The sequence below is a fragment of the Psychrobacter sp. CX5 genome (genome assembly GCF_057621535.2).
Genome location: NZ_CM177735.1, coordinates 1,672,475 through 1,730,145, shown reverse-complemented (window position 1 = coordinate 1,730,145; position 57,671 = coordinate 1,672,475). Strand labels below are relative to the sequence as shown.

48 protein-coding genes and 2 tRNA genes (2 of these 50 running past the window's edge) are annotated in these 57,671 nt (G+C 41.9%); 27 read left to right on the top strand and 23 right to left on the bottom strand.

Features of this window, described 5'->3' with window-relative positions; all coding sequences use genetic code 11:
• Positions 1-1,849: the 5' portion of a M61 family metallopeptidase gene (locus tag AC21OG_RS06730; protein WP_487377984.1), read on the bottom strand. Its footprint begins 47 nt before the window's first position; 1,849 of the gene's 1,896 nt are visible here — the first part of the coding sequence; its start codon is at positions 1,847-1,849; its stop codon lies off the left edge, out of view.
• 525 nt (positions 1,850-2,374) lie between these two features.
• On the opposite strand from AC21OG_RS06730, the gene AC21OG_RS06725 reads away from it, so the two are divergent.
• Complete coding sequence (locus tag AC21OG_RS06725) at positions 2,375-2,857, top strand: FKBP-type peptidyl-prolyl cis-trans isomerase (RefSeq protein ID WP_486547581.1); 483 nt, start codon at positions 2,375-2,377, stop codon at positions 2,855-2,857.
• A gap of 217 nt (positions 2,858-3,074) precedes the next feature.
• Here the strand turns inward: AC21OG_RS06725 and phoR are convergent, their stop codons facing one another.
• The 3 genes from phoR to dtd form a co-directional block, all read right to left on the bottom strand.
• The gene (phoR, locus tag AC21OG_RS06720; protein WP_487377985.1) at positions 3,075-4,823 is read right to left on the bottom strand and encodes a phosphate regulon sensor histidine kinase PhoR; all 1,749 of its coding nucleotides are present in this window, start codon (positions 4,821-4,823) and stop codon (positions 3,075-3,077) included.
• Positions 4,824-5,220: 397 nt separating this feature from the next.
• Positions 5,221-5,922, bottom strand: a complete 702-nt coding sequence (gene phoB, locus AC21OG_RS06715; RefSeq protein ID WP_487377986.1) for a phosphate regulon transcriptional regulator PhoB — start codon at positions 5,920-5,922, stop codon at positions 5,221-5,223.
• A 320-nt stretch (positions 5,923-6,242) separates the two neighbouring features.
• The gene (dtd, locus tag AC21OG_RS06710; protein ID WP_487378038.1) at positions 6,243-6,683 is read right to left on the bottom strand and encodes a D-aminoacyl-tRNA deacylase; all 441 of its coding nucleotides are present in this window, start codon (positions 6,681-6,683) and stop codon (positions 6,243-6,245) included.
• Positions 6,684-6,929: 246 nt separating this feature from the next.
• Between dtd and asd the strand changes: the two genes are divergently transcribed.
• From asd to AC21OG_RS06695, 3 genes are all read left to right on the top strand, one after another.
• Positions 6,930-7,853 carry an archaetidylserine decarboxylase gene (asd, locus tag AC21OG_RS06705; RefSeq protein ID WP_487377987.1) on the top strand — a complete coding sequence of 308 codons (924 nt, stop codon included), beginning with the start codon at positions 6,930-6,932 and terminating at the stop codon, positions 7,851-7,853.
• A gap of 111 nt (positions 7,854-7,964) precedes the next feature.
• On the top strand, positions 7,965-8,111 hold the full coding sequence (locus AC21OG_RS06700; protein WP_487377988.1) for a hypothetical protein: 147 nt from the start codon (positions 7,965-7,967) through the stop codon (positions 8,109-8,111).
• A gap of 44 nt (positions 8,112-8,155) precedes the next feature.
• A complete protein-coding gene (locus AC21OG_RS06695; protein WP_487377989.1) occupies positions 8,156-8,863 on the top strand; it encodes a L,D-transpeptidase family protein in 708 nt (235 codons plus the stop codon).
• A 48-nt stretch (positions 8,864-8,911) separates the two neighbouring features.
• Here AC21OG_RS06695 and AC21OG_RS06690 read toward each other — a convergent pair whose 3' ends face one another.
• Entirely contained in the window at positions 8,912-9,472 is a 561-nt protein-coding gene (locus AC21OG_RS06690; RefSeq protein ID WP_486547641.1) for a DUF1287 domain-containing protein, read from the bottom strand.
• A 337-nt stretch (positions 9,473-9,809) separates the two neighbouring features.
• Positions 9,810-9,971 (bottom strand): hypothetical protein, encoded by a 162-nt coding sequence (locus AC21OG_RS06685; protein ID WP_487377990.1) that lies wholly within the window; start codon positions 9,969-9,971, stop codon positions 9,810-9,812.
• A gap of 162 nt (positions 9,972-10,133) precedes the next feature.
• Here AC21OG_RS06685 and AC21OG_RS06680 point away from each other — a divergent pair, with 162 nt between their 5' ends.
• Positions 10,134-11,516 carry an MFS transporter gene (locus AC21OG_RS06680; protein WP_487377991.1) on the top strand — a complete coding sequence of 461 codons (1,383 nt, stop codon included), beginning with the start codon at positions 10,134-10,136 and terminating at the stop codon, positions 11,514-11,516.
• A 52-nt stretch (positions 11,517-11,568) separates the two neighbouring features.
• Here the strand turns inward: AC21OG_RS06680 and AC21OG_RS06675 are convergent, their stop codons facing one another.
• From AC21OG_RS06675 to AC21OG_RS06655, 5 genes are all read right to left on the bottom strand, one after another.
• Entirely contained in the window at positions 11,569-12,147 is a 579-nt protein-coding gene (locus AC21OG_RS06675) for an isochorismatase family protein (protein WP_487377992.1), read from the bottom strand.
• Positions 12,148-12,344: 197 nt separating this feature from the next.
• Positions 12,345-12,815: a hypothetical protein gene (locus AC21OG_RS06670; protein ID WP_487377993.1), complete on the bottom strand. Its 471-nt coding sequence runs from the start codon at positions 12,813-12,815 to the stop codon at positions 12,345-12,347.
• A gap of 401 nt (positions 12,816-13,216) precedes the next feature.
• Entirely contained in the window at positions 13,217-14,389 is a 1,173-nt protein-coding gene (gene fadA, locus AC21OG_RS06665; protein WP_486547592.1) for an acetyl-CoA C-acyltransferase FadA, read from the bottom strand.
• A gap of 229 nt (positions 14,390-14,618) precedes the next feature.
• Complete coding sequence (fadB, locus tag AC21OG_RS06660; RefSeq protein ID WP_487377994.1) at positions 14,619-16,778, bottom strand: fatty acid oxidation complex subunit alpha FadB; 2,160 nt, start codon at positions 16,776-16,778, stop codon at positions 14,619-14,621.
• A gap of 349 nt (positions 16,779-17,127) precedes the next feature.
• Positions 17,128-17,304: a hypothetical protein gene (locus tag AC21OG_RS06655; RefSeq protein ID WP_491185027.1), complete on the bottom strand. Its 177-nt coding sequence runs from the start codon at positions 17,302-17,304 to the stop codon at positions 17,128-17,130.
• Between the two features lie 562 nt (positions 17,305-17,866).
• Between AC21OG_RS06655 and AC21OG_RS06650 the strand changes: the two genes are divergently transcribed.
• The 14 genes from AC21OG_RS06650 to AC21OG_RS06585 all read left to right on the top strand — a co-directional run bounded on the left by AC21OG_RS06650 (position 17,867) and on the right by AC21OG_RS06585 (position 33,132).
• Positions 17,867-18,838 carry a polyprenyl synthetase family protein gene (locus AC21OG_RS06650; protein ID WP_487377995.1) on the top strand — a complete coding sequence of 324 codons (972 nt, stop codon included), beginning with the start codon at positions 17,867-17,869 and terminating at the stop codon, positions 18,836-18,838.
• Positions 18,839-18,996: 158 nt separating this feature from the next.
• On the top strand, positions 18,997-21,201 hold the full coding sequence (locus tag AC21OG_RS06645; RefSeq protein ID WP_487377996.1) for a tetratricopeptide repeat protein: 2,205 nt from the start codon (positions 18,997-18,999) through the stop codon (positions 21,199-21,201).
• 97 nt (positions 21,202-21,298) lie between these two features.
• Positions 21,299-21,967 (top strand): lipoprotein insertase outer membrane protein LolB, encoded by a 669-nt coding sequence (gene lolB, locus AC21OG_RS06640; RefSeq protein WP_487377997.1) that lies wholly within the window; start codon positions 21,299-21,301, stop codon positions 21,965-21,967.
• 45 nt (positions 21,968-22,012) lie between these two features.
• The gene (gene ispE / locus AC21OG_RS06635) at positions 22,013-23,044 is read left to right on the top strand and encodes a 4-(cytidine 5'-diphospho)-2-C-methyl-D-erythritol kinase (protein WP_487377998.1); all 1,032 of its coding nucleotides are present in this window, start codon (positions 22,013-22,015) and stop codon (positions 23,042-23,044) included.
• A gap of 369 nt (positions 23,045-23,413) precedes the next feature.
• A tRNA-Gln gene (locus tag AC21OG_RS06630) sits at positions 23,414-23,489 on the top strand.
• Positions 23,490-23,721: 232 nt separating this feature from the next.
• Positions 23,722-23,797 (top strand) — tRNA-Gln (locus tag AC21OG_RS06625).
• A 79-nt stretch (positions 23,798-23,876) separates the two neighbouring features.
• Entirely contained in the window at positions 23,877-24,830 is a 954-nt protein-coding gene (locus tag AC21OG_RS06620) for a ribose-phosphate pyrophosphokinase (protein WP_486547599.1), read from the top strand.
• A gap of 369 nt (positions 24,831-25,199) precedes the next feature.
• Complete coding sequence (locus tag AC21OG_RS06615) at positions 25,200-25,892, top strand: 50S ribosomal protein L25/general stress protein Ctc (RefSeq protein ID WP_487377999.1); 693 nt, start codon at positions 25,200-25,202, stop codon at positions 25,890-25,892.
• A gap of 120 nt (positions 25,893-26,012) precedes the next feature.
• Positions 26,013-26,597: an aminoacyl-tRNA hydrolase gene (gene pth, locus AC21OG_RS06610; protein ID WP_487378000.1), complete on the top strand. Its 585-nt coding sequence runs from the start codon at positions 26,013-26,015 to the stop codon at positions 26,595-26,597.
• A gap of 503 nt (positions 26,598-27,100) precedes the next feature.
• The gene (gene proV, locus AC21OG_RS06605; protein ID WP_491185076.1) at positions 27,101-28,279 is read left to right on the top strand and encodes a glycine betaine/L-proline ABC transporter ATP-binding protein ProV; all 1,179 of its coding nucleotides are present in this window, start codon (positions 27,101-27,103) and stop codon (positions 28,277-28,279) included.
• Positions 28,280-28,635: 356 nt separating this feature from the next.
• A complete protein-coding gene (gene proW, locus AC21OG_RS06600) occupies positions 28,636-29,763 on the top strand; it encodes a glycine betaine/L-proline ABC transporter permease ProW (RefSeq protein WP_487378002.1) in 1,128 nt (375 codons plus the stop codon).
• 146 nt (positions 29,764-29,909) lie between these two features.
• Positions 29,910-30,992 (top strand): glycine betaine/L-proline ABC transporter substrate-binding protein ProX, encoded by a 1,083-nt coding sequence (gene proX / locus AC21OG_RS06595; RefSeq protein ID WP_487378003.1) that lies wholly within the window; start codon positions 29,910-29,912, stop codon positions 30,990-30,992.
• Positions 30,993-31,373: 381 nt separating this feature from the next.
• The gene (gene panD / locus AC21OG_RS06590) at positions 31,374-31,754 is read left to right on the top strand and encodes an aspartate 1-decarboxylase (protein WP_486547605.1); all 381 of its coding nucleotides are present in this window, start codon (positions 31,374-31,376) and stop codon (positions 31,752-31,754) included.
• A 424-nt stretch (positions 31,755-32,178) separates the two neighbouring features.
• Entirely contained in the window at positions 32,179-33,132 is a 954-nt protein-coding gene (locus AC21OG_RS06585; protein ID WP_487378004.1) for a calcium/sodium antiporter, read from the top strand.
• 412 nt (positions 33,133-33,544) lie between these two features.
• Here AC21OG_RS06585 and AC21OG_RS06580 read toward each other — a convergent pair whose 3' ends face one another.
• The 6 genes from AC21OG_RS06580 to paaN all read right to left on the bottom strand — a co-directional run bounded on the left by AC21OG_RS06580 (position 33,545) and on the right by paaN (position 41,565).
• Entirely contained in the window at positions 33,545-34,825 is a 1,281-nt protein-coding gene (locus tag AC21OG_RS06580) for an outer membrane protein transport protein (protein ID WP_487378005.1), read from the bottom strand.
• A 195-nt stretch (positions 34,826-35,020) separates the two neighbouring features.
• Complete coding sequence (locus tag AC21OG_RS06575; protein ID WP_487378006.1) at positions 35,021-35,836, bottom strand: enoyl-CoA hydratase/isomerase family protein; 816 nt, start codon at positions 35,834-35,836, stop codon at positions 35,021-35,023.
• A 186-nt stretch (positions 35,837-36,022) separates the two neighbouring features.
• Positions 36,023-37,309, bottom strand: coding sequence for a phenylacetate--CoA ligase family protein (locus AC21OG_RS06570; protein WP_487378007.1), 1,287 nt, complete (start codon positions 37,307-37,309; stop codon positions 36,023-36,025).
• Positions 37,310-37,345: 36 nt separating this feature from the next.
• On the bottom strand, positions 37,346-38,044 hold the full coding sequence (locus tag AC21OG_RS06565; protein WP_487378008.1) for a hotdog fold thioesterase: 699 nt from the start codon (positions 38,042-38,044) through the stop codon (positions 37,346-37,348).
• On the bottom strand, positions 38,044-39,633 hold the full coding sequence (locus AC21OG_RS06560) for a 3-hydroxyacyl-CoA dehydrogenase NAD-binding domain-containing protein (RefSeq protein WP_487378009.1): 1,590 nt from the start codon (positions 39,631-39,633) through the stop codon (positions 38,044-38,046). The genes AC21OG_RS06565 and AC21OG_RS06560 overlap by 1 nt, the downstream gene beginning before the upstream one ends.
• 246 nt (positions 39,634-39,879) lie before the next feature.
• Positions 39,880-41,565 carry a phenylacetic acid degradation protein PaaN gene (paaN, locus tag AC21OG_RS06555; protein WP_487378010.1) on the bottom strand — a complete coding sequence of 562 codons (1,686 nt, stop codon included), beginning with the start codon at positions 41,563-41,565 and terminating at the stop codon, positions 39,880-39,882.
• Positions 41,566-42,291: 726 nt separating this feature from the next.
• Here paaN and AC21OG_RS06550 point away from each other — a divergent pair.
• From AC21OG_RS06550 to pcaF, 7 genes are all read left to right on the top strand, one after another.
• A complete protein-coding gene (locus tag AC21OG_RS06550; protein ID WP_487378011.1) occupies positions 42,292-43,122 on the top strand; it encodes an enoyl-CoA hydratase-related protein in 831 nt (276 codons plus the stop codon).
• Between the two features lie 108 nt (positions 43,123-43,230).
• Positions 43,231-44,169: a 1,2-phenylacetyl-CoA epoxidase subunit PaaA gene (gene paaA / locus AC21OG_RS06545; protein WP_487378012.1), complete on the top strand. Its 939-nt coding sequence runs from the start codon at positions 43,231-43,233 to the stop codon at positions 44,167-44,169.
• A 537-nt stretch (positions 44,170-44,706) separates the two neighbouring features.
• Positions 44,707-44,988: a 1,2-phenylacetyl-CoA epoxidase subunit PaaB gene (paaB, locus tag AC21OG_RS06540; protein ID WP_487378013.1), complete on the top strand. Its 282-nt coding sequence runs from the start codon at positions 44,707-44,709 to the stop codon at positions 44,986-44,988.
• 29 nt (positions 44,989-45,017) lie between these two features.
• Positions 45,018-45,776 carry a 1,2-phenylacetyl-CoA epoxidase subunit PaaC gene (gene paaC / locus AC21OG_RS06535; RefSeq protein ID WP_487378014.1) on the top strand — a complete coding sequence of 253 codons (759 nt, stop codon included), beginning with the start codon at positions 45,018-45,020 and terminating at the stop codon, positions 45,774-45,776.
• A 36-nt stretch (positions 45,777-45,812) separates the two neighbouring features.
• On the top strand, positions 45,813-46,316 hold the full coding sequence (paaD, locus tag AC21OG_RS06530) for a 1,2-phenylacetyl-CoA epoxidase subunit PaaD (RefSeq protein ID WP_487378015.1): 504 nt from the start codon (positions 45,813-45,815) through the stop codon (positions 46,314-46,316).
• Positions 46,317-46,446: 130 nt separating this feature from the next.
• Positions 46,447-47,514, top strand: a complete 1,068-nt coding sequence (locus AC21OG_RS06525) for a 2Fe-2S iron-sulfur cluster-binding protein (protein ID WP_487378016.1) — start codon at positions 46,447-46,449, stop codon at positions 47,512-47,514.
• Positions 47,515-47,615: 101 nt separating this feature from the next.
• The gene (gene pcaF / locus AC21OG_RS06520; RefSeq protein WP_487378017.1) at positions 47,616-48,809 is read left to right on the top strand and encodes a 3-oxoadipyl-CoA thiolase; all 1,194 of its coding nucleotides are present in this window, start codon (positions 47,616-47,618) and stop codon (positions 48,807-48,809) included.
• Positions 48,810-49,024: 215 nt separating this feature from the next.
• Here the strand turns inward: pcaF and AC21OG_RS06515 are convergent, their stop codons facing one another.
• Positions 49,025-51,241, bottom strand: coding sequence for a 2,4-dienoyl-CoA reductase FMN-binding domain-containing protein (locus AC21OG_RS06515; RefSeq protein ID WP_487378018.1), 2,217 nt, complete (start codon positions 51,239-51,241; stop codon positions 49,025-49,027).
• A 284-nt stretch (positions 51,242-51,525) separates the two neighbouring features.
• On the opposite strand from AC21OG_RS06515, the gene AC21OG_RS06510 reads away from it, so the two are divergent.
• Positions 51,526-53,208 carry an AMP-binding protein gene (locus AC21OG_RS06510; RefSeq protein ID WP_487378019.1) on the top strand — a complete coding sequence of 561 codons (1,683 nt, stop codon included), beginning with the start codon at positions 51,526-51,528 and terminating at the stop codon, positions 53,206-53,208.
• Between the two features lie 378 nt (positions 53,209-53,586).
• Here the strand turns inward: AC21OG_RS06510 and AC21OG_RS06505 are convergent, their stop codons facing one another.
• From AC21OG_RS06505 to AC21OG_RS06485, 5 genes are all read right to left on the bottom strand, one after another.
• Positions 53,587-54,732, bottom strand: a complete 1,146-nt coding sequence (locus AC21OG_RS06505; protein ID WP_487378020.1) for an aminotransferase class V-fold PLP-dependent enzyme — start codon at positions 54,730-54,732, stop codon at positions 53,587-53,589.
• Between the two features lie 304 nt (positions 54,733-55,036).
• Entirely contained in the window at positions 55,037-55,507 is a 471-nt protein-coding gene (gene bfr / locus AC21OG_RS06500) for a bacterioferritin (RefSeq protein ID WP_486547612.1), read from the bottom strand.
• 59 nt (positions 55,508-55,566) lie between these two features.
• On the bottom strand, positions 55,567-56,055 hold the full coding sequence (bfr, locus tag AC21OG_RS06495; protein ID WP_486547613.1) for a bacterioferritin: 489 nt from the start codon (positions 56,053-56,055) through the stop codon (positions 55,567-55,569).
• Between the two features lie 463 nt (positions 56,056-56,518).
• Positions 56,519-56,728 (bottom strand): (2Fe-2S)-binding protein, encoded by a 210-nt coding sequence (locus AC21OG_RS06490; RefSeq protein ID WP_486547614.1) that lies wholly within the window; start codon positions 56,726-56,728, stop codon positions 56,519-56,521.
• Between the two features lie 317 nt (positions 56,729-57,045).
• Positions 57,046-57,671, bottom strand: partial view of a thiol:disulfide interchange protein DsbA/DsbL gene (locus AC21OG_RS06485; RefSeq protein ID WP_487378021.1) — the 3' portion only. Its footprint extends 31 nt past the window's final position; only the last 626 of its 657 coding nucleotides appear in the window; its start codon lies off the right edge, out of view; its stop codon occupies positions 57,046-57,048.

Genomic DNA, 57,671 nt, shown 5'->3' with positions numbered 1-57,671 from the left:
TTAAACTCAAACTCACTTTTTCTAAACTAGGATTGGCGGTAATGCCCGATTGAGTTTTATTGGCAACAGTAAAGAGCATTAGCTCATCACGACGGAACGCATGACACTCAATAGCGTCAAGATTTGACTCTGCAACGCTTTGTAGTTGTTTTTTGGTCGCCTTAACACCATCAATCGCAACTATGATGTCTTTGGCGGAGAGGCCTGCCTCACTTGCCACGCTATCGCGCAATACTTTGTTGACGTTTAACCCCTCTGAGATCTCGGTAACGGCAATGCCCCACGCTAAGGTATTGTCTTTATCGTCAACGCTAAGACTAACGCCATTGGCCTCAAGTAGCTGCTTGATTGGTAACTCTTCTACGCCGTCAACATAACGGGCTTTGAAGTCTAGCCATACTTGTGTGTCGATAAATTGACTGATAACCGCTTCAAGATTGTCATTATCCATGCCAATGCGTTTGCTGTTTTCAGCTTTAGCTTTGGCATAAAAGGCTTTGACCACATCGAAAATACGGTATTTGCCATCGCTATGCTGCATCAACGTGAGGTCTAAACATAAGGCCACTAGCGCCCCTTTATTGTAGTAGCTAATGCCTGCGTTACCGGTGTTTTCATCGGCCCGATATAACTTAATCCAAGCGTCAAAGCTGGATTCTGCAACGCTTTGCAAATGACGCCCATGAGTTTGGGTGTAGCGGTTAATCTGTGCGCCCAACAATTTAAGATAGCTGTCTTTGTTGACCACGCCTGAGGCTTGTAGCATAAAGTCGTCAATGTAGGAGGTGAAACCTTCAAAAACCCACAGTAGTGGCGTATATGCCTCACGGCGTAAGTCTACGTCAAGCATAACATCGGGACGAACGGTTTTCACCCACCATGAGTGGAAATATTCATGACTACATAAGCCTAAAAAGCGTTGGTAAGCCTCGCTAGGTTCGTCAGACTCTTGCGCTGTAGGTAAGTCGCTACGTGGGGTGACAAGGCTGGTAGAGTTAATATGTTCTAGCCCGCCATAGTCGTTGCCACTGGCATAGGTCATAAAGGTGTAGTCTTTAAAAGGGGCATCATCAAGCCAATTTAGATAGGTTTGGCAGATTTGGTTCACGTCTTGCTGCAGTCTGCCCATATTGGCTGTGTGCTTGCCTGCAATATAAAAACGATGGGCAATGGTGTTGTGACTGTCATCGTGTATGATGAAATCAAACTCGTCTTGTGGGGCAATCTCAAACGGATAATCGATTAATTCGGCATAATTATCGGCTTCAAGATGATAATAATATTGGGCGTCGTTATGGATATGAGTATGTTTTAGTCCACAGGCAATTTTGACGGGTTGTTGATTATTATCAGGGGATTTGTTGCCGTCATAAAACGCTTGCGGCACGCTTAAAGTGACCTCAACCGCTGCGTTTTCTTGACCCTCTACGGCCAGTACTAGCGAGGTAAAATTACCATATAAGCGTGTCTGATCGACATAAGCGGTGCGCACCGATAAATCATAACAATACACTTCATAGGTGACCTCGACGGCCTCTCCAAATTTCAGATCGGTTAACTGCCATTCGTTTTTGCTTAGCTTGTTCGCGCGTAACCTATTGCTACGTAAAGTCTTTCCACTTTGACCTTTATCGTCCTCATAAGTTTGATAATGAACCGCAGTGATGTTGCGTGCAAACTCACGCATTAAGTAACTGCCCGGTATCCAAGCAGGTAACCATAAGGTTGGTGCATCTTGATGAGCGACAAACGTTAAGGTGACATTGACCAAGTGCTGTTTAAATCGGCTAAAGTCTAAGGTGGCTTTGATGGTTTGTGATGCGGTGTTTTGAGTGGCTGTCGTTGTCATAATATTACCAATGTCCATTTTAATTATTCGTTTTTACATTTATTATTAACATTTAAAAGAGTTAACTTTTAGTCTCGGTTTATGTTATACCAGTTCAGTTATCTTAAAATGCGATTATTTTAAAGTGGGTATTATCAGTTAGATAAGGGGCTTATGGATAAACTTCAAGCAACACGTTATTTTGCTGAGGTCGTGATTTAAACGTTTAGAACTTAAACGCCTAAAAATATATGTCCTAATATATAAACCCTATGATAATAACCCTTTAATTGACCATACAATATTTTTTGCTCAATTTTTGACCTAAATCACCAAATTAAATTTTATATTTTTAAAATTTGTAAAAAAACTTCGCAATTTCTCAATTTATTTGAGAGTATAGGCTTGAAACTTTTGTCTATCATCGCAATCTAATAGACAAGGCAATTAGTAGAGGTGTGGCATAAATGATAACTATGCTTTATAAACATCCTTCTTTATTGTGTACTTTTAAATTTACTGACCCCTTATATTTTAGGAATATTTATGACAACTATCGCAAAAGATACTGCCGTACGCTTTAACTACATTCTAAAAGACGAGAATGGTAACGTTATTGACCAGTCTCAAGGTGAGCCTTTAGCCTACCTTCATGGCCACAACAACATTATCCCAGGTCTTGAAAAAGAGTTAGAAGGCAAGTCTGCAGGCGATTCACTAACTGCCGTTATTGAACCTGCTGATGCGTATGGCGAATACCAAGAACAAGCGGTTCAAAAAGTACCCCGTGCTAACTTCCAAGGTGTTGAGGATATCCAGCCTGGTATGCAGTTCCAGTCAGAGGCGGAAGGTCAAGTGATGCTAGTGACCGTAACTGATGTTAATGATGACACAGTGACGGTTGATGCTAACCATCCATTAGCGGGTAAGAAATTAAGCTTCGATGTTGAAATCGTTGAAGTACGCGCGGCGACTGAAGACGAATTGAACCATGGCCATGTCCATGGCGCAGGCGGCGTTCAGCACTAATCGCTGAGCTTACGTTTTAGCTAAAGTCTACTCGTTAAGACACATAAAAGAGTCGTTCTTTATTGAACGACTCTTTTTTATTTATTTACTATTGATACCCGTTCTCAACTTATTAAAATTGCCTGTTAGAGGGTGCTTTTAGCCCAGCAAGTCAAGACCTTTAATCAAAGTGCTGGGCTAAAGCCATAGCCTACCTTAACTGTTAATAATGAGTTATTTATAGCGATTCTACATCGTCTTCTCGATAGATTCTCTTCTCAGGAAAGAAAATATTAAAGGTAGACCCTTTGCCCTCAATGGACTCAATAGTCAGCTTCGCGTCATGCTGATAAGCCACGTGTTTTACAATTGCCAAGCCCAGTCCAGTACCCCCCGTCGCACGGCTACGTCCACTATCCACTCGATAAAAACGCTCAGTTAATCGGTCAATATGCTCACTGGCGATACCCAGTCCATTATCAGTCACAGAAAATAAACACCCGCCCTTCACTTCTTGCCAAGTTATGCCAATCTCTCCACCATGAGGGGTATATTTAATGGCATTGGTCACCAGATTTAACAAAGCACTATTTAAATACACTTCAGAGCCATAGACGTTTTTTTGTGAATCGATATGCAGATCTATAAAGTGACCATATTGTTTATTATATATTTGTGCATCATCAAAAATGCTGGTTAATAGCTTTGGCATATCAACACGACCAAACTGAATGGACTCTTCATTCTCAAGTCGTGACAGCAACAGCAAGTCATTGATGATACGATTCATACGCTCAGTCTGCTGAGTCATCAAATTAAAACCGCGTTGCCATTTTGGGTCTAAATCAGGTTGATCAGAGAAGGTCTCAATATATCCCATCAGTACGGTTAGCGGCGTACGTAGCTCATGTGAGACATTACCAACGAAGTCTTTACGCATCTGCTCTAAGTGCTGTAAACGCGTGACATCATAGATGATCAGTAGCTTTTCATTACCAAAGTGAGTCACTTCACATTGCAAAAACCGCTCATAATCTCGCCATGATCGAAGACGTAGACCTTCATTTGGAGACGTCGCTGTGGTGTAATATTGTTCAAATTCGGGTACATCGATGAGATCTAAGATACTTCTGCCTTGATCTTCAGATCGTAATGCCAACAGGTTTTCAGCCGCTTGGTTCCACCACTCCAAGCTGTCATTACCATCAAGTAAAATAACGGCATCTTGCAGCGCCAGCAATGAGCTACGGATCTTTTTTATGAGCCCCATCATTTTCTGATTGGTCAGTTGCTCCTGCTTTTTACTTTCATATAGCTGGCTTGCCATAAACGTCATACTTCCTGAAAAGTCAGGAGGGGGTAGCGTCAAGGACTGATTCATCCAATTATAAAACTGCTGTATCGCATACAATCGCCAAATATAATAAACCAACAGCCCGATAATAATGCCCCAAGCGACCGAGTCAATATACCACCCAAGACCAGCGCCAGCGATAATCATAACGATCAACCATTTAAAGTCTGACCAAAATATGACCGATCCATGCTTTTCAGTTTCCGCTCGTTGCGCTTGAGTTTGGGGAGTCAACTGGGTGGGAAGTAAATTTGGGGCTTGACCAATATGGTTTGGCAAGGTGAACTTGTTGGTAAACTTCGACGTGGTACTTGTTGTTTTTTTAGGATTTTGAGTGCTACCCTTAGCAGAGTCATTAACGCTGTCTTGCACGGTTTTATTAGGTACAGTATTGGACAGCTTATTAAGCGAGTTATTGGTCGTCTTATTGGTAGACTTATTGGGCGATTTAGTCGTTAAGTCGTCTGCCATATCCTCTGTATCGTCATTAGATAACAAGACAGAAGCAAAGGGTTTTTCGTGCATATCCCTATTATCTTTGTTTCGAACTTTCAAATTAGAGGCTTGCTTGATCTTAATGTCTTGCTCAACGCTCGTTTTTGCATTTGGTTTATGTTCTGGCGATTGACTCATGACTTTCTCAATGTTGGGCGAGCGATATCCTATCTAGTATAGAGGGATCAGGTTATGCTGAGGAGGTGTGGCACTAGGTAAAATTGTGCCATTAAGCAAAATTGGACATTAAAAATTATGATCCATAAAATATAGTTGGTCAATTCACATTATAGCAAATCTAAAAATCGACCTCTCAAAGAAGGATAGGTCAAACGATACAAATAGTCGATTCAGTGAGCATGACCGAGTCTAACAAGGTTAGGATAGATTATTTTTAGAAAGGCTAATATAACATGAAAGTGATAGCTCAAATAGCACGTAGCACAGCCACGCTAAGTTAGATATGAGTGAAACCTTAAACCACTCTATATAGGGCGTGACCCCATTTACGCTATGAGTTCACGCCTAAGGTCAACTAACCATTCACTTGCGTTGAGAAACGATAACCCGTTCCGCGTACCGTCTGAATAAACCCAGCGTAGTTATAAGGCTCAAGCACTTTGCGCAAACGACGAATATGCACATCAATGGTTCGATCTTCAACATAGACATTACCGCCCCATACTTGGTCTAACAGCTGCGTGCGCGTATAAGCCCGTTCTGGATGACTCATAAAGAAGGCGAGCAGACGATATTCTGTCGGACCAATCTCGATAGGCATACCATCGGCAGACAGACGTTGGCTAACGGGATCTAAACTCAAGCCTTCGGCTTCGATGGGCTTATCGCCAGATAAGGCACTGCTGCGACGCAGTACTGCTTTAATTCTTGATATCAATTCACGCGTTGAGAAGGGCTTGGTAATATAATCATCTGCGCCGGCGTCAAGTCCCTGAACCTTGTTATCTTCCTCGCCTCTAGCCGTTAACATAATAATGGGTGTTTCAGACAAAAGGTCATCTTTTTTTAAGCGGCGACACAAATCAATGCCCGATTGATTGCCGGGTAACATCCAGTCTAACAAAATTAAAGCAGGTCTATGATCTACCACCTTATTATGAGCCTCATTCACATCTTCAGCTTGCACGCACTCAAAACCTGCCATTTCCAGAGTAGTGACTATCATCTCACGTATGGCCGGTTCGTCTTCTACTACTAATATCTTTTCGGAGTTCATGTCAGTAATTTCCTATAATTGACCTACTAATTGTATATTTATCAAACAAGTTTTGGTTTTCGGCCTATATCTCCAAAGCTTACGCCTGGTAATATTTGGACTTACGTATCTCCAAAATAAACAAAAATCATTTATCTTAATAACCGTATTTCAAAAAAATGACAGTCTAAATATGACCGTTATATTACACCTGACAATTATGACAAATAGATGACAATCGATGTTGAAAATGGAGTTATTCTCATTTAATGATTTATTAATATAAATAAATCATCCGTTAATGATAATTTATCAAAAGACAGTTATGCCAATTTATGAGATTAATTGACTTCTAATATGAAATTGAGTGGCCCATCATTGTCCGCTTGAACCAGCATATTTGCCCCAAACTCTCCAGATGCAATAGGCACATACTGAGATCTGGCATACTCTACTAATGTCTCAAACAGTTGCTTGGCCCTATCGGGAGGCATTGCTCCACCAAAATCAGGTCGACGACCCTTGTCAGTTTTTGCCATTAACGTAAACTGCGACACCAATAAAACACCGCCCGCAACTTGCTGGACGTTTTTATCAAGCTTGCCAGCATCATTTTCAAAAATACGGTATGTCAGGATCTTATCCACCATTTTTTGGGCAGTCTCTGGCGTATCTTCATGACCAATACCAATATAGGCCAATACCCCTTGCTCTATGTCTCCAACGACCATACCGTCAACGGTAACACTGGCCTTTAAAACACGCTGTATTAATGCTTTCATCATTATTCTCCACTTTAAGCTGATTCTTGTAAATAGGTTATAGACATAAAGCACCGCCTGACCAAGGTGCCAAATAATCGAAACAAACATGATAAACTAAGCGCATGCTAACGTGTCATCCCAAATGGCCTGAACGCTATAGACAGTGCCATTGATTAATTTTGATATTCTGTTCATGGTGGTATAAAAAGCTAAACTAACTTAACCTTTTAACTGAATTGAACAGATTAAAACCATAGGACAACTATGAAAACTTTGAAAGCTATTACTGATATTACAAACAGTGCTAAATCCTCTTTAAAACAACAAACTCAGCATCTTCTGACGCGCGATGGACTATTTACTACCCTACAGCAGGTAGTGCCTCAGCAAAAACTCAGCGAAACGGCGGGGCGACTTGCGGCCAGTCAAAACCATATCGTTAAAAAGGTTTTTGTTCATACTTTTGCCAAAGCTTATGGTATTACTTTAGATGATTATGCGCGAAAGAATCTGGCTGACTTCAAAAGCTTCAATGACTTTTTTACCCGTGAATTAGACGAGCAAGCACGTCCGATTGATAGTACCGCAAATGGTATTGTCTCACCAGCAGATGGCATGGTATCCCAAATTGGATATATTGAACAAAATCAATTGCTACAAGCCAAAGGGCGTCATTATGATGTCGGCCATCTACTCGCTGATTTGGAAAATAAGGACAAACATTATTACGATGGAGGCTGCTTTGCCACCGTCTATCTAGCACCCAGCAATTATCACCGCGTACATATGCCTTTTGATGGCACATTGATCGAGACACGTTATGTGCCTGGTACGCTATTTTCTGTCAATAACGTCACCGCAGAGAATGTGCCAGACTTATTCGCCCGCAACGAGCGTTTGGTGTGTGTATTTGAGACTGAATATGGTCGTGCGGTTGTGGTATTGGTCGGTGCGATGATAGTCGCTGGTATTGAGACGGTGGCAACAGGTAAGATAGATCGTAGTCAAGACATTCAAACACTGACGCATAATATATCGCTAAAAAAAGGCGACGAATTAGGCCGTTTTTATCTAGGCTCAACGGCCATTGTGTTACTGCCAAAATCAGCTGGCGTTAGCTGGAAGCAAGATATAGAACATGGTTCAGCGGTTGCTATGGGGCAACTGTTGGGTGTGGCTCAGAACTAGGCGCTGTTTTTCCATCTAAAATCCATTCATTGTCCCGATAACTTTCATGGGTTATCACCATAATAAAAAGTCGTTTGCTTTTTTAGCCGCTTTTTTTATAGGAGTTAACCCATGCCGCTCTCTAAAACGCCTTATAAACCGCCTTCTAGACCCTCATCTAAACCGCCCCTAAAACCCTTAACCACATCAACAAATACCCATCCTAATGACGCTGTCACTACAGCTAAACAACGCAAAAAAAATCGCCTCAATCCATAAACATCATCCCAAATCTATAAATCAACCTATTTAGGAGCAAGAAGGTGACTGCAAACAGTAAGCTCAATAAGCCTGACAAAGTTAGGTCATTTTATATAAAAGGTATCCTATTGATGGCGGTGTTGTTATTGGCAGCTTATACCTTGCTAACTGGCTTTGGTGTTATTAACCTGGCTGCAAACACAGAAACAGAAGATAAGTTGGCGCCGATAGAGACACCTGAACAAAATTCAATAAAAGCGACACAGTCACCGACTCACTATCAAATGCACTCTGAAAAAAACAATGACAGACAATTTGACCCCTCGCCCTATAGCTTGTCAGAGGCGTCGATAAATAAAGTGTATGTCGATAAGTCCTCTCAAAAAATGTATCTATTGCAAGATGACAAGGCGGTGAAAAGCTACCACATTGCGCTGGGTGATGCCCCCAAAGGACATAAACAACAGGAAGGGGATGAGCGGACACCAGAAGGACTTTACACCCTTGATTGGAAAAATGAAAACTCTATTGCCTACCGCTCGATTCATATCAGCTATCCCAATGAGACAGATATTGCCAATGCCAAAGCGCGGGGCGTCAGTCCTGGTGGCGCTATCATGATACATGGGCAAATGAATGGCTATGAACAATTTACCACGCTCAATCAGCAGCGCAACTGGACCGATGGCTGCATTGCGGTCACTAATCAGGAGATGGATGAAATTATGAGCGCCGTAAAAGTGGGCACTCCGATAGAAATCGTGTGGTAGCCGTTAACTAAACACTATTTAATAGTTTAGTTTGGCTCAAACGTACACCTAATAGCGATAATGGCCTTTGATAGGGAAGCGAAACAGTACATTCTCCTCTCTGGTTCCTTGCCCAATGTTATGAATAATCAGTGGTGTACCGTCTGTGGCCACCTTATCGGAGACGATACCAATATGGGGTAAGTTATTACCGGGTAGACGCCAACTCACAATATCTCCCGCCTTAAAGCTAGCCTTATCAGTGGTTGATAAAGATTGACCATGACGCGCAAAAAATGTCTCTAGATTAGGCACTCGGCGATGGTCAATATTTTTATCCGTTGACTTTAATCCCCAATTATTGGGATAGGCTGAAAAATGACGCCGCATGTCTACATTGACCAACTGCTGCAAATCTATATTTTGCAAACGATACGCCCGTATTACCACATCGGTACACACCCCGGTCGACGGATCGACATCACCCCGTGGAAAGTCTAAGCTACGATAGGTTGGGTCATAGCTGACTGTCACCCCGATTTGCTTTTTGGCATCCCTCGCCAGTTTTTCACCATGGCTGGTCGTTTGGGCAACCGCAATCTGAGCGAACCCTATTGTCGCCAGCAGCAGACTGGTGAATGCGATGGACTTTAGGCTACGGCTACGTTCATTATGTTTTATCACTCATTATCTTCCCTGTTTAATGTTTAATGTTTAATGTTTAATGTTTAATGTTTAATGTTTAATGTTTAATGTTTAATGTTTAATGTTTAATGTTTAATGTTTAATGTTTAATGTTTAATAACTATAAACAAAATGAAGCAGTTTTACATGGAAAAATAGTGAATATTTTGAATTTTAATAAGTCAAAACACCTAAAAACTTGCTGAACCCATTTGCAGATCTCAGCAATGAGATACTTTATTTATTCTACTGTTTATTCATTTAGCTATGCTTCTGGTTATCATCAATCAACCACCTCCTGCTCTGTCGCAAACTCAAGACGGGTCGTATGGGTCACATAACTGCGCCGATTAACCCTTTTAAGCGCTTCCAACTCTAACAAAAACTGTGTCACTTTATCGATATCTATGAAGGTATGGTTAGCCGTTGTACTATGAATCGCCATTTTTAATTATCTCTTTATTCGTCTATAACACTATTTAGGGTCTAATCTTAGCGATGTCATAAAATAGATTGTCGTTGTTAATTATACATTTAAGGGTCATAATAAATTTATCGATATCGATATCGATATCGTTATTGTTATTGTTTTAGACAAGGAGCGTCCATGCAACCGCCTAACGGTACTACTAGTATCAATAACAGCACCAGTACCAGTACCAGTACCAGTACCAGTATAAATGATACTATCAGTCTAAATACCGATACCACACCCCACTCTACTCAAAACAATCCACCCGACCCCTTAAAACCTAATAACCCTAATTCTAATAAGCCTGATCCTAGCAATATTAATGCTAATAAAAAACCGCGTAATAAATGGCTCATTATCGCTGGATTTTCTCTTCTACTAGGCGTCAATCAATTTTTATGGTTGACCTTTGCCACTATTATCATCAGTACCCAATCTCACTTTGGGGTCAGTGAGTTCTTAGCGAACCTATTAACTTTGATGTTCCCCATTGTGTTTGTGGTTTTAGCCATTCATTCCGGTAAGATATTAGATAATGTGGGCTATAAGAAGGTCGTCAGTTATGCCTCTGTGTTAATGTTAATAGGGGCAATTATACGTTGGTTAGGGGTAGACAGCTATTGGATCGCGTTTGGCGGGCAATTACTCATTGCCATCGCTCAACCTTATATTACCAATGCGATCAATCAGGTCACCACAGACTGGTTTGATAAGTCACAAATAGCCACGGTAACCGGTGTGATTATGGGTGGCATGTTCTTAGCGACCGCATTGGGTGCCTTTGCTCCTGCACCATTGATTGAAGCCTACGGTTTTTCAGGCATGCTCCTGTTTAATGTAGTGATAACCGCGGCTGCCGTCTTGGTGTTTTTAGTGGTGGTAAAAGAGAAGCCCAGACAGCATGAGGTCGCCATCTCCCTGCATGAAATCGGGTCTCTAATTAAAAATAAACGCTTGTGGCTTATTTCGCTATCGGTATTTATTGCCATGGGCTATTTTAATGGCTTAAGCAATTGGATTGCGCCCATTCTTGCACCAAGAGGCATTAGCGAGGCCACTGCTGGCACCATAACCGCCATGCTCATTATTGGGGGCATATTTGGTGCGTTAAGTATTCCCTTATTATCGGATTATTTAAACAAACGACGGGTGTTTTTGATATTAGCCACCCTTGTTGGTGCAGGGGCTACCTACCCTTTGTTATATTCTACGACGGGTACTATGGCTCTAGCAGTTAGTTTCTTTCTAGGCTTCTTTTTATTAGCAGGTTACCCGCTTCTAATTGCAGCCGCGGAAGACAGTGTTCATCCCTCTCAATCCGCTAAAGCAGTGGCTATGTTGATGATGATGGGTAATCTAGGAGGTGTCGTTATGGTGTTGTTAATGCAAGGTGTTAAAGGACTTACAGGTAGTTGGACTCCCACAGGTTGGGTGCTTATTATCGCTACTGTATTAGCCAGTATGATTGTCATCCAAATACGCGATAAACCTGTGGTGACAACGGATACCCTTAACTAGGCTCTTGAACGGACAAATTTAATGAGCCGTTTAACAAGCTCATTTGGCGCATTTATTTAACCAACTCACTAATCGCCTTAAACGCAGGATCTTTGCTGGAGCGACACAATTCAAATAAGATTGCCTCTACCGTGGTAATGACCGCACCCGCTCGGCGCATCCTGCGAATGGCTTGACGGCGATCATAAGCATACCGTGATCCGGTAGCATCAGCGATAACAACAGGCTGCATGCCATTATCTAATAAATCCAATACCGTTTGCATCACGCACACATGGGTTTCTACCCCAAACACCAAGACCGATATGCGGTTTTGCTGCGCCAGATAATTCCAAGTCTCATCATTATCGCAAGCACTGAAAGTGACCTTTTCAATAGTCTTATAGTCAGCACCCTCAAGCGCTTCCACTATCTCGGGTAAGGTCTCACCCAATCCTTTTTTGTACTGCTCATTGACTAATATCGGCACATCAAGCACTTGTAGCCCTTTGAGAAGGGTTACAATTTTACTGGTGATTTTTTGATTGCGATAAATATGAGGAGTTAGTTTTTGCTGGACGTCAATGAGTAACGCCTGACAGTTATCGCGCATGATTCGATAGGTTTTATCTGTGGTAATCGTCGATGACATAACACACTCCTTGTGTCGGTTAATTTTTGCTTCATCTCTTTATTTATTTGGATTTAATATTATAAAACCTAATTCTGTTAGCCGTTTTGGTAGCCGCCTTTCTAGAGCCACTCAACTTAAAATTTTGAGAAATTAACCTCACATCCGCACCATTAACGTCTGTGATAAAGGCTTAGTAGACTCTAATTAAGTCATATTTAATGATGAGGGTCAACCGGTTTTGGCTCTGTAGAAATAATTGTAATTTGACGTTCATAGAAGCCCATATGACCATAATTACCCGCTTTACTCACTATTGCTTGCAGACGCACTCTATTCATCTGATACAAATTACTATGAATACCTCGCTTCTTTGCCAACTCATCTAACAATTTATTGGGATCGTTCACATGATAACTCACGCCTTGATCATTAGTGAAACTAAACTGCTCTAAGGTTTTGTTGACACTGCCGACTAACTCTATTGGCGCTAGACTGTCTTGACCACTTTTATTCGCAACAAATTCAGCCAAACTTTTACTGTTGCTGGCTAAGCTAATACCTACTCCAATTACTGACAACACGATTAACTTCGCTAGTCTACCTTTACGTATAGCACTATTGTTTAGAGTCGAGTTAGAGGACTGGGTATGTTTAGGAGATTGGGAGGGTTGCGTTTTAGTGTCCATTTTTATTCTCTTTAAGCAATCAATGTCTTATACCAAATCTAGAAATCAACCTATTGAGGAAGGTTCAAACGCTAAAAGTCGAACGTTACAAATTGTAGGTTCAGTGAGCCTAACAAAGATAGGTTATTTTTTAGAAGTGATATTACTATCTTACCTTAGCTCTGTACTTTAATGAACTCTTTAATCAATTCTATTATAAACCCTATTAAGTACTCTTTTATAAACTCTTAAAGCAAAATGGTTTAGCTATGATTGCTATAGCAATACCGGGATAGACTAGACATTAAAAAAGCACCTCTAACAAGATGTTAAAGGTGCTGGATATACTAAACAAAAAGTGAATTGGGTTAAGGCTTAGACAGTATATTAGTTAAACGCTAAACCTGATCTCCAAGTTGTCGTTAAATACGTTCAATAACCGTTGAGATACCTTGACCAAGACCGATACACATTGTAGCCAGACCAATTTCAGTGTCTTTTTGTTCCATAGCATTGAGCAAGGTAACAACGATACGAGCACCAGAACAGCCCAATGGGTGACCTAGAGCAATCGCGCCACCATTAACGTTAATGATGTCTTGTTTATCCGTCAAGTTCAGCGCTTTTAACACAGACAAGCTTTGAGCAGCAAAGGCTTCGTTCAGCTCAATGGTTTGCATATCATCAAGACTCATGCCAGCACGTTTAAGTGCTTTTTGAGTTGCGGGTACTGGACCATAACCCATAATAGCAGCATCACAACCAGCAATTGCCATACTGCGGATACGGGCACGTGGCTTCAAGCCTAGGTCTTTCGCTTTTTGCGCACTCATAACCAGCATGGCAGAAGCGCCATCTGATAATGCAGAAGACGTGGCAGCAGTTACTGTACCATGCGCAGGATCAAACACAGGGCGTAACTTCGCTAGTGACTCCATCGTCGTATCTGGACGGATGACTTCGTCAACGGTACACAGCTGCAAACGTCCTTCTGCATCATGGCCTTCGATACCCACGATTTCATTGTCAAAACGACCTTCGGTAGTCGCTTCCCAAGCACGGCGATGTGACTCAAGAGCGAAGGCATCTTGCTCTTCACGTGAGACATTATTCATACGACCAAGCATTTCTGCCGTTAGGCCCATCATGAATGACGCTTTGGCAAAGTGCTTAGACGCAGCAGGGTTAATATCCACCCCGTGCATCATGCCAACGTGACCCATATGCTCGACACCACCAACGATGAAGATATCACCTTGGTTGGTCATGATTTGCGCCGCAGCAGTATGAAGTGCTTGCATAGAAGAACCACACAGACGGTTAACCGTTTGACCACCCGTTGTTTTTGGGATATCTGCCATTAAGGCACTGTTGCGACCGATGTTATACGCCTGCTCTAGTGTCTGCTGTACACAGCCCCAAATCACATCTTCGATATCATTTGGATCAAAGTCATTACGCTTAACTAAGGCTCGCATAAGCTCAGCTGACAGATCATCTGCCCGCACATGGCGGAACATACCATTTTTCGATTTACCCATTGCAGAACGTACGCCATCTACGATGACCACGTCTTTAGGACTTAAAGTCGTCATTTAATACTCCTTGAATTTTTTAAGTATCTGCTTAAGCCAGTCATACGCTATTATTTAAAAAACATTTAAATCACTATTAAATAGACACGTATTAAAGATTCATAGTTTTAACGTTATTATCAAAACGGGTTAAGCAGATCACTGAATTATTTATGGTTTAAATACTTATTAACCGTTGGGTTTTAAATGACTCGTTACTAATCAACGAGTCATATTGAGCCAACAATCGTTATGCTTTTGGGTAAAAAGTCTCGCCAGCTGCTGCCATATCACGGATCTTCTGCGGCGCTTCATAAGCTTTACCTAAGTGAGCATACTTCTCACACAGTGCTAAATAGTTATCAAGACCGACTTGATCGATATAGCGGCATGGACCACCGCGGAATGGTGGGAAGCCAACACCCATAATCATCGCCATATCAGCCTCAGCAGGGGTTGCGACGATATTGTCTTCTAGGCAGCGAACCGTCTCGTTACAGAAGGCTAGCATCATGCGATCAATGATGGTTTGATCGTCAAACTCTTGAGCTTGGCTATCTGTGGTTTCTTTTAACAGCTCATAAGTGGCGTCATCTGCTGTTTTCTTAGGCTTACCGCGTTTGTCTTTTTCGTATTTGTAGAAGCCAACACCGTTTTTCTGACCAAGACGTTGGTTTTCAAATAAGTGTTTAATAGCGCCTTTATAGTCAGGCTTCATACGATCTGGGAAGCCTTCAGCCATCACTTCCGCGCCATGTACGCCAGTATCTAAACCAACCACGTCAATTAGATAAGCAGGACCCATTGGCCAACCGAATTTCTCCATAACTTTATCCACATGGACGAAGTCTGCCCCTTGCTTCAATAGCAAGTCGAAGGCACCGAAGTATGGGAACAATACACGGTTTACTAAGAAACCTGGGCAGTCATTGACCACAACAGGTACTTTACCCATACGCTGAGCTAAGGCAACCGTAGTAGCAATGGCTTCTTCAGATGACTTCTCGCCACGAATGACTTCGACTAATGGCATACGGTGCACCGGATTAAAGAAGTGCATACCGACGAAGTTCTCTGGGCGCTCAAGCACAGTTGCCAGATAAGTAATAGAAATCGTCGACGTATTTGAAGCTAAGATAGCGTTTTCTTTAACAAGGCCTTCGACTTCTTTTAATACGGCATGTTTCACTTTTGGATTTTCAACAACCGCTTCAATAACGATATCTGTTTCACCAAAGTCGCCATAGTTTAGCGTTGGGCGAATACGGCTTAGCGTTTCACCCATTTGTGCTGGGGTCATTTTCTTGCGCTCAACCATTTTGCCCAGTAGCTTGCTCGCCTCACCCATACCTAAATCTAATTGCTCAGACTTAATGTCTTTCATGATAATAGGCAGACCTTTTGACGCCGCTTGATAGGCAATACCGCCGCCCATGATGCCCGCACCCAATACAGCCGCTTCATTAATATCATGTGATTGCTTACTGTGTTTCTTGGCTAATTTCTTAACCGCTTGATCATTTAAGAACAGACCAACTAAGCTTTCCGCTTGCGGGGTTTTTGCCGCTTTAGCAAAACCAGCAGCTTCTATCTTAAGGGCCGCATCACGAGGTAGGTTAACGTGTTTTTCGATGGTTTCAACAGCGATAGCAACGGCTGGATACTGCTTTGGATTAGCCTTGGCAAAGATAGCCCCTTTGGCACTGTTAAATGCCATAGCTTGCTCAAGCTGATTTAATTTGACAGGTTTTAGTTTCTCTTCACGCTTCGCTTGCCAATCAAGCTCACCTGCGATACATTTCTTAACTAAATCGACAGCAGCAGCTTGTAAGTCATCTTGAGCCACAACCGCATCAATCAAGCCCAGTTTTAAAGCTTCCTCTGGCTTTTTCGCTTTACCGGTAGCGATCATTTCTAACGCATTATCAATACCAATAACCCGTGGGGTTCGCACACTACCGCCAAAGCCTGGGAAAATACCCAGTTGAGTTTCTGGTAGACCAATTTGAGCTTTTTCGCCCATCACACGGTATTCACAGACTAGCGTCATCTCACAGCCGCCACCTAATGCCGCGCCATTAATCGCCGCAACTTTCGGGAAAGGAAGGTCTTCAAAGCGGTTAAACACCCCGTTAATTTCAACAATCCACTTTTCAATGTCAGCCGCTTCTTTGTTGAAGTGACCGACGAATTCAGTAATATCTGCACCCGCGATAAACACGCCTTTGCTTGAGGTGACAATTAGACCTTTGATATCTTTTGCTTGTTCTAACGCAGTGACTGCTTCATCAAATTGTTTATTGGTATCAGCATCAAACTTATTAACGCTTTCATTTTCTGCATTAAATTGCATATTGACGATGCCGTCTTCTAACGTCGACACCGTAATGCGGTTACCTTGATAAATCATGTATTTCTCCTTGTTATTGTTAAATAAGCTTTGTTTGATCATGCTGAGTGCAACATCACATCAGCTGTCAAACGAAAGGTGTTTTTTGCAAATGCCAAAATCAAGAAATTTGCTTAACGTTTTTTGTTGAATAATAGGACACGCCTTACCGACACTAACCTATGATTTTATTATATTCTGCTAGCATGACGTACAACAGGTTAGCAGGAAACATAACGATACGCATTACCTTTCACTGGCTCCTTAAGTCAAATAAAGTCATTCAAATTTATAAAAATTTATTAAACAAAGCACAGTAAACAAAGTACAGCAAACATGTGACGCCAGTATTATATAACCTTCAAACCTTTTACTCTGCTTTGACTCTGTAAGTATCAATTTCAGTTTTTATACCAGTTACAGTATTATTACCTGCATGACTATGCTTATCTTTAGGCCCTATTTCTATCAAAGCTCTGTACTTACTTTTAAGCAGCTTAAGCATTACCCCATACAAATGACGCAGGTTAGCTAATCGACGCCGCATAGTGCCCGATAGTGTAGGGGATTTGACCCCTTACTGTCACAGTACATTACCTGACTCTTAGGTCATACAAAATTATGCTATTACCCCATTCTCAACTCTTAACGTAGGCTGTGGCTTTAGCCCAGCATTTTTGCTTAAAGGTTTTGATTTGCTCGGCTAAAAGCACCAGCCTACAATGAGTTTTAATAAGTTGAGAACGGGGTGCTAATTTAAACGTCTAAAGCTTTATCCAGTAAATGATTGAAAGCCTGATCTCTAGTCTGTCAGACTATTGCACTATATATTGCACTACATAAGGTTTCAAATTGATAACCCATTCATTAAATACAGTCCTAGTGATAGTAGAGTAAACTAAATAGTAGAGTAAACTAAGCGCATTCTTGACATTTGATACTTATAGTTATTGATAACTTTACCTACAATACGCTACAAAAGCCTGTAATGAAATTTAATTCCTTTAAGCTGCGAATGTCTTTATAATTTGAAGGATAACTGAGCATTTCTAATACCCTTATATCATGACGATCTACATTCATACTTATCTATATTGAGCCGCATCTCTATGACTACTATCATCACTATACCGCCCAGCTTTGATGCTTTAAGCCAACAAGTCATGAGCACATTGCAGACCGATATAGAGCGTCTATTAGACTTTGCTACCCTCCCAGCCCCTTTAAGTGATGCTTGTACCTATGCCATGATGGGTGCTGGCAAACGTGTGCGTCCTTTATTAGTGGTGAGTGCTTATCAAACGGTACTGCAAAGCTTAAATAATCATAATCACTCTAAACATGATGATGACCAGACAACTTCTGAGCCATTATGGTTTGATGATAACTGCCGACGAGCTATGTTAGCGGTCGAGTTTTTGCACACCTATTCGCTCATTCATGATGACCTACCTAGTATGGATGATGATGAGTTGCGGCGCGGCCGTCCAACCTGTCATATTAAGTTTGGCGAAGCCACTGCCTTACTGGCTGGTGACGTATTACAAACGTTAGCATTTGAGATTATCAATGCAGATATTGAGGGTTTTGCCCCTATTTCAGTTGAACAATCAACCCAGCTCAGCAAGATTTTTGCACCCAGAGCAAGACGCATGGTGGCAGGTCAAATGCTAGACTTAAATGCTGAAAATAAACAAGTATCTCAAACTGAGCTTGAATCTATACATAGGGATAAAACAGGCGCCCTTATCGAAGCTGCGGTGTTAATGGGCGGGGTATGCGCGGGCGCATCTGATATGCAGCTTGCGGCCTTATCTCAGTTTGCCAGTCGCATAGGTCTTGCTTTCCAAGTACAAGATGATATCTTGGATGTGGTATCAAACACCGACACATTAGGCAAACCGACAGGCAGTGATGAGGGACTTAATAAATCCACCTATGTTAAATTAATGGGTGTTGAGGCAGCAACTGAGTATGCCAAGTCATTGTTCACTGACGCAACCGACACCATTACTAAGAGCTTTTCTAACTCCACCACCATCCATACGATAGCCGACTGGTTGTGGGACAGAAAAAAATAGCATCTGTCAAATAGACGTTAAATAAATTATATTGACTGTAAATACTAGGGTCTGTAAAGAGTTAATTTTTAGCAAGACATCACTGACTGATTTGAGTTCAAAAGCGATAGTCGATTTTAAACTCATCATCAATTTATCATCATAGTAATTGGAAACTTATGCTTTTTTTGCGTTCTCTTAATCAGCCTAAAGCATTAGCAAAAAAAATTGAGCCTCGTTTGCCTTTTGCTCAAAGGCTTATGCTTGTGCAGCGAAAGCCTAAACGCCTAAAAACTGGAAAAGCCCAAAAAGCGACAATAGCCCGAACTACCCAAAAAGACAATTTAGAAGAACAAAAACTCATTTTAAAAGAATCGTTTCGTCTTCTACTAAAATCAAATAAACCTTCTACTCGCAAGGGATTCAATAGAAAAAGCGCCATAAATCTTTTGAATAATAGCTTTCAAAAAAAATCTCTTCAGCGAAAGCCTGCAAAAAAAACGTTGAGCGCAAACCGTCAACGGATTTTACGCCTGTTTTTTATCATCAGTATCGCCAGTGTCGCGACGCACTCTATTACCAGTCATGCCGCAATATTAGACCCAATACGCCGAGTCATCTCTCCTTTTTTGGGTGATACTGATACTAAAACGGAGACTAATTCAACAGAAGCGGAGGATGCAGATGATCAGGCAACTCCTGATGCGTCAATGTCAGAGCAAGGAAGTCTGGACCCCTCCATAAAGGGTCATCCTGTCGAGATTGGCAATGGTCGATTATCACTGACCGAGGACCGCCCAAGCTTATTAAATGTCATGCAGGCAGAGTTTTTAATTGACCGAGGTGATATTGCTCAGGCGCTTAAGCTGTATAAGCAAGAGTCCTTTAAACAAGAGTCGACCAGTGTCTTTGAACGCGCCTTAGAGCTGTCATTACTGTATGAGACCCCTGTTGAGTCATTAAATTTTGCCGTTACTTGGCAGCAACAGAATCCTGAACATATTCCCGCGTTGTTCTATGTCGCTCATTTAGCCCTTAAAGCAAATGAATATGACCTAGCGGGTAATGCTTTAACTCAAATTTTGGATTATGACCCCCAAGCCGATTTAAGTGAAATCTTAATCGGTATTTATCCCACCACTCAGCAAGACCAACGGTTATTATTAGAGACGTTATTGGCATTACCCAAACATAACAACCCCTCTTTGTTGGTCATGCAAGCGGGGCTGATGTCCCAATTAGGTCAGCCAGATATCGGCTTAGTCAGTGTCAATAGAGCGCTTAGAAAACAGCCTGATAAAGCGGCCTTTATTGTGCTTAAGAGTGATATATTAAAGCAGCTTAAGCCCGATAGGGAGGTCCTAAAATATATCAGTGGTGAGCGCAAAAGATTAAAGAACAGTAAAGCCTTATACTTATATGAAATACGTTTACGCTTAGAGCTTGGACAAACTCAGGAAGCGTGGCAGTTGTTATTAGAAGCTCATGACCTGTTTCATGATGAAGAGGTTACCTTGCTTGCTGCCTTAGTCAGTATAGATATAGAGGCCTATACGACGGCGGATGAGCTGTTATCAGGATTGGCATCTTCGCCAGCTTACATCGACCAAGCCTATTACTACTTAGGTATTAGTGCAGAACGCCAGCATAATTATGATAGAGCTGAGCGTTTTTTATCAAAGGTAATGCAAGAAAGCTTGGTTTTAAAAGCCCGTCAAAAGTTAGTGTCTATACAGCTACTACAAAATAAACCCGATGATGCTTTGGCAACGTTGGCTAAATTTAGTGAGCAGTTTGAGGTCTATGCCCCAGAAAGCGCTATTATGCAAGCCGATATACTACGACAACAAAATAAGATGGTGGAAGCGCGCTACATCCTGTCAGAAGCCAACCGCCGCTTTCCCGATGATACCAAACTGTTATTTGCACGGGCGCAGCTGTTAGACAACCAAGAAGATACGGTTTTAAAAAGGCAGCTTCTTGATCGCTTGGTTTTAATTAATCCGGAAAACCCTGACTATACTCTGGCGCTTGCGCTTTTATTGTTTGAATCGACCCATAGCAAAGATATTGATCAAGCACTCTCGCTGGCTAATTCCATTTTAGACATTCCTTTTGATTCGCCTTTATTTAGTCAACACAACTATTTATCAGCGCTGAATATACTGGCCGCTGATGCGTTGTCTGAAGAGCGTTATCAGGATGTCATTAATTACCTTTCAGGTCCTTATGACATATCCCCCACTTTGGATAGTGGCATTCTTTTATTGCGCGCCTATCAAGGATTAAATCAAGACGACAAGGTAGTTCGTCTGTTTGATGACATCCAAAATCGGTTTTCTGTTAATGAATATGATATCAGTAGTCGACTTCAGTCTTACTAGACCAATGACAATGACTGATTACTATTTACTATGACTAAAACTGCTTAAAAACATATAACTATACTTACTGAAATAAAGATATAAACTAAGGACATTTATGATTGAATCAACCTCTAAAGTTGTCGTATCACACCCTACCCAAATGAAGAATGTACTACTTAGTTTACTTGTGGGGGGGTGTACGCTTGCCATGACAGCCTGCCAAACCACGCCGCAAGTTAGACCATCACCGACATCGGGTGTGGTGACAAACGGTCAACCTCAGTATCCAGAGCTTCTAAAAAGCTTTAATATACGCGGAAAAATTGGCATTACCACGCCTCAGACTGAGACCAGCAACGCCCAATCAGGCAGTGCTTTTTACGTCTGGGCACAAGAAGACGACCGCTTTGCCATAGACCTCACCGGTGCCATGGGTATTGGTCATACGGTCATTGAATATAATGGCGCTACCGCCACCTTGGTCAATCAGAGTGTCGGTGAGCTTAGCGCAAACTCACCAGAAGAGCTATTACAACAGGCAACAGGCTGGCAAGCGCCCATCTCTCAGCTACGTTACTGGATCTCTGGTCGTCCTGCTCCATCGGATGATAACAGTCAACTGGATGCACAAGGACGCCTTATATCGAGTGAAAATGCCGGCTGGATAGCAACCTTTAGCTATAAAGATGACTCTGCGCAAAGCCAAACCCCAAGTAAGATTAAAGTGGTTCGTGATGATGGACACCGCGTCATTATGACCATCAATCATAGTCAAAATTCTTAACCAAACTGTTTCATACTTAACTGCTTATTGGATACGATAGCCACTATGACCGTGACCTCTGCCCTCACCCTATTCTCCCCTGCCAAAATTAACCTATTTTTGCATATTACAGGGAAGCGTGAGGATGGCTATCATAATTTGCAAACCGTTTTTCGGCTCTTAGACTGGGGCGACACCTTAGACTTCCGCCCCAGCACCCATACCTTCAATCCCCATCTGCTAATAGAGCATTTAGCAACCCGCTCAGAGATTCAGTGCTTTGATGACACTGATGACTCTGATAGCTCTCATGATTTGGCGCTACCCATCACCTTAAATAGCACTATATCTGTCACAGACACTCTAGCAGACAACCTGATTACCAAAGCTGCTATTGCCCTGCTCAAAGCGATAGATCATAGAAGTGGCTCAATAGGTAGTAGCCTACCTGAGCGTCTACCCATCATTGATATTGCTCTAAACAAGGTATTGCCGACCGGTGCCGGTCTCGGTGGTGGTTCCTCGAATGCCGCAACCACACTGCTTGCTCTAAACCAACTTTGGGGGGTTGACCTTGACCCACAAATATTGATCGCTATAGGCGCAACAGTCGGTGCCGATGTGCCTATATTTATCCTAGGCCAAGATGCGATTGCAGAAGGTATCGGAGAGCAGTTGACCCCTATTGAGCTGCCTCACCAACATTACTTACTACTGACGCCTAATGCGCACGCTGCCACCCAAGCGTTATTCCAGCACTCTGATTTAAAGCGTGATACTCAGGCACTAAGTTTGAGCCAAATTATGCAGGACAAAGATTATTACCTTGATACTTTACTACCGCCTTTTACGAATGTGTTTGAACCAGTGGTGACTCAAGTTGTTCCTGAAGTTGCTCAAGCCTTAACCTATTTAACGGGGTTACAAAAGATAACAAATACAACCGCGCGTATGACAGGGACTGGTAGTAGTGTTTTTCTACCGATAGCACCGCAGCATATTGAGCTTATACAACACCATATCACGCATATAGAATCTCCCCCTTGCCCTGCCATATTGACCCAATCCAAGCCAATACTAAAATCTCCTCAAGCTTAGCTTAGTTAATAGAAGGTTATTAGAAGGTTAATAGGAGCCAATCCCGCTTTCGCTACTATCTGCCCCGCTAGGTGTGGCAGTGGTTAAGCTAAGTGGTGTCCCTTGCTTCGCGTTGACACCGCTCAGCTTACCACAGCAACCCACCTAGCCCGGCAGGATATCCGCTACAATCGGGGCTAAACCGCTCTTTATGACCACGTCAGTCGCTACTGATTGGGGTACTTTTATGATATATAACCAACGCTTAAGCCGAGAGTTTCGCCTTGCTATACCGCATGCTACACATTCTGTATATGAAACAGTGTGTTTGGCTATCAATAAAAAACAGTTGCAATCAGCTTTTTCTTGTGTATAATAACTCGCCCATAAAGGGGTATAGCCAAGTTGGTAAGGCATCAGGTTTTGATCCTGACATCCGTTGGTTCGAGTCCAGCTACCCCTGCCATATTCGTCATAGACTCAGCGCTTATTTAAGCTGCTATTATTTAAATTAAACCGCTGAGTTTATTGACATATCTAGTCAGTTTTCGGTATAGTTCGCCTCGAACGAAACCAAGAAAACAACACAAAATACTATTACAATGTTAACGCTCAAATTATTAATATTTTAATAGTAAGTTATCAAGTGATATGCTAAGTTAACGGTATTAGACATCTTGATACAGTTTGTCTGTTACAGGGGTATAGCCAAGTTGGTAAGGCATCAGGTTTTGATCCTGACATCCGTTGGTTCGAGTCCAGCTACCCCTGCCATTTTCTAACGTTCAATATTTCCTTTATTTGTGCAGTGTCTACTGCTCCTCTTTTAAGTCAAATAAATAGGACTTGAACCATGCCATATCTGGCGATTTTTACGGGTAATGCCCACCCTGAGCTGGCAAAAACAGTTGCTAATCATTTACATATTCCTCTAGGACGTGCTGATGTTACGCGCTTCTCTGATGGCGAAATCGCCGTTGAGATCAAAGAGCACGTACGTGGTAAAGACGTCTTCATCCTACAACCTACCTGTGCCCCAACTAACGATAACCTGATGGAAATCATGGTTATGGCTGATGCACTGCGTCGTTCTAGTGCGGGTCGTATTACGGCTGTGATGCCCTACTTTGGTTATGCGCGTCAAGACCGTCGCCCTCGCTCCGCTCGTGTGCCTATTTCAGCCAAGGTAGTTGCTGATATGCTCAATATTGTTAGCATAGATCGGGTCATGACAGTTGACCTACATTCTGACCAAATTCAGGGGTTCTTTGACATTCCAGTAGACAATATCTACGGTACTCCTGTTTTGCTAAAAGACCTGCAAAAGCAAGGCTACGAAGATCTTATGGTGGTGTCACCTGACGTCGGTGGTGTGGTTCGTGCCCGTGCCATGGCAAAAGAGCTTGGTGATACCGAGCTTGCCATTATTGACAAACGTCGTGCACGTGCTAATGAATCACAAGTCATGCACATTATCGGTGATGTCCACGACCGCGATTGTGTCATTGTCGATGACATGGTTGATACGGCTGGTACACTATGCAAAGCTGCTCAAGCCCTTAAAGATAATGGCGCTCGCAATGTGTTAGGCTATATTACCCATCCTGTATTATCAGGTAACGCTATTGAGAATATCAGTAATTCTGTGCTTGATGAGCTAGTTGTTACTGACACGATTCCACTCAGTGATGAAGCCAAAGCTTGTACCAAGATACGTCAAGTTACTATAGCGCCTTTATTGGCTGAAAGTTTACGTCGTATTAACAACGAAGAATCTATTAGTGCAATGTTTGAGTCTGTTGACTAATAAATACGTTAACGTTTGTATTAGAATTATCCAAATGTCTACATTATAACCGCCATCCCTCCGATGGCGGTTTTTTTGTACTGGATTTATTGGTTATTAATCCGTATAATACGCCCTCTGTATCTATATATCCCCTATTACAAAAACGATCTTGTTATATAAATATATGCGGTCATACAGCCTATAAGGCGTTACATTGACGGCTGATAGCATTGTTGACAGTTTAATCTGATCGATAACCGTTTATAAACTGGCTTATGGTTAGGACAGGATAATAGGTATGGACTTTCGATGTATGTTTGGCTGCGTTGGTCGCAAACGCCGCTAGAACGCATCACAAAACCAAATTATTTAATAAAGGATACTCTTATGAGTAATGTACTATATACGGTAAACGGTATTACCCGTACCGAAGATCAGCAGGGCAAAGGTGCGAGCCGCCGCCTGCGTAAGCAAAACTTAGTACCTGCCATTATCTATGGTGGTGGTGAGGAGCCTACTGCGATCGCTATCAAAAAAAATGAGCTATGGAAACTTCTTGAAAACGAAGCTTTCTTCTCAAATATTTTGACTATCAATCTTGAAGGCGAAGAGCACTTAGCCGTTATTAAAGATCTTCAACGTCACCCAGCCAAAGGCTTTGCAATGCATGCTGACTTCCAGCGTATTGTTAAAGGTCAGAAGATCCATATGAATGTACCTGTTCACTTCACAGGTCGTGAAGAAGCCCCAGGTACCAAATCTGGTGGTGTTCTATCTACCCTTGTTTCAGATATTGAAATCATCTGTTTACCAATGAATCTTCCTGAATACATAGATGTTGACGTATCAGGTATGGAAATCGGCGATTCTCTACATCTTTCTGATATCAAATTGCCAGAAGGTGTTGTTATCCATGAGCTTGAGCTCGAAGATGGCACTGACCGTACTATCGTTAACATGCAGCCACCAACGGTTGAAGAAGTCGATGAAGAGACTGAAGACGATGTTGATGCTGCTGATGTCCCTGCTACTGAACAAGGTGACGAAGGCGATACTGGACAAGGCGAAGGCGACGAGTAGTTTTATTACTTGCCACCCACGGTTGAGCTCAATAAGTTAGGTTTAATAAAATAAGCTCAATAAGTTGTTGGACTTAACCGTGAAACTCCTTTTTACAGCTGTATACATAGAGAGAACGCTATGTCCCAACTTAAGCTCATTGTTGGGCTTGGCAACCCAGGTCAGCAGTATGTCGAAACCAGACATAATGCTGGCTTTTGGTTTGTGGCCCAGATTGCTGATAAGTTTAATATTGACTTTGTTGCCGACAAAAAGTTTCACGGATTAACAGGCCGTGGACGTATCTATGATACTGATGTTCGTCTTCTATTACCTACGACCTTTATGAATAAGTCGGGCCAATCTGTAGTGCCGATGGTAAACTATTATGGTATCAAACCTGATGAGATGCTTATTGCTCATGATGAACTTGATATACCGGCGGGTTGCATTAAGTTAAAAACAGGCGGCGGTCATGGTGGTCATAATGGTCTACGTGATATCACGCCTCACTTGGGTAATAACTTTCACCGTTTACGTATCGGTATTGGACATCCTGGCCATAAGTCACAAGTCAGCGGACATGTGTTATCAAAACCTTCGCAAGATGAGCAAATAGCCATTGAAGCGACCATTGATGCGGCCATTTCATCATTGGAGATAATGGTCTCCGGTGATATCGAAAAGGCTCGCAACCATATTAATGGTTTTAAGCTTCCCCAATAGTCCATTCGTTTGAGCGCTATTTAACCTCGCAAGCTTATCGTATCTTTGAATGTATTCTAGCTTCAAAGTTTACGCCTCTTCTGATTGTCTACTCTCTCCCTCCTGATCCTCTGTGCTTCCTCATCCTCTGCGCTTCATGACCTGCTGCGAACTCACATTATCCTATAGTCATCTTTTTAAGACATATTCGCATTACTGTTAATGGTAAATTGTCAATATTCTCTAAACCATTTTAAAGATAAAATATAGAGATACCGTCAGTTTTCAATTTGGTATCTCCTTAACATTATGTTACAGTGATAGACCATTATCTTATTTACGGTTAAGTTATGCCAATAGAAAGCCCAAGGAATGGAACTGCTCAACATCCCAATTCTAGTAATACAATGACGCAAGCTGAGACGACAGTTATCAAAGCTAATTGTCCCCCTACGCAAACCAATACCTCTCAATCAACGCTTGATGTCAAACAACCAAAGCTTGAAGTCAAAAATTTATATAAAATTTTTGGCGATCATCCAAAAAAAGCGTTAGAGCTTGTCACACAAAATCTCAGTAAAGATGAGATTTTCGCTAAAACTGGCAACACTATTGCCGTCAAAGATGTCAGTCTTTCAATTTATGAAGGTGAGATTTTTGTGGTAATGGGGTTATCTGGCTCCGGCAAATCCACCCTTATTCGCTTATTAAATCGTCTGATTGAGCCCACAACAGGCCATGTCTATATTGATGGCGAAGACGTGGTACAAATGGACGAAAAAACCCTGCGTCAGACCCGTCGTGAAAAACTTAGTATGGTCTTTCAGTCATTCGCTTTGATGCCGCATTTAAATACCATACAAAATGCCGCCTTTGGTCTTGAGTTGGCAGGTATGCCTGAAGAGGAACGTAACAATCGAGCTTTGATTGCGTTGCAGCAGGTTGGACTTGAAGCCAATTCAGAAAGCTACCCCGATGAGCTTTCTGGAGGTATGCAGCAACGTGTGGGGCTTGCTCGCGCATTAGCAAATGATCCTGATATTCTGTTGATGGATGAGGCCTTCTCAGCACTTGACCCTTTAATACGAGCCGAGATGCAGGATGAGCTATTAAAGCTGCAACAAAACGATAGACGTACTATAGTTTTTATCTCTCATGATCTTGATGAGGCGATGCGCATTGGTGATCGAATTGCCATTATGCAAGATGGCATTGTAGTCCAAGTTGGCTCACCTGACGAAATATTGAGCAATCCTGCAAATGATTATGTCAGTTCATTTTTTAAAGAAGTGGATGTCAGTCAAGTATTTACAGTCAAAGATATTGCGCATAAAAATCAGTTAACCTTCATTATGAAAAACGATACCTCACCTACTCAAGGTATTCGCTCCGCTTTAAAGCGTATGAGTGAAAATGACCGAGAGTATGGGTATGTTTTATCCTCACAAAAAGAGTTTTTAGGGGTCGTATCCTCACGAACACTCGAAGATGTCCTTAAAAAACAAAAAGACAATAGTGACGCCTTAACGCTCCGTAATGCCATTTTAAATGACATTAAAGCCGTCCCTGCTGATACCAATATTGGCGATATATATACGGATATCGCGCGTTCACCCTGTCCACTACCTATTGTCGATGAGGCTGGGAAATACATTGGTAGTGTTAGCTATGTGAATTTACTAGAAACCCTTAGCAGAGATTAACGGTAACGTTTAGTTTTGTCTGTTAAGGGTCTGCTGAACATTCAAATGAGGAACTGGCGGAGGCTATTTTTTAGGCAATATGCAGGGAAATTTTTGACGCTTAGTCATTCTAAGTTAGAAAATTTCGCAATATATTGACAAAAAATAGCGTCGCCCCGCAGGGCTGATACTAAAATTGCCCCAAACGTTGTTATAAACCTAGCTAAGGTCTAGACATTATCGTCGGTTTACGCCTAGTTTGGAACAATTTTAGCTATCAGCAGTCCTAATATTTGAATGTTCAACAGACCCTAATGACTCTATAAATTCTAAGCGCCCCTTAGCACTAACTCACCTTATAAAAAATTTGAAAACTTATGACAGACACCAACCCTTGGGCAACTTCAACTAACGAACAACCCTCTTTAGCGACGGATAGCAATGAGAGTGACGCCGCTGCCAGTACAGCAAGTGCTTGGGACAATCCAAGCCCTGCATCGAGTGACGCTGCGACTGGTAGTGAAAGTGGCTTAAGTTCAGCGGATACGACCAGCAGCCTATCCGCTGGAGACATGGTACAGCCAGACTTCTCGTGGTTAGATCCTTTTGCACAAACGTGGATCCCTTTGGATACTTGGGTAGATAGCGCTATTGGCTGGATAGTCACCCAATTTCGTCCTTTCTTTATTGCGATAAAGACCCCTATCGATTGGACCTTAAATGCGATAGAAGCGGGCTTATCAAGTATCCCGGCGCTGTTGTTTATCGTCATATTTAGTTTGATAGCTTGGCAAATGGCTGGCAAACGTATGGCACTGGGAACACTCATCGGCATGCTAATACTAGGTATGATAGGTATATGGGAAGAGTCTATTACCACCTTATCCTTAGTGCTAACGGCTGTACTATTTTGCATGCTGATCGGTATCCCGTCAGGCATTATGATGGCGCGAAACGAGACGGTTGCAAAATTTATGCGTCCGACTTTAGACGCGATGCAGACCACGCCTGCATTTGTCTACTTAGTCCCCATCGTTATGCTATTTGGTATAGGTAACGTGCCTGGCGTGGTTGTCACTATTATTTTTGCCGTGCCTCCCGTTATTCGTCTGACAAACCTCGGTATTCGCCAAGTACCCGCAGACTTAATTGAAGCTGCGCATTCATTTGGTGCAGATAGCAAACAGATGTTGTACAAAGTTCAGCTTCCTTTAGCGATGCCTACCATCATGGCAGGCGTTAACCAAACCTTGATGCTTAGCTTATCTATGGTGGTTATTGCTTCAATGATTTCAGTCGCAGGGTTAGGACTCATGGTACTGCGCGGCATTGGTAGATTAGATATTGGCTTAGCGACGGTGGGCGGATTAGGCATCGTGATTTTAGCGATTATACTTGATCGTATGACCCAGTCATTAGGTCAAAACAACCGTAATAAAGAACATCAAAAATGGTATCAAACGGGTCCAGTTGGACTAATTTATGGCTTAGTCAATAAGTCATGATGTTAATTAGCGTATTGATAAGCGCATTGATATTTTGTTGTTATTCATCAAATGTTTTAAAAAAAGTATCGTTAAATAACGGTATTTAAGAACTTAGTTAGCTTTATAAGCAATCTCTTCAACACTCATTATTAAGGAATAATATTATGACATTATTTAAACGGACTCTATTATCTCTCACCATAGGCATCACTGGTATATCACTGGTGGCCTGTACTCAACCTGATGCAGACAACAACGACGCCCAACCAACAGAAAACCAAAGTGAGACAACCGGCGAATCGGCAACAACAGACTCTGTAGAAAATACCAAGCCCGGTGAAGGCATTAGTGCTCAAGCATTCCAAAGCCCCATTGCTGAAGAGACATTTCAAACGATGGTCTTAAATCAAGCCATGCGGGACTTAGGATATGACGTTGAGCCTATTAAAGAGGTAGATTATAGTGCAGGATATACGGCTATTGCCTCGGGTGATGTCGACTATATGACAGTTAATTGGTATCCGCTTCATAATGATATGTATGAAAATGCGGGGGGTGATGACAAGTTTTATCGTGCTGGACATTACATCGAAGGTGCCGCACAGGGCTATTTAATCGATAAAAAGACCGCTGAGGCACATGGTATCACCAACCTTTCTGATTTTGCTAAGCCCGAAATTGCCAAACTATTTGATACCGATGGCGATGGTACTGCAGATTTGACAGGCTGTCAGGCTGGTTGGGGTTGTGAAGCGGTTATTGAGCATCAGTTAGACGCTTATAAACTTCGTGATACCGTGACTCATAACCAAGGGCAATATGCAGCTATTATTTCTGATACTATCGCTCGCTATAATGAAGGACAACCCGTCTTTTATTACACTTGGACCCCTTATTGGGTGTCAGGAAAACTGGTACCTGGTGAAGATGTTGTGTGGTTAGAAGTACCTTTTACAGCAAACCCTAATTCGGATGACACAACCGCACCAAACGGCAAAAACTATGGCTTTGCAGTCAATAGTGAGCGCGTGGTCGCTAACAAAGCGTTTGCTGATGCAAATCCAGCAGCAGCAAAACTTTTTGAAGTGGCCAAGCTTCCTCTAAATGCGGTTAGTGAAGAAAATATGCTGATTGCCAACGGTGAGGACTCTCAAGAACAAATCAAACAGCACGCTCTAAACTGGATTAAAGCCAATCAAGACACTTACGATAGTTGGTTAGAACAAGCACGTGCCGCTGCTATATAAAGGCCTTCATTTTTTGTAAATGATCAGATTTTTAAATGATCAGATTTTTAAATGATCAGATTGTTAAATGATCAGATTTTTGAATGATCAGATTGTTAAATGATCAGATTTTTGAATGACGGCAACTTTCAATAACGGGGTCTGGTAGCAGACTCAGTAAACAATTTATAAAAAAAGGGATAACATCAGTTATCCCTTTTTCAGGTGTTTATTATCTAACCCCACTCTTTTTTTAGTCATTATTTAACTAATCCAATCATTTTTTTATCTTTTTTTAATCCGCTATGAATGATAATATGAAATTTTTTACAATTCTTATGTTGTATTCTTATTATAGGGCACTAAAATGTCTCACAACTTACTATTTACAGGTAACTCATCATGTTATTGACCTTATTAAAAGGCAAAATCCATCGTGCCCGTGTCACCCATGCTGACTTACACTATGAAGGCTCTTGTGGGATTGATAGTGATTTACTAGATCTAGCGGGCTTTCGTGAAAACGAATCTATTGATATCTATAATGTGACTAACGGTAAGCGCTTTCGCACCTATGTGATTCGTGCAGAAGCCGGCTCAGGCATCATTTCATTAAATGGTGCGGCAGCTCATATGGCAGATTTAGGGGATATTGTTATTATCTGTGCTTATGCCCAAATGGATGAAGCAGAAGCGGATACTCATAAGCCCAAGTTAGTGTATTGCAATGAAGACAATACAGTCAAAGACACTGCCAATACCATCCCTGTGCAAGTTTCCTAATTTTCGTAACGGTAAAGTCCTTTTGTGGTAAAGGCCATGTTCAGTTAAATTTAAGTGACTAATACGTTGCGTAATTCAGTTTAAGACAAATGTAGCCTGATCCTATTTATCTATATTTGACCAATATTCTTTACCAGTACAATTTATCAATAAATTTAAAAAAAGCTAAGCCCTATCCACGCTTAGCTTTTTTTTGAGTTATGATTTTGAGTCATAGCTTTCAGTTATAAATTATCTAGATAATACACTTAGAGGCAATTAAATCAGGGGTTATCATAATAGAAAAATCACTACTAACGATCTCTCATCCGTTATTTATCCTATTATTATCTTAGCAGTACCCACCCCTCGAGATAAATACCTTAACTATTTATCATGTTAATCAATACATTCATATAATTACTGTTTATTTTGGAGAGTTTAGATGGGGCTTGCTGTCCTTGCTGTCATTATTGGCCTTATCGTTTTGGTTTGGAGTGCAGACACTTTTATCGATGGTGCCACGAATCTAGCCGTACGTTTTAATGTTCCCAGCTTCTTAATTGGTGTGGTGATATTAGGCATCGGTACCTCAGCGCCAGAAATGGTAGTCTCTGCATTAGCAGCCTTATCTGGTAGTCCCGGTATTGCTCTAGGAAATGCCTATGGCTCCAATATTTTAAATATTACTTTAGTATTAGGCACAACGGCACTGATTAGCCCGCTGTTAATTCGTAAAAATGTATTGCGTCACGATTTGATGCTACTCATAGGGGTGACTGCTTTAGCCGCTTGGCAGTTAGCGGATGGGGCGCTGTCTTTTAATGATGGCGTGGTATTAATTGCGGCACTTTTTGTCGTTATAGGTCTTCAGATATATTTAACCCTTCGTAATAATATTAGCGAAGAGATTAAACCTGAGTCTCAAATCAATACCAGTAAGGCATTTATTACTTTAATAGTGGGTTTAATACTGTTGATTGCCAGCTCTCAGTCCATAGTTTGGGGCGCGGTTCAATTGGCGACCTTGTGGGGAATAAGTGAGCTGATTATTGGCTTAACCATTGTTGCTATTGGTACCTCGCTGCCTGAGTTGGTCGCTAGCGTCACCGCTGCAAGGCGTGGCGAGCATGATATGGCATTGGGCAATGTTATTGGGTCCAATTTATTCAACACATTGGGCGTGGTCGGTATCGCTGCCATAATAAGCCCCATGCAACAGATTGAGTCAGACGTTTTATCACGTGATATGGTGATGGTCGGTGGTGTGACGCTGTTATTATTTGTACTCGCCGTGGTTGCTTATAACCGTCAAGGAAAAATGAATCGTGGTAGTGGCTTAGTACTGATTTTAACCTTTATCGGTTATTCAATATGGCTTGGTATGTCTACACTATAAATTATATCCTTTTTAAAGATGCCACCTTTTCTATGAAATTACATATCCTTATCAGGCTCACTAAACCTACTATTTACAACGACTGCACTTGACTTAGATGATGTCAACTTATACATCAGCTATTAGATATTTACCCCGTACTCAACTTATTAAAATTCACTGTAGGCTGGTGCTTCATCCCAGCAAATCAAGACCTTTAATGAATAATGCTGGGCTAAAGCCACAGCCTACATTAAGAGTTGAGAATGAGGTAGATATTTATAAAAAAACAGCCCCTTAATAATAAGGGGCTGTTTTAGCTAAAAGCGGACTTAAATTAGCAAGTTTATACTAGATATTATTTGGACCTAAGCATGAAAACATAGATAAAAACGATAACGCTAACTGATAACTGATAACTGATAACTGATAACTAGAAACGGTAGCCTAGCTTCATACCCACCGCATATCCTGTCCCATCATCAAACTTAGCTAAGGTTCTATCTGAAAGGCTCTGGTCAACCGGTAATTTGGAGTAAGCTGTACCCCCTTCAAGCCACATATATTGTGCACCAGCAGAGACACTAAAGTTATCGGTCATATCGTAGCTACCACCAAGCGCTAGCGTCTTGATTGAATCATAAGGTCCTAACAAGCTTAATGGCTCAGCAGTACCCGAGTCATATCCTGCTCTAATTTCACCAGCAAACTTTGGCGTAAACTGCTTACCTAAAGCCAACTCGACGCTATAGGCATCTTTTCCATATTCAGCTAAAGGCTCACCCACTACAGAGGTAATTGCTTCAGGGGCAATCTCAAATGTTGTCCACTCAACCCAACGAGCATTTAACATACCGAGTAGTTGATACTTTTCACTTAAGCCAGTTTGGAAATCAAGGTTTACTGATTGTGGGGTTTTGAATTTTAGACTTGTGTCTCCAAATCCTACCTGTGGTAAACCAATCGCGTTTTTAATACCATCAGGAATATTGTTATAGTCAGTTGGACCAGTAGTATTTAAAACACTATTTAAAAGCGTGTTATTGACCAGCAAACTCTCTTGCGCCTCTAAATCATGCTCGCCCTCCCCTCGCCATGTCAAAGACGCTCTTAACATAATTTCAGGTATTTCATAGGCAACGCCCACCACTGGTATTAGCGTATCGCTTTTATTTTTAATATTAAGATCATAATAAATAGGATCTCCTTCAAAATTCTGAGCGAGCTGTACTGAACCCTCTGCTTCTTGATACTCAAGTCCCCCATACAGCCAGAAGTTACTACTAAGTTTACCGCCCCCCAATAGAGTCAAGCTTTGCGTATCTACTCTTGCCTCAGTTGTTCCCATATCGTTACTAAATTCACTACCAGATTGATATATCGTATCGACACCAAAGGGCTCATCATATATCAACGCTAAAGCGGTATTTTCAGTAGGAGCAACCTTAACTGCCGCACCAAAAATATTAAAATCATCCATCATATCGTCAATTTTCTGATTTTGCTTTGGATTTTCAATACCGCCTGCGACATCCGTCCCTTCAATTTTAGGATCGACATAGGCATAAGAGAGCTCAGCATAATTGCCCTCTTCAAACAAGGGTAGAATGGATTGTTTGGTGTATTCTAGGCCTGATGCGTGAGCGGCAATAGTTGTGACAATGCTTGAAGCAATAGCAAGCTTAATAGTAGATTGAAGCGTCTTTTGAGTCATGACAGTTCCCTTGTCGAATACGATTGAAGTAGAAAGTATATTTAAATTAAATACCCATCTTACTGTATTGTCAATAAATTGTTTATTTTAATTATCCTTCTGTGACTAAAATAAACGCTAATAATACATTCAATTTCTAGTCATTATATAAAGCCTTATAAAGGTCTGTTAGGATTAAAATGTAGATTAGTTATTTTATTTGTCAGTAAAAATAGCCTGTCTTTTTTCTTTGAACGCCAATATCCCTTCAGCTTTATCTTCAGTGGACGCTAGCAAAGAAAATGCCTGACGCTCAAAATTCATCGCAGACTCTAAGCCCATTTCAACCGAATTATTTAGAGAACGTTTAGCCTGACTAATTGCAAATGGAGCGTTTCTTGCAATTTTATGGGCGATTTTAGTAGCCAACCCTAGGACATTGTCCTCACCTTGCTCAGTACAAAGCTCAGTACAAAGTTCCGTAACGACACCCCAATCACACATTGTGGTCGCTGACATGATTTCACCGGTATACACCATTCTTGCAGCTCTATTTTTACCGATCAATCGGGGTAAAATCTGAGTCCCGCCAGCACCCGGCATAATGCCTAACTTAACTTCTGGCAAACCAAACTTTGCTTCATGATGTGCTACCGCAAAATCACAAGACAGTAATAGCTCCATACCGCCACCTAGACAATAGCCCTCAACTGCAGCTATTAAAGGAATTGGACACTGTCTTATTCGTTGCCACGCCGCGACACGAGCATCTAATAACGCCTGTTTTGGGCTCAAGGTCGCTATCTCATCGATATCTGCACCCGCTGCAAAATTGCCTTGCAGACCATGGATAATAATAACGTTAGCAGACTTATTGGCAACTAGGTCCTCAATGGTGTCGGCTATGTGAACGACAAGCTCAGTGTTTAGAGCGTTTTTTCGCTCAGGCCTATTTATCCCCAACACATAAATATGGTTGTCTAATCCATCAACTTTTAAAAACGCATTAGATTTCATCGATTTAGAGTTCATTATTATTCCTTATCATCAGTATTCCTTATATGACATAGCATTAACACTTGATCTCATTTTAATGAAACGCCCTCACTTTTTATCAAAGGAGGGCTAAGTGAAGTCAAACCGTTTGCGACTCATTAAAGGCAGTCCAAACCAAAACGGCTGCTTATGTAATGACTAGTATTAGCTGCTGATAACAACTTAAGCAGGTCTTCGCAGATCAACAACACGTTTGGCTTTACCTTCAGAGCGTGGTAGAACCCCTATCGGCTCAATATTAACTTCGATACTGGCACCAATAGTTGACTTAACCCTATAAATCAGCTCATTTCTTAAGCGAGCTGCATCTTGATTTTCATCCACCGGCTCAACACGGATACGTAATTGATCCATGGCACCCATTCGATAGCGCTCGATAAGGTAGTTTGAGGACATCCCATCAACTTGCATAATTTGCTCTTCTAATAACGATGGGTAAATATTGACCCCTCTTAAGATAATCATGTCGTCGTTACGTGCGGTGATTTTTTCGATTCGGCGCATCGAACGTACATCGCCGGGGAAGATACGGGTGATATCCCCAGTGCGATAGCGGATAACTGGCATGGCCTCTTTTGCAAGAGTCGTTATCACAAGCTCCCCTTGCTCTCCGTCTGGCAATACTTCACCAGTTTCAGGATTAATAATCTCCGGATAGAATAGATCTTCCCAAACAGTTAACCCGCCTTTACTAGCGACCGCTTCTTGTGCCACGCCAGGTCCCACCACCTCAGAGAGACCATAAATATCCACTGCATCGATATCGAAACGCTCTTCGATATGTGACCGCATCTCATTGGTCCAAGGCTCTGCCCCAAATATACCGACACGCAGACTGGTCTTACGAGTATCCATGCCTTGTTTTTCCATAGCTTCTGCGATATTAACCATATAAGAAGGCGTCACCATCATAGCTGCTGGCTCAATTTCCTCAATAATTTGGATTTGACGGTTGGTCATACCGCCTGAAATAGGAATGACCATTGCGCCTAATTTCTCCGCGCCATAGTGCGCGCCCATACCACCTGTAAACAGCCCATAGCCATAGGCAATTTGTACCGTATCATTGGGGGTAACACCTGCGATAACTAAAGATCGGGCTACTGCCTCCGACCACATTTCGATATCATTTCTAGTATAAGCGACAATAGTCGGCTTGCCAGTTGTACCAGAAGAGCCATGTAGTCTGACGACATCAGAGCGATCGGTGCACAGTAACTTTAGAGGATAGTTGTCTCTAAAGTCATTTTTCACCATAAATGGCAACTTGCTAATGTCCTCTAACGATTTGATATCATCTGGATGTACATCGGCATTCGCTAGATGATTTTTCCAAAATGCATTGTTGTTATAGGCATGCTTCACAGTATTTTTAAGACGTTTGAGCTGTAAAGCGGAGATCTCATCACGGGATGCCACTTCTATACGATTAAAATATTCTAAGCTCATGTTAAATTCCTTTTCATAAACGATAACTAATTAGAATCAGTCAAAGTGATTCTGACCTTTTAAAGCGCGGCTAAACCCTTGAAATTCAGCCACTAACTCTCCCTGTTCACCACGAGTAATCTCGACACGATATGATCCAGATCGCCCATATATGCCTGATTCATAGGCATACGCGTATAGAACATCGCCTATATAGGCAGGTTTCCAGTAAGCAATGGTACAAATATGTCCAACGGTAATGTTATTGTTGGCATTACATAGATGGGCAAACGTTGTGTCCGCAAGGCTAAATATAGCGCCGCCATGACAGGTATCGTGCCCATTGGTATGGATGGGTTTAACCGTCATTTTGCAGACCGAATAGTTCACCTTTGCCTCGACCATCTCAATCCCTAAATGGGCAGAGAAATCACAATTACTGAGCATTTTATGCGCAATATCAAATGCCAGTTTATTGTCATCATCAGGCGTGTGCTGCTGGGTAGTGTCACAAATACTACTTTGTCTCTGACCATTATGTTGCGTTTTCGCTTGATTGACACCACTTGCTTCAATGCTTTGATTATCAAAACTTTGTTTATCAGTGCTTAGTTTATCAGTGCTTAGTTCATCAGCACTATGTTCTCCAGTGCTCTGAGTTGTATTGTTCACAGTAGTTTTATCTGTATTTTGACTACTATATTGGCTGACATCTTGAGCTGAGCTGATACTTTTAGAGTGGCTATTAATGGTCATTAGCATGCTCCTTTAGCATTAGGGTTAGTAACACTACTCTCTGCCAATCGTGTTATCAGTAAACGAGGTACGGTATAACAAGCGCTACCATAGAGACGACGTAACGAACTTAGGGTATTTACAACGACATCCGTACCAATGTAATCAAGCCACTCAAACGCCCCTAATGGATAATTAACACCACCTTTAAGCGCACTATCAATGCCCTCTGGGGTGGCTATCCCTTGAGTTGCACATATCGCCGCTTCATTAATAATCATACTAATCACCCGCAAATTAATTAATCCTGGACAGTCTGCGACGACGCTCCATTGTATATTGCCTAATGGCTTCGGGATGCGTCCTGCCATGACCTTTTCAGCTTCAGGACCGAATGCAATAGCAATCGTGGCAGATTGTATATCAGGATTTTTGATATCGGTTAATATGACTGGTACGTTAAGCGCGGCCTCCCAGTCTGAAGCCAAACGGCCATCTGAGGCAACGAGGTGTACATTATTGTCTAATACCCCGATTAACTGCTCAGGATTTAGTATCTCTGATGACTGTTTATCACCAAAGCTCATCGACAGTATTGAGGGGTTTGCGATTTTCGATGTTAAAGCGTGCTCTTGCTCTACAATCCACGGATGGCGTCCAAAACTGGCAAAGGAGACGCCATCTTCAGATTGTGCTGAAGGGTTATCTTGAGAGGTTGAGCTTTGATTTGAATTGCTTTGATTAGAGTTGCCATCGCCATAATCGTAAAAGCCTTTACCCGTTTTACGACCTAAAAACCCTGCTTCAACCAAGCTGCCTTGGACATAACTGGGACGTAAATGAGCGGGATAAAATAAGCTATCAAACAACGAGCAGCTCACCGCATAATTCACATCTTGACCGATAAAGTCCGTTAACTCGCAAGGACCCATTTTAAACCCGGCACTTCGAATACTAGCGTCAAGTTGACTGGGCGTGGTGATTTGTTCTTCAATAAGTCGAAAGCTTTCGACATAAAACGGACGAGCGACACGATTGACGATAAAGCCTGGTGTATTTTTACAGCGTACTGGGGTTTTGCCCCATTGCTGCATAAGATCGATACAGCGTTGTGTCGTTTGAGAAGGGGTTTGTAGGGCTTCAATCACTTCCACTAGTGGCATAATACCGGGCGGATTAAAAAAGTGTAGTCCGATAAATCTCTCTGGGTTATCCAGACATGAGGCAATTGCCGTTACTGATAATGAGGAGGTATTAGTGGCTAATATAGTGTCGGTACTGACGATAGATTCAAGCGCTTGAAAGACGCTTTGTTTAACAGATAGCTTTTCGACAATGGCTTCAATGACTAATTTAGCATCTGCTAATGACTCATTATTAGTCGTCAAAGTTAATGCGTTCAGCCAGTTGTCTTTGTCTTGTGCAGATATTTTGGATTTTGAAACAAACTTGCTGAATAACGCGTCAAGAGACGCTTTCGCGTTGTCTAATTGAGCCTCTGATTGATCGACTAAAATGACACGATGGCCCGCTTGCAGAGCAAGTTGTGCTATGCCCTGACCCATGGTTCCTGCGCCTATAACGCCGACGATGAATGAAGTATCACTCATATAACATCCTTGTTAAATATGATAGCAGTTAAATACGAACAACAAATAAGCTTAAGTAGTAAAAATAGAATGATAAGAATAGAACGGTATGAGTAAATACCTGAACGATATAACGTGGTCAGTCGTCCTTGACCAACCGTCCTATTACTTACCCTGCTAATTAACATTTCACTTCTAGTTTTAGACTTCTTAGAACGTACGCTAATAACTAAGTTTAAAAAACCAGATAGATAAAGACAAATCTAACTAGTTCGTTTGCTCGCGTACCGTAACCCAGCCAAAGCGCGGTGCCACAAAGCCCAAGTCAGTTAAGCAGCAGTTGGCAGCAGGGTTAACCCCTGAACCATGAAAGTCTGAGTAAGCACTAGACTGGTTCACATAAACGCCACCCGTGAGGTTGACTGACAAAGGCGAGCCTGCATCTGCAATATCGTCCATCGCCTGATGTTTAAATTCATCATGAATACTATACAAAGCGGTAGTCATCGCCCCATGCTCTTCAATACTATCGCAGACTAACTGCAAACCACTTTGAACATCGTCGACAGCTATTACATAAGCAATAGGACCAAACTGCTCTTGGTAAATCACTGCATCGTCCTGTCCGACTTTGATCAGCTGTGGTTTAGCAGTTTTGGCATTTGGAAACGCTTCAAAGTTTGCTTTTTCCATACCCAGTACAAAGGTCTTACCACTTTTCGCACTGTCATTAACGCGTTTATTCACGTCGTCACTATTTAGGGCACCCATTAAAGCAAAGGCACGTCTGTCATCGCCTAATAGCTTTTCAATACCAGTTGCAATACCACCGGCAACCTCATCAAAGCTCTTATGACCATCATTGGTCTCGATACCCTCTTTAGGGATATAAATATTTTGAGGTGCGGTACACATCTGACCGGAATATAGAGATAACGAGAAAGCAATATTACTGGTCATCGCTCTAAAGTTATCGGTCGACTCAATTAATATATTGTTAAGACCCGCAAGCTCAAGGTACAGCTGAACCCCGTTGGTATTTTCTTTGAGCCAGTTACCGAATGATGGACCACCTGTGAAGTCAACCATCTTAATACGCTCATCTTTAATAATTTCTTGAGTGTAGGCGCGATCTCCATTTGAGACGGCAAGCTGGACCACATCAGGATTTATATTTGCTTCCTGCAAGACCTCACGCATCACATCTACTGTAATAGCTAATGGCAAAATAGCATTATCAGAGGGCTTAACAATAGAGCTGTTGCCCGTCGCTAAACTTGCGAATAGTCCTGGATAACCATTCCATGTCGGGAAGGTCGCACACCCAACCATCACCCCAATACCTTTACCACGTGGCTTAAAAGTCTTATCCATTTTAACTGAGATTAGGTTGCCTTCTTTATCTTTACCTGTGACCTTATCCCATTGGACGGTTGGTGCGGTAGACTCAATCGCCGTAGCCGTATAGGCAAGGGTTTCAAGACCGCGTTCTAATGCGTGAGGACTACCCGCCTGAAAGGACATCATGTAGGGTTGACCTGTGGTATGCATAATACTATGCACCATCAGCATAGACTTTTGGAACAGTCTGTCTAGCATCTCCATACAGATACCCAAACGGGTTTTATAATCAAGCTTACGCCATTGCTTTTGAGCGTCTGCGGCACGGGTCAATAAAACATCTTTTTCAAGTTTTGGATATTCAATGGTCATGTCAATGCCATATGGTGATGTCGATTGACAAGTCACGTATTGGGCATCTTGCATAGGCACTTTGAATTCGTACTTACCACCTAGTAACGCTTTAAAATCATCTTCACCCTTTTGTTTTGACCCTTCTCCATGGAATTTTTCACTCGGCATTTCTGGGAACGCCGCCCATTCCTCACGTGTTTTAATGACCTCTTGTGCTTTTAATAACCTATCCTTGTGCTTGTTATATAGATCTGACATTTTTAACTCCTTTTGAATATCAGTTTGCGACAATCAGCTTGTCAATACCAGCGTATGAAAAACAGTATGAACCGTTTTATTCTTTGTAAGCCAATATAAACTCATTTTGAAAATAGTTTTCAGGGTATTGTCTTGATAGCTAAAAAAACATACTACATTAATTTTTGTGTTGCAATATACCTCCCATCGCTATACAGCCAATTCCTAACAATAAATGTAGTAAACACAGTGTTTTATTGAAATATTCAAACAATGATAAATTTAAATAATGAGATTGCATCCATTTAATATGTATAGAATTTTTGTTTTATATTATTTAGTTTATTTTAATATTTAAATTAGAAAAATGAATTTACCGAAAACATACATTTTTTATTATGATACGATTTATATTATGTTACGCTTATTCTTCAGAAGTAACAACTGGCATGTTATTTTATTTTTTATAATAAAATCAAATACTTATGTGTAACTCTGTTCTTATGGTGAAATTAAAGCCTTGAGATTTTAATTAATTTTGTACAAACTTTACCTCCCACCCCTTGTCAACTTTATTCTTTTTAAATACTATATAAATTCTTAATAATTTTATAAGTGGGAATCAAAAAATCATTCAAGGCAGCCCTCAAAGTAATGCTGAGGAATGATCAGAAATTTATCTATGTAATGCGAAGGAATGCTAAGTAAGTTTTTTTATTGACGTTTATTCAAAGGATTGAAATAAATATGGATATGGATATTAAGTCAGACACTGTGCAATTTGCCTACCATGACGGTATCGCTACCATCACCTTAAACCGCCCCAAACAATTCAATTCTTTTAACGAAGAGATGCACATAGCGCTTGCGTCAACTTTAGACAAGGTCGCAGCCGACGACAATGTACGCGCAGTGATCCTCACTGGTGCCGGAAAAGCCTTTTGTGCAGGCCAAGACTTAGGTAATAGAGATCCTAGAGTTCAAACATACGACTTAGGCCAAACGATTACTGAGTTTTATAACCCCCTTATTAAACGTCTTAAAAGTTTAGGCAAGCCTACCATTGCGGCTGTCAATGGCGTTGCTGCCGGTGCCGGTATCGGTATTGCTTTGGCATGTGACATCGTTTTATGTGCCTCTAACAGTAAATTTGCTATGGCATTCGGCAAGATCGGCCTGGTCCCAGACTCAGGGCTAACGTGGCAATTGGTTCATCTACTTGGTGTGGCACGCGCAAAAGCCTTGGTATTGACGAGTGCGACCCTTAGTGCAGAAGATGCCATGAATTATGGACTGGTTTGGCAAGTTTATGACGCTGTACAATTAAGTGATGAGGCGGCTAAACTTGCTAGCAGCTTAGCTTACGGCCCTGCCCTTGGTATCAAACTGACGATTGACGCATTAAACAAAGCGGTCAGTAACACACTGGATGAACAGCTTAAGCTTGAAGCTACTTATCAAAGGGAGGCAGGCTTTAGTGATGATTATAAAGAAGGGGTCACCGCATTTTTAGAGAAACGACCTGCAAAGTTTTATAAGGGTGACACTGTTAATGATAATAGGGACCCTACATTTTGATTAGTACAAAGCATTTGTACTGTGTATCTATTGTTCTTCATCTACCAAAGATCAGCAATGAATACCCTTAATACGGTATTGATGCAGATCACTTACAAGGAGTAAGTCATGACTCAGGATCAAGTAAAACATTTCGAAGACAAAATCGACCGCGAAGTAAAAATCGAGCCAAGAGATTGGATGCCTGATGACTACCGCAAAAATCTCATCCGTCAAATCTCACAGCATGCCCATTCAGAAATTGTCGGTATGCTGCCAGAGGCCAACTGGTTAACGCGTGCGCCCTCCTTACGCCGCAAATCAATCTTGATGGCCAAGATCCAAGACGAAGCAGGTCATGGACTGTATCTATATTGTGCTGCCGAAACATTAGGCGCTGATAGACAAGCGACCATCGATGCCATGCTTGAAGGTAAGATGAAATACTCCTCTATCTTCAATTACCCCACATTGAGCTGGGCAGACATGGGTATGATTGGTTGGTTAGTGGATGGCGCTGCCATTGTTAACCAAGTGGCCTTGCAGCGGACCTCATACGGGCCTTATGCGCGTGCAATGGTTCGTATCTGTAAAGAAGAATCTTTCCATCAACGTCAAGGCTATGAGTTGCTAACAGAGATGGTGCAAAGTGGTGACCCTGAACAAATCGCTATGGTGCAAGATTCCATGAATCGCTTTTGGTGGCCTGCCTTAATGATGTTTGGACCTCATGACAGCGACTCTGCCAACGGTGAGCAATCGATGCAGTGGAAGATTAAGCGTTTCGGTAACGATGAATTACGTCAAAAATTTATCGATATTACCGTCCCTCAGGCCGATTACTTAGGACTTACCATTCCTGATCCAGATCTAAAATATAACGCAGAAACCGGCCATTATGAGCACGGCGAAATCGATTGGAAAGAGTTTAAACAAGTGGTCAGTGGGTATGGTCCTTGTAATAAGGCCAGAATGGATGCACGTCGCAAGGCACAAGAAGACGGTCAATGGGCGGTTGATGCAGCCTTAGCGTATGAGGAAAAACAAAAAGCCAAAAGAGCTGCCTAATCTTGCTTGAATACGGCCATAATTTTGCGTCGGTCATTTGACACTTAGCGATTATTAACATGACCGTTTGTTTAATCTGAATTCATTTTAACATCCTTTCTAGCTTTCTAGCTTTCTAGCATTGGTGATTGAATTGCTGTCTCAAGACTAGAAAGGTTTTTTTTGTCTTTTTTTCGGTTTCAAGCCTTATTTGTTGGAATCGTCATACCAGTTGATTCATTGATTTATTTTAATAGGGACTTTTTTGATAATTCACTATTTTCTATTTACTACGTAAAAATCATTCATCACTAAAAAAATATGAATAGTTTAACGGTACAGTTAGGTTTTTAGGACCATTTAATTCTCCATTTTAACTTTAAAGATAAATAATTAAAATAAGCCTAAGCCTTTTATACCCTAAGACCTACATACCCTAAGCCCTAAACACTTAGTAAGTATCACACGTTCTTCCCCTTAACCTGTTCAGACTTATTTTAATACTATGCCTAACAGGTTAAAGGTCTGTCATTTAACAAATAGCTAAAGGAGTTAGCAATGCGCCAGTCCGAGTTATATGAAGTATTTATTAGAGCGAAAGCTGGATTATCTCATCAACATGTGGGCTCCCTGCATGCCACTGATGATGAAATGGCTTTACAAAACGCTCGCGACTTATATACCCGCCGAAATGAAGGAACATCGATCTGGGTTGTCAAATCAAAAGACATCACCTCTTTAGATTATGATGACCAAGAAGAGTTTATCGAGCCGTCTGTTGATAAGATTTACCGTCACCCTACCTTTTACGAAATCCCTGATGAAGTAGGCCACATGTAACCGACGTAAATTTAAGAATGGATACGATTATGAACTCTGACAATACTTTATTTGATTATGCACTGCGTTTAGGAGATACCACGCTCGTATTGGCACAACGATACTGCGAATGGGTCGGTAAAGCGCCAACGCTTGAAGAAGAGCTAGCTTTAGCCAACATTGGTCTTGATACTTTAGGTCAAGCCATGGCCTGGCTCAATGTGGCCGGTGAACTTGACGATCAAAAACGAGATGCTGACCAGCTTGCCTACTTTCGTAATGAACGCGAATATACAAACTATCTACTAGCTGAGCTTGAAAATGGTGACTTTGGTTACACTTGCTTGCGCGGCTTCTTTATCAGTACCTACTTTAAGTATCTGTATCAGTCCATGCAAAAAAGTGATGTCGACAGCTTTAGAGATATTGCCATTAAGTCCTCAAAAGAGGTCAAATATCACTATACGCATCAACGCTCATGGTTAGTTCGACTTGGGCTTGGCACAGAAGAGAGTCATCGAAGGGTACAAGATGCCCTTAATGATTGCTGGGCCTATACCAATGAGCTATTTGAAGAAGATGAGGTCATTCAAGCCGTGCAGTCGTTAGGCGTTATAGACGCTATGGCGGACATTAAAACACTGTGGCGTGCTGATGTGACGGCGCTTCTCTCAGAAGCTGACCTGACTTTGCCACAAGAAGTGTATCATCACCGAGGTGGTATAGAAGGGTTTCATACAGAAAAATTAGGCATCTTGCTGGCTGAGATGCAGGCGCTGCGCCGTGAATTCCCCGATGCTAAATGGTAAATGCTAAATGCTAAACGCTAAATGGAAAATACCACTATGAAAATTCAACTGACTCCAATGCTAGATATCGATGAAATCAAACAGATTCTAGCCACGGTACCAGACCCAGAGGTACCGGTATTAACGTTGGATGAATTGGGTATTATCAGAGAGGTTCAGGTAGACGAGCATGCGGGGACTATTACCATTATCTTAACGCCCACGTATATTGGGTGTCCGGCTACTGAGGCTATCAAAAAAATGGTCAGTGATGCGTTAATAGAGGCAGGTTTCCCAAAACCAATTTTAAAAGAGCAATTAACCCCCGCTTGGACAACAGAGTGGATATCTGCTGAAGCCCGACAAAAATTGGAGGCTTATGGCATTGCGCCCCCTAATTCAGACAGTGGCCCCCTCGGTAATGATAATGATCCTAAACGTTGCCCAAATTGCGGAAGTCATAACTTTCAGGTGGTTAGTACCTTTGGTTCAACGGCTTGTAAATCACTCTATCGTTGCCTCGACTGTCTTGAACCCTTTGAATATTTTAAATGTCATTAATGGTAATAGCATGCCCGTTTAAGCTATTTAATTATGTCATTTAAATTAACATTAGGCTCTTTAGCCTCTTATTTATAAGACTTATGTATAAGCATATGCAAATTATAAGACACTTATTAAAGGAATAATTATGTCGATCTATTTTCCCCTCAAAGTCACCGAAATGTTACCTGAAACGGAAGAGGCCGTTACCTTAAGGTTTGATATCCCAGAGGAGTTGGCTAATGATTTTAAAGCCAAACCAGGTCAACATTTAAAGCTGCAAACTAAGATAGCGGATAAAGATGAAGAAAGGTTTTATTCGATTTGCCAAATTGGCGATAACTTTGTGCGCGTGGGTATTAAGCGGGTACCTGAAGGCGTCTTCTCAGAACATGTTCGTAATAACGTTAAGGTTGGCGATACCTTAAATATCATGGCGCCTCAAGGCGACTTTTGCTTACCCTTAGACGACAAAGTCGCTATGCAAGAAGCGAGCCATTATCTGTTTATCGCAGCGGGCAGTGGCGTCACCCCTATTCTATCTATGATGACCTATTTGCTTAACCATACCGAGCACACCACCATTGATTTTATTTATATCAATGCCAAGCGCAAAACTATTATGTTCTTCGATCAAATCGAGGCGCTAAAAAATAAATACATGGATAGACTCTCTGTGGTCAACGTTTTGACCCGCGAGCCACGTGATTTGGATCTATTATCAAATCGTCCCGAAGGGGAGCGCTTTGAGAAACTATTGTCTTCTTTTGTAGATCTTGAGGCACTGGACCATACCTACCTATGTGGCCCCATGCCTATTATTGAAGGCTTCAGATCTGCCTTAATTGAAAAAGGCGTCGATAAAAAGAGGATACATCTTGAGTTATTCGGCACGCCGACCAGTCAAACGGTTCGTCGCCCTGTGGTGCGTGATGGTAATGAAAAACAGATCACCATCATCTCTGCCGGTCACGAACAAGTGATTGATCTGCCTGAAGGTATGAACGTCCTTGATGCGGCAATCGATGCCGGTGCTAACGTGCCATTTGCCTGTAAGGGTGGTGTTTGTGCAACCTGTAAGGCGAAACTTGTCAGTGGGTCTGCGACGATGGACGTCAATTATGGACTTGAAGATGATGAAATTAATAATGGATATATTTTAACCTGTCAGGCGCATGTTCAGTCTGAAACAGCCATTGTGGACTTTGATGTGTAACCCATTAAACCCTGTGTCTCGTCACTAAACTATATCACGTCACTAAACTTTGTCACGTTTCCAGACCTTTGGCTATAACCCTTAAATACCGAGTAATCCTTATGAAAAATGTATATGTTGTAGATTACATCCGCACCCCTTTTGGCCGCTATGGTGGCTCACTATCCGCTGTTAGACCCGATGACCTTGCTGCTATTGTTTTAAAACACATTCGGGAGAAGAATGACTTTGATCCGAAACTAATAGATGACTGTATCTTCGGTGCTGCCAACCAAGCAGGGGAAGACAACCGCAATGTGGCACGTATGGCACTATTGTTAGCAGGCTATCCTATTGAAGTGCCTGGCACCACTTTAAATAGATTATGTGGCTCTGGCCTAGACAGTATTGGATTAGCAGCACGCACCATTAAAGCTGGCGAGGCAGATATTATGTTAGCAGGTGGCGTAGAGTCCATGTCACGCGCCCCCTTTGTAATGAGTAAACCGACTAAAGCATTCGACCGCAATGCTGAGGTTTATGATACAACGATAGGTTGGCGTTTTATTAACAAAGCGTTGGAAAAACAGTACGGCAGTGATTCAATGCCACAAACTGCTGAAACTGTCGCTAAAGAATACAATATTTCTCGTGAGGCGCAGGATGAGTTTGCCTATCACTCACAAATGAAAGCGGCCAAATCGACGGAGCGGCTGGCAAAAGAAATCGTACCGGTGATTATCCATGATCGCAAAAAAGGCGAGATTGTGGTGGATACCGATGAGCATCCCCGTCCCGATACGACTTTAGAAAAGCTTGCAAAACTAAAGCCTATATTCGAAGGCGGCACGGTTACCGCAGGTAATGCGTCTGGGGTTAATGATGGCGCAGCGGCACTGTTACTCGCTTCTGAAGAGGCCTGTCAAAAACACAACTTACAGCCCAAAGTAAGGGTCATTGCTACGGCTTCTCGCGGTGTTGAACCGCGCGTAATGGGTATTGGCCCTATTGCCGCAGTGGAAACGCTATTTAAAAGAACAGGTCTGACGATGGATGACTTCGATATTATCGAGTTAAACGAAGCCTTTGCCAGCCAAAGCTTGGCAGTTCTCAATCATTTCGGTCTTAAACCAACTGACCCAAGAGTAAACCCCAATGGTGGTGCCATCGCATTGGGGCATCCGTTAGGCGCATCAGGTGCCCGAATTGCAGGGAGTGCTATCACAGACATTACTGGAAAGTCAGGTAGCAAAGCCCTCATCACCATGTGTATCGGTGTCGGTCAAGGGATTGCTATGGCGGTAGAGGCGGTTTGATAGGTTATACTTTTAATCAAAAATGCTGGGCTAAAGCCACAGCCTAAGTTAAGAGTTAAGAGTTGAGGTATAAAATATTCCGTATGGTACAAAAAAGTCCTCTTTTATAAAAGAGGACTTTTTTTTGAAAGCACATTGGGGACTAAGTTTGGCTATTAGAGCTAGAGAATTATCCTATCAATCAAACCAACAGCCAGTGAACCATTCCCGATTAACTACAACTTGGCCGCCAATTCCGCACCATCACGAATGGCGCGTTTGGCATCTAACTCAGCAGCCAACTTCGCGCCGCCGATAATATGATACTGGGTTTTGCCTTTTTTCACGGCTTTGCCTTTTTTAGACGCTTTGGCATCGGATTTTTTGACATCAGTCACTACAGGCATCAAGTCATTGACCGAGACTTGACCGGCACATACCACGATCGTATCGACTCGTAATAACTGACTGTGTCCTTGAGGCGTAGTAATCCACAAACCCTCATTTGTCACTTTATCATAGGTCACTCCAGGCATTTGAATTACCCCATGCGATTTAATGTGCGCGCGATGTACCCATCCCGTGGTTTTATTAAGGCCTTTACCCAAACGATCACTTCGGCGCTGCATGAGATATACTTGACGAATCGGAGTGATGGCTTCGGGTTTAATCAGTCCGCCATCTGTCTGATAGTTGTCTTCATCGTTGACACCCCACTCTTTTTTCCAGTCTGCTACAGACTGAGGCTCAGGACGATAACTGGGATCTTTCAAAGTTTCAGGCCCCAGTTCATGTAGCGGCTGACCATGACGTGCCGTTAGGTACTCACTGACATCGAAGCCAATACCCCCGGCACCAATAACTGCGACCGTATCGCCCACGGCTTTTTCACCGGATAGTAGTTCAGCATAGCTGATGACTTTCGGGTTATCAGCCCCTTCAAGCTTGCCCTCTAAGCTACGTGGCACGACACCAGTGGCAACAACGACATGATCATAGTCAGACTTATCGAGCATCTCTTTGGTAACTTTGGTGTTAAGCTTGATTTCTACCCCGTTATGGTTCAATTCAGTGAGGAAATAGCGGGTCGTCTCAAAGAACTCTTCTTTACCTGGGATAACTTTGGCATAATTGAACTGACCGCCCAAAATATCTTTGGCTTCATACAAAGTAACTTTATGACCTCGTTTAGCTGCAATAACGGCAGTTGCCATACCGGCCACGCCACCACCTATCACCGCTACCGTCTTCGGCGACTTGGTTGGTTCATACGTTAATTCAGTTTCGTAACAGGCTTGCGGATTGACCAGACAGGTAGAGCGTTTGTGCTCAAAAGTATGATCCAGACATGCTTGGTTACACGCAATACAGGTATTAATACGGTCTGATTGACCATTTCTGGCTTTATTAACCCAGTCAGGATCTGCTAAGAACGGACGCGCCATTTGGATTAGGTCGGCTTTTCCTGAGGACAAAACCTGCTCGGCAGTTTCTGGCATATTGATACGATTGGCCGCCATAACAGGAATCGAGACGTGTTTTTTGACCTCAGCCGTATAGTCGACAAAGGTGGCTCTGGGCACACTAGTGACAATGGTCGGAACTCGGGCTTCATGCCAGCCAATGCCGGTATTGATAATAGTCACGCCGGCCTCTTCAAGTGCTTTGGCAACGGTAATGACCTCATCCATGACATTGCCATCTTTTACCAAGTCCATAACCGATAGGCGGAACACGATAATAAAGTCGTCACCTACTGCCTTACGAACGGCACGCACGATCTCCAATGGAAACTTCATACGACCTTGGATATCGCCACCGTATTCATCTGTACGTTGGTTCACGTGACGGGACAAAAACTGATTAAGCAGATAGCCTTCAGAACCCATCACTTCCACACCGTCATAACCTGCCTGCTTGGCAAGAACGGCTGAACGGGCATAGTCTTCAACAGTGCTCTGGATATTTTTGACACTCATTTCGCGCGGTTTAAAGGGCGAGATTGGGGATTTGAACGGGCTTGCCGATACCACAAAAGGATGATACCCATATCGACCACTGTGTAATATTTGCATCACTATTTTACTGTCATGGCGATGTACCGCTCGAGTAACACGCTGATGGTTTATCACATCGAGCTTGCTATTCATGGTGCCGCCTGCGGGCAGCAACCAGCCTTCTCGATTGGGTGATATGCCACCAGTAATCATCATTGCCACACCGCCTTTTGCACGCTCCGCAAAGTAGGCAGCAAGCTTGCCGTAGTTGTAAAAGCGGTCCTCTAATCCAGTGTGCATAGATCCCATAACGATGCGGTTTTTTAGCGTCGTATGACCTAGGTCTAATGGTTCAAATATATATGGATAAGGGACAGTGGTAGCAGCAATATCCTTGGACTGATGATTAGCCTTGTTATTTTGAGATGTTTGATGAGCGGTAGCGGCAGCTGCCATACGAATATCCTTATTAATGTAGTAATGACTAGGGTCTGTCGACTAGGTCACAGTTAATAAATCAGTGAGAACGATCTATGAGAATAATGTACTATTTAGCATGAATGCTTAAAAAAATAATAGTGTTGACCAAACAATTTCAGTTAACATATACTCACTGAATGTCTTAATCACAAATAATACCGTATCATAAGCCTATTTAGATTGGTCATGCAAAGGTTAAGCCATGACCGAATAGACACTTATAAGCCACATTGTAAACATTTGATAAAGGAATATCATCTATGACTGACTTCAGCTCTGGTCTTGGCAAAACAGACGCCAACTATCAACCGATAACACCTATCCAGTTTATCACTCGCGCAGCCACTGTCTATCCCCATAAAACCTCGATAATCTACGATGATCTAACGCATTCCCCCGTTACTTATACCTGGTCTGAGACGTATAAGCGTTGTCGCCAATTGGCACATGGATTAAGGCTTCTAGGTATAGGAAAAGATGACACGGTTGCTATTATGGCCCCCAATACCCCCACTATGGTTGAAGCCGCTTTTGGCATACCGATGGCGCAAGGGGTCTTATGCACTTTAAATACTCGGTTAGATATTAATGCGCTTACCTTCTGCCTCCAACACTCCGAAGCCAAGTTACTCATTATAGACAGCGAATACGCACATCATGTTGAGCTTATTGAAGAGGCTTTTCCTAACTTAATTATTATCCATGCGACTGATATGGCTGTTGCGGGCGTTGAGCCTTTTGGCAAAATGAGCTATGAGGCGCTTATACAATATGGGGAGTTTGACAACCAGCAAGCTATCTTAGAGTTTGATAACACCCTATATCCTACGGACGAATGGGATGCCATTTCACTCAATTATACGTCTGGCACTACAGGTAGGCCTAAAGGGGTCGTCTATCATCACCGAGGTGCTGCCTTAAATGCCGTATCCAATATCCTAGACTGGGACATGCCTAAGCATAGCACTTATCTATGGACACTGCCTTTATTTCACTGTAATGGTTGGTGCTTCCCTTGGACCATTGCAGAGCGTGCAGGCATAAACGTCTGTCTACGCAACATTGATGCGGATCTCATCTTAAAGCTGATTGCTAAATATGAGATTACTCATTATTGTGCAGCGCCAATAGTACATAATATGATTGCCGCTGCAGACGAGTCGTTGAAACAAGCTATTAGCCATAGTGTGAATGGCTTTGTCGCCGGTGCGCCCCCGTCGGAAGCTATGCTTGAGAAGATGGAAGCCATGAACGTCAATATCACCCATGTTTATGGCCTCACTGAAGTGTATGGCCCTGTTACCATTTGTGCTGAACATGACGAATGGCAAGATTTAGCGGTTGAAGAACGTGCTGCTAAGAAGTCCCGTCAAGGGGTGGTGTCGCATCTGATGACAGGGTTTGAGGTTTTTAAGCAAGGTACTAATGAACCTGTTGCGGCAGATGGCACGACCATGGGGGAGCTTGCCTTAAAAGGTAACATGGTCATGAAAGGCTATCTTAAAAATCCGAAAGCAACTGCAGACTCTTTTGCAGGCGGTTGGTTTCGCACTGGGGACTTAGGCGTGAAATATCCTGATGGCTATATCAAAATCATGGATCGACTCAAAGACATAATCATCTCCGGTGGTGAAAATATTTCTAGTATTGAGGTTGAAAATGTATTGTACCGTTTGCCTGAGGTTGATAGTTGCGGAGTTGTCGCGGCGGCTAATGAGAAGTGGGGTGAGGTTCCTGTAGCATTTATTGAAATAGCAGAAGGAGCGACTTTGACGAGAGATCAAGTCATTGAACACTGTCGTCAGCATCTGGCGAAGTTTAAAGTGCCCAAGCACATTATATTTGCCGAATTACCAAAAACCAGTACCGGTAAAATACAAAAATTTGAATTACGACAAGCAGCGCAATCTATGGCAATGCAAGAGCCTAAGGTCAAACATTAGCTATAGTCATAGCCTGACTAAAGAGTTACGGTGTTAACCTCACTAAGCCTACTACAGTAGTACTTGCGCTCGGTTGCCTTGTATCTCATTTAGTTGCCAATGACTATATATAACAATACCAGTCTAACCTGAATTCGGGATAATCAACCTATAAAATTTGAATAAAAAAGCCAGCTATTAAGCTGGCTTTTGCACGGAGGTAATTAATCGAGACTTTTAAATTAAATCATTAATCATACCAAATCTAGAAACTAACCTATCGATGAAAGCAAGTCCAAACGCAACAAATCAAATGCTATTAATAGTCGAATTATTGAGCTTGACCGAGTCTCTCAAAGATAGGTTAATTTATAGAAAAGGTAGGGCATCGCTAGTCAATTATGCAGGATGAACTTTGTCTAACGTTTCTTTAAATCGTTCAACAGCACCATCCACATCCGTCAGCTTATCTAAGCCAAATAGGCCGATTCGGAACGTTTTAAAACCTTCTGGTTCATCCACTTGTAACGGCACACCCGCAGCAATCTGCATGCCTTGAGTAGCAAAAGCACGCCCTTTGTGCATCTCCTCATCTTGGGTATAGCAAACCACGACCCCAGGTGCTTGATAGCCTTCTGCGGCGACACTTTGAATACCACGATCTTCTAATAGATCACGGATACGATTTCCCAGTTCCCACTGAGCTTCTTTTAGTGTTTCAAAGCCTACTTCTTTTGCTTCAAGCATCACATCACGGAAGATACGCAGCCCGTCGGTTGGCATGGTTGCATGATACGCATGACCACCATTTTCAAAAGCTCGCATGATGGTGAGCCACTGCTTAAGATCTAAACTAAAGCTATCAGACTCTGTCGCTTCAACTTCAGCGACTGCCTTATCATTCATCATAACGAGGCCCGCACATGGTGTACTACTCCACCCTTTTTGTGGTGCAGAAACCAAAACATCGATATCCAGCGCTTTCATATCTAACCAGATACAGCCAGAAGCGATACAATCGATTACCAATAAGCCGCCAACGCTATGCACCGCATCTGCCAGCTGTTTAATATAGTCATCAGACAATATCATACCCGACGCCGTTTCCACGTGAGGTGCGAATACCAGCGCTGGCTTTTGCTCTTTAATAGCCGCTACAGCGTATTCAATAGCCACTGGTGCGAAGGGTTGTGGCGCGCCCTCTTCGGCTTCTGCCTCTACAGGATGTGCTTTTAGAGCGGCAACTGACTTGGCGATTTTTCCTTTTTCCAAAATTTGTGTCCAGCGATAGCTAAACCAGCCATTACGTATGACCATACAATCTTTATCAGTCGCCAATTGACGGGCAATCGCCTCCATTGCAAAGGTACCAGACCCTGGAACAATGGCGACAGCGTCTGCGCCATAGACTTCTTTTAAGTTGCTTGATAAGTCGATCATAACTTTCTGAAAAGCTTTAGACATATGGTTTAAAGCGCGATCAGTATAGACCACTGAATATTCTAGTAATCCATCTGGATCAACATGGGGAAGTAATGCAGGCATACCGACTCCTAATTTTATTTATATGAACTTGATAAGAACTTGTATATATTGGGTTATTTGTTCTGATATCAGCCAAAGTACTGGCTATTTGATGCCTACTAAGTATAGCCTTAACTCGCGTGCGAGTAAAACTTATCAAACCTTTTATCATGACACTATCGTCTTATATGACCCCTTGATACAAAACTAGAAACAAAACTAGTTAAATAGCTTGATACAGAACTAGATACAAAAAAAGACCAACTTATAGAAAGCTGGTCTTAGATAAAACTTATATTTCACTAAGCATATTAGTACAACAGAACTAGTCTTCAATCTTCTGTTGAATATAGTTTTCGATACCCACATCACGAATCAAGTCTTGCTGAGTATCTAACCAATCTTGATACTCTTCATTCCCATCTTTAAGACTGGTTAACAGCTTACGTGACACATAGTCCTGCTTTTGTTCACACAAAGTAATCGCATCGGCAATGATTTGGTATTTTCTATCTTCAAGTCGTAAGTCACATTCAATCATTTCAGCGACATTTTCACCAATTAGTAACTTACCATAGTCTTGTAAATTCGGTAGACCCTCTAATAGCAATATACGTTCGATTATTTCGTCTGCCCATTTCATCTCTTTAATTGATTGCTTATAGAACATCTCATTAAGCTCTTCTATGTCCCAGTTTTTTGCAATACGGGCATGCAAAAAATACTGATTAATCGCAATCAATGCTTGTCCTAACACCTTATTTAAGGCTTGGATAACCTCTTTATCACCCTGCATAATCTTCTCCACTTAGTCCATTTATCTAGTTTATTAGCTTCATATTGTTAGACTCGTATTTACGATTCGTCGTCTGATACGTCAGCTATTTGACTTTGTAGATAGTTTTGCAGACCGATCATATCAATTAAACGCAACTGCTGCTCTAACCAGTGCGCGTGGTCCTCTTCGGTATCTTCAAGTTGTTCCACTAGCATATCACGTGTGACATAGTCACGCTCCTGCTCACAAATTGCGATACCCTCTTTAAGATGCTGTTGTACTTTGTATTCAAGCTCAAGATCAAGTCGTAACATTTCAGGAACTGTGGTGCCGACTTTAATCTCATCCACCGACATATCAGGCTTACCGCCAATCATTAATAAACGGCGAATAATGGCTTGAGCGTGTTGAGTCTCATCATGCATTTCATGATGGATGCGATCATACAATTTGCCATAGTTCCATTCACCATACATTTCTGAATGGATAAAATACTGGTCACGAGCACCAAGTTCTCCACCCAATAGGAAGTTTAAATAATCTATTACTTTTTGACTGCCTTGCATACTATGTACCTTTTTTAATACCAATAAATTTATTCAATAAAACATGTTCAATTAAGGGGTGTCGAATCAACCCTAATAACCTCTGCTCTAATAATCTCTATAAGTCATTTAAATAACTAATTTAAATAGCTAAATGTTTACATAGCTGAATGTTTCCATAGCTAAATGAAACAAACTTAAATGTAATCAAACTCATATTCAATCTGATGATGTTATATAGCATAACAAAACTTAGAAAGATTCACAGTTGTCTTTAGAACAGAGAATGAAGGTGCAATCACGAATAAGAAACACTTGCACTTAAGCGCACTTAGGATTAACCGATAAAGAGAAACATACTAAGACCGAAAACATCAAGCCCTGTACATCAATCAGGAAGCCGCAAACCAAAAAAAAGTGCTTAACATTAAAAGGTTAAACACTTTATTTAATCAATCAATTAAGATAGAAAGGATTATTATGATTACACAGCATACGCCAATTGATTGACTACATCACGATCAATATTCATAGCATGATGGTCATCTATGAAGTCTTTAACCATTGGCTCACAGCAGCCACAGCAAGTTGCCACATCAAGGGTTTCTTTCAGTGCTTCCATAGAATCAATACCTGATGCCAAAGCGGCCTTAATTTGGCGGTCTTTCACATTGTTACATATACAAACGACCATTTCAGAATCCTTTTTTATCGTATTCCAGTGGTTACCAATACTCTATATGCTTCTGCTATTTTCGCCACACTCGCTAAGCATAGCTCGATTAACATTAGTAATTTAAATCATAATTATTTAATTTGTTAATACGTATGATAACGATAATAGTTCTTGTTTACAACATTTTTTTTGACTATTTTAAATTAATGAAACACCTTACAATATTTCAAAAAAAAGGACCAAGCAGCGCTTAGTCCTTACGAAAACCTGTATTCACAGGTGAAAATGGTTTGTTTTTTTAAAACAGCGTAATATCAGCTTATGAATACAGTGTCTTATTTACCTGCTTTTAAGTCAGTACGCACTTTATTCACGAGATAATTGACGACCTTGGGTACTTTCTCACTCTCACCTTGTACCACATATCTACCATGCACGACAACAGCAGGAACCCCTGTTAACTGATAACGCATAGCACCTGCTTTAGAGCGAGCTACCTTGGTGCTGACAGCAAAAGAGTTGTATAAGCTGTTAAATTTCTTTTGATCCAAACCTTGGCTGGCATACCATTTAGATAAAGAGCTTTGGTCAAATAAACGCTTATTGTCTTTATGAATAGCGTCGAATAGCTTATTGTGAGTTTGGCTTTGATATCCCATCAGTTGTGCTGCGTAAAATCCGCGAGCATTTGCCTCCCAAGTGGGGTTAAGCGCCGCTGGAGATTCTAAAAATACCACATCATTGGGTTTGCTCTTAGCCCATTTTTGCATATGCGGATTTAAAGCGTAACAATGTGGACAACCGTACCAAAAGAACTCACGTACGATGATTTTGTCACCACTAATTTTTTCTGGATTATCTAACACTCTATAGTCTTTACCTGCGACAAAGTTCTCTGCATTTGCTGGCATTGAGGCAAAACTAATAGCCGCTACTAATGAGGCTAAAGCAAAAGAGGGCA

What these genes read in the sequence shown, in the direction of transcription:
- AC21OG_RS06725 (WP_486547581.1), top strand. Translation starts at nt 2,375, where the DNA reads ATGACAACTATCGCAAAAGATACTGCCGTACGCTTTAACTACATTCTA.
- phoR (WP_487377985.1), bottom strand. Translation starts at nt 4,823, where the DNA reads ATGAGTCAATCGCCAGAACATAAACCAAATGCAAAAACGAGCGTTGAG.
- phoB (WP_487377986.1), bottom strand. Translation starts at nt 5,922, where the DNA reads ATGAACTCCGAAAAGATATTAGTAGTAGAAGACGAACCGGCCATACGT.
- dtd (WP_487378038.1), bottom strand. Translation starts at nt 6,683, where the DNA reads ATGAAAGCATTAATACAGCGTGTTTTAAAGGCCAGTGTTACCGTTGAC.
- asd (WP_487377987.1), top strand. Translation starts at nt 6,930, where the DNA reads ATGAAAACTTTGAAAGCTATTACTGATATTACAAACAGTGCTAAATCC.
- AC21OG_RS06700 (WP_487377988.1), top strand. Translation starts at nt 7,965, where the DNA reads ATGCCGCTCTCTAAAACGCCTTATAAACCGCCTTCTAGACCCTCATCT.
- AC21OG_RS06685 (WP_487377990.1), bottom strand. Translation starts at nt 9,971, where the DNA reads ATGGCGATTCATAGTACAACGGCTAACCATACCTTCATAGATATCGAT.
- AC21OG_RS06680 (WP_487377991.1), top strand. Translation starts at nt 10,134, where the DNA reads ATGCAACCGCCTAACGGTACTACTAGTATCAATAACAGCACCAGTACC.
- AC21OG_RS06675 (WP_487377992.1), bottom strand. Translation starts at nt 12,147, where the DNA reads ATGTCATCGACGATTACCACAGATAAAACCTATCGAATCATGCGCGAT.
- AC21OG_RS06670 (WP_487377993.1), bottom strand. Translation starts at nt 12,815, where the DNA reads ATGGACACTAAAACGCAACCCTCCCAATCTCCTAAACATACCCAGTCC.
- fadA (WP_486547592.1), bottom strand. Translation starts at nt 14,389, where the DNA reads ATGACGACTTTAAGTCCTAAAGACGTGGTCATCGTAGATGGCGTACGT.
- fadB (WP_487377994.1), bottom strand. Translation starts at nt 16,778, where the DNA reads ATGATTTATCAAGGTAACCGCATTACGGTGTCGACGTTAGAAGACGGC.
- AC21OG_RS06655 (WP_491185027.1), bottom strand. Translation starts at nt 17,304, where the DNA reads ATGCGGCGTCGATTAGCTAACCTGCGTCATTTGTATGGGGTAATGCTT.
- AC21OG_RS06650 (WP_487377995.1), top strand. Translation starts at nt 17,867, where the DNA reads ATGACTACTATCATCACTATACCGCCCAGCTTTGATGCTTTAAGCCAA.
- AC21OG_RS06645 (WP_487377996.1), top strand. Translation starts at nt 18,997, where the DNA reads ATGCTTTTTTTGCGTTCTCTTAATCAGCCTAAAGCATTAGCAAAAAAA.
- lolB (WP_487377997.1), top strand. Translation starts at nt 21,299, where the DNA reads ATGATTGAATCAACCTCTAAAGTTGTCGTATCACACCCTACCCAAATG.
- ispE (WP_487377998.1), top strand. Translation starts at nt 22,013, where the DNA reads ATGACCGTGACCTCTGCCCTCACCCTATTCTCCCCTGCCAAAATTAAC.
- AC21OG_RS06620 (WP_486547599.1), top strand. Translation starts at nt 23,877, where the DNA reads ATGCCATATCTGGCGATTTTTACGGGTAATGCCCACCCTGAGCTGGCA.
- AC21OG_RS06615 (WP_487377999.1), top strand. Translation starts at nt 25,200, where the DNA reads ATGAGTAATGTACTATATACGGTAAACGGTATTACCCGTACCGAAGAT.
- pth (WP_487378000.1), top strand. Translation starts at nt 26,013, where the DNA reads ATGTCCCAACTTAAGCTCATTGTTGGGCTTGGCAACCCAGGTCAGCAG.
- proW (WP_487378002.1), top strand. Translation starts at nt 28,636, where the DNA reads ATGACAGACACCAACCCTTGGGCAACTTCAACTAACGAACAACCCTCT.
- proX (WP_487378003.1), top strand. Translation starts at nt 29,910, where the DNA reads ATGACATTATTTAAACGGACTCTATTATCTCTCACCATAGGCATCACT.
- panD (WP_486547605.1), top strand. Translation starts at nt 31,374, where the DNA reads ATGTTATTGACCTTATTAAAAGGCAAAATCCATCGTGCCCGTGTCACC.
- AC21OG_RS06585 (WP_487378004.1), top strand. Translation starts at nt 32,179, where the DNA reads ATGGGGCTTGCTGTCCTTGCTGTCATTATTGGCCTTATCGTTTTGGTT.
- AC21OG_RS06580 (WP_487378005.1), bottom strand. Translation starts at nt 34,825, where the DNA reads ATGACTCAAAAGACGCTTCAATCTACTATTAAGCTTGCTATTGCTTCA.
- AC21OG_RS06575 (WP_487378006.1), bottom strand. Translation starts at nt 35,836, where the DNA reads ATGAACTCTAAATCGATGAAATCTAATGCGTTTTTAAAAGTTGATGGA.
- AC21OG_RS06570 (WP_487378007.1), bottom strand. Translation starts at nt 37,309, where the DNA reads ATGAGCTTAGAATATTTTAATCGTATAGAAGTGGCATCCCGTGATGAG.
- AC21OG_RS06565 (WP_487378008.1), bottom strand. Translation starts at nt 38,044, where the DNA reads ATGACCATTAATAGCCACTCTAAAAGTATCAGCTCAGCTCAAGATGTC.
- AC21OG_RS06560 (WP_487378009.1), bottom strand. Translation starts at nt 39,633, where the DNA reads ATGAGTGATACTTCATTCATCGTCGGCGTTATAGGCGCAGGAACCATG.
- paaN (WP_487378010.1), bottom strand. Translation starts at nt 41,565, where the DNA reads ATGTCAGATCTATATAACAAGCACAAGGATAGGTTATTAAAAGCACAA.
- AC21OG_RS06550 (WP_487378011.1), top strand. Translation starts at nt 42,292, where the DNA reads ATGGATATGGATATTAAGTCAGACACTGTGCAATTTGCCTACCATGAC.
- paaA (WP_487378012.1), top strand. Translation starts at nt 43,231, where the DNA reads ATGACTCAGGATCAAGTAAAACATTTCGAAGACAAAATCGACCGCGAA.
- paaB (WP_487378013.1), top strand. Translation starts at nt 44,707, where the DNA reads ATGCGCCAGTCCGAGTTATATGAAGTATTTATTAGAGCGAAAGCTGGA.
- paaC (WP_487378014.1), top strand. Translation starts at nt 45,018, where the DNA reads ATGAACTCTGACAATACTTTATTTGATTATGCACTGCGTTTAGGAGAT.
- paaD (WP_487378015.1), top strand. Translation starts at nt 45,813, where the DNA reads ATGAAAATTCAACTGACTCCAATGCTAGATATCGATGAAATCAAACAG.
- AC21OG_RS06525 (WP_487378016.1), top strand. Translation starts at nt 46,447, where the DNA reads ATGTCGATCTATTTTCCCCTCAAAGTCACCGAAATGTTACCTGAAACG.
- pcaF (WP_487378017.1), top strand. Translation starts at nt 47,616, where the DNA reads ATGAAAAATGTATATGTTGTAGATTACATCCGCACCCCTTTTGGCCGC.
- AC21OG_RS06515 (WP_487378018.1), bottom strand. Translation starts at nt 51,241, where the DNA reads ATGGCAGCTGCCGCTACCGCTCATCAAACATCTCAAAATAACAAGGCT.
- AC21OG_RS06510 (WP_487378019.1), top strand. Translation starts at nt 51,526, where the DNA reads ATGACTGACTTCAGCTCTGGTCTTGGCAAAACAGACGCCAACTATCAA.
- AC21OG_RS06505 (WP_487378020.1), bottom strand. Translation starts at nt 54,732, where the DNA reads ATGCCTGCATTACTTCCCCATGTTGATCCAGATGGATTACTAGAATAT.
- bfr (WP_486547612.1), bottom strand. Translation starts at nt 55,507, where the DNA reads ATGCAGGGTGATAAAGAGGTTATCCAAGCCTTAAATAAGGTGTTAGGA.
- bfr (WP_486547613.1), bottom strand. Translation starts at nt 56,055, where the DNA reads ATGCAAGGCAGTCAAAAAGTAATAGATTATTTAAACTTCCTATTGGGT.
- AC21OG_RS06490 (WP_486547614.1), bottom strand. Translation starts at nt 56,728, where the DNA reads ATGGTCGTTTGTATATGTAACAATGTGAAAGACCGCCAAATTAAGGCC.